This window comes from Streptomyces sp. NPDC002623, from assembly GCF_053592635.1.
Genome location: NZ_JBSFWB010000006.1, coordinates 227,035 through 284,705, shown reverse-complemented (window position 1 = coordinate 284,705; position 57,671 = coordinate 227,035). Strand labels below are relative to the sequence as shown.

Annotated in this window: 38 protein-coding genes (2 of these 38 only partly in view); 23 read left to right on the top strand and 15 right to left on the bottom strand. The window is 72.1% G+C overall.

Annotated elements, in window-relative coordinates:
- From ACWD4O_RS13565 to ACWD4O_RS13520, 10 genes are all read left to right on the top strand, one after another.
- Window positions 1–561: the final stretch of an acyl-CoA synthetase gene (locus ACWD4O_RS13565; RefSeq protein ID WP_451279844.1), read on the top strand. Its footprint begins 888 nt before the window's first position; the window shows 561 of its 1,449 coding nt (coding positions 889–1,449); its start codon lies off the left edge, out of view; its stop codon occupies window positions 559–561.
- Window positions 558–1,892 carry a carboxyl transferase domain-containing protein gene (locus tag ACWD4O_RS13560; RefSeq protein ID WP_451279843.1) on the top strand — a complete coding sequence of 445 codons (1,335 nt, stop codon included), beginning with the start codon at window positions 558–560 and terminating at the stop codon, window positions 1,890–1,892. Before ACWD4O_RS13565 ends, ACWD4O_RS13560 begins: the two co-directional genes overlap by 4 nt.
- A 145-nt stretch (window positions 1,893–2,037) precedes the next feature.
- Window positions 2,038–2,388 (top strand): CU044_2847 family protein, encoded by a 351-nt coding sequence (locus ACWD4O_RS13555; protein ID WP_451279842.1) that lies wholly within the window; start codon window positions 2,038–2,040, stop codon window positions 2,386–2,388.
- On the top strand, window positions 2,385–4,118 hold the full coding sequence (locus ACWD4O_RS13550) for a VMAP-C domain-containing protein (RefSeq protein ID WP_451279841.1): 1,734 nt from the start codon (window positions 2,385–2,387) through the stop codon (window positions 4,116–4,118). Before ACWD4O_RS13555 ends, ACWD4O_RS13550 begins: the two co-directional genes overlap by 4 nt.
- Before the next feature lie 32 nt (window positions 4,119–4,150).
- On the top strand, window positions 4,151–5,188 hold the full coding sequence (locus ACWD4O_RS13545; RefSeq protein ID WP_451279840.1) for an AAA family ATPase: 1,038 nt from the start codon (window positions 4,151–4,153) through the stop codon (window positions 5,186–5,188).
- Window positions 5,178–8,528 carry an SAV_2336 N-terminal domain-related protein gene (locus ACWD4O_RS13540; protein WP_451279839.1) on the top strand — a complete coding sequence of 1,117 codons (3,351 nt, stop codon included), beginning with the start codon at window positions 5,178–5,180 and terminating at the stop codon, window positions 8,526–8,528. Before ACWD4O_RS13545 ends, ACWD4O_RS13540 begins: the two co-directional genes overlap by 11 nt.
- 130 nt (window positions 8,529–8,658) lie before the next feature.
- Complete coding sequence (locus tag ACWD4O_RS13535) at window positions 8,659–9,696, top strand: rod shape-determining protein (protein ID WP_451279838.1); 1,038 nt, start codon at window positions 8,659–8,661, stop codon at window positions 9,694–9,696.
- A gap of 344 nt (window positions 9,697–10,040) precedes the next feature.
- Window positions 10,041–11,117: a glycoside hydrolase family 5 protein gene (locus tag ACWD4O_RS13530; protein WP_451279837.1), complete on the top strand. Its 1,077-nt coding sequence runs from the start codon at window positions 10,041–10,043 to the stop codon at window positions 11,115–11,117.
- Between the two features lie 108 nt (window positions 11,118–11,225).
- A complete protein-coding gene (locus tag ACWD4O_RS13525; protein ID WP_451279836.1) occupies window positions 11,226–12,119 on the top strand; it encodes an LLM class flavin-dependent oxidoreductase in 894 nt (297 codons plus the stop codon).
- 20 nt (window positions 12,120–12,139) lie between these two features.
- Window positions 12,140–13,378 (top strand): FAD-dependent oxidoreductase, encoded by a 1,239-nt coding sequence (locus ACWD4O_RS13520; protein ID WP_451279980.1) that lies wholly within the window; start codon window positions 12,140–12,142, stop codon window positions 13,376–13,378.
- Here ACWD4O_RS13520 and ACWD4O_RS13515 read toward each other — a convergent pair.
- The 3 genes from ACWD4O_RS13515 to ACWD4O_RS13505 are packed head-to-tail and all read right to left on the bottom strand — an operon-like array spanning window position 13,375 to window position 22,656.
- The gene (locus tag ACWD4O_RS13515) at window positions 13,375–13,578 is read right to left on the bottom strand and encodes a hypothetical protein (RefSeq protein ID WP_451279835.1); all 204 of its coding nucleotides are present in this window, start codon (window positions 13,576–13,578) and stop codon (window positions 13,375–13,377) included. The two genes, ACWD4O_RS13520 and ACWD4O_RS13515, sit on opposite strands and share 4 nt — an antisense overlap.
- A gap of 52 nt (window positions 13,579–13,630) precedes the next feature.
- The gene (locus tag ACWD4O_RS13510; protein ID WP_451279834.1) at window positions 13,631–14,050 is read right to left on the bottom strand and encodes a hypothetical protein; all 420 of its coding nucleotides are present in this window, start codon (window positions 14,048–14,050) and stop codon (window positions 13,631–13,633) included.
- Between the two features lie 11 nt (window positions 14,051–14,061).
- Entirely contained in the window at window positions 14,062–22,656 is an 8,595-nt protein-coding gene (locus ACWD4O_RS13505; RefSeq protein ID WP_451279833.1) for a ricin-type beta-trefoil lectin domain protein, read from the bottom strand.
- A gap of 301 nt (window positions 22,657–22,957) precedes the next feature.
- Here ACWD4O_RS13505 and ACWD4O_RS13500 point away from each other — a divergent pair, with 301 nt between their 5' ends.
- The 3 genes from ACWD4O_RS13500 (at window position 22,958) to ACWD4O_RS13490 (ending at window position 30,342) form a co-directional block, all read left to right on the top strand.
- A complete protein-coding gene (locus ACWD4O_RS13500; protein WP_451279832.1) occupies window positions 22,958–26,965 on the top strand; it encodes a LamG domain-containing protein in 4,008 nt (1,335 codons plus the stop codon).
- Window positions 26,966–27,139: 174 nt separating this feature from the next.
- Window positions 27,140–29,011 (top strand): hypothetical protein, encoded by a 1,872-nt coding sequence (locus ACWD4O_RS13495; protein ID WP_451279831.1) that lies wholly within the window; start codon window positions 27,140–27,142, stop codon window positions 29,009–29,011.
- Window positions 29,012–29,166: 155 nt separating this feature from the next.
- Window positions 29,167–30,342 (top strand): FG-GAP repeat domain-containing protein, encoded by a 1,176-nt coding sequence (locus ACWD4O_RS13490; protein WP_451279830.1) that lies wholly within the window; start codon window positions 29,167–29,169, stop codon window positions 30,340–30,342.
- An 82-nt stretch (window positions 30,343–30,424) separates the two neighbouring features.
- On the opposite strand, the gene ACWD4O_RS13485 is transcribed toward ACWD4O_RS13490, so the two are convergent.
- Complete coding sequence (locus ACWD4O_RS13485; protein WP_451279829.1) at window positions 30,425–32,053, bottom strand: carboxylesterase/lipase family protein; 1,629 nt, start codon at window positions 32,051–32,053, stop codon at window positions 30,425–30,427.
- Between the two features lie 43 nt (window positions 32,054–32,096).
- Entirely contained in the window at window positions 32,097–34,520 is a 2,424-nt protein-coding gene (locus tag ACWD4O_RS13480) for a glycoside hydrolase family 3 C-terminal domain-containing protein (RefSeq protein ID WP_451279828.1), read from the bottom strand.
- A 280-nt stretch (window positions 34,521–34,800) separates the two neighbouring features.
- On the opposite strand from ACWD4O_RS13480, the gene ACWD4O_RS13475 reads away from it, so the two are divergent.
- The 6 genes from ACWD4O_RS13475 (at window position 34,801) to fxsT (ending at window position 45,703) form a co-directional block, all read left to right on the top strand.
- Complete coding sequence (locus ACWD4O_RS13475; RefSeq protein WP_451279827.1) at window positions 34,801–35,352, top strand: hypothetical protein; 552 nt, start codon at window positions 34,801–34,803, stop codon at window positions 35,350–35,352.
- The gene (locus tag ACWD4O_RS13470; RefSeq protein ID WP_451279826.1) at window positions 35,349–37,523 is read left to right on the top strand and encodes a M48 family metalloprotease; all 2,175 of its coding nucleotides are present in this window, start codon (window positions 35,349–35,351) and stop codon (window positions 37,521–37,523) included. Before ACWD4O_RS13475 ends, ACWD4O_RS13470 begins: the two co-directional genes overlap by 4 nt.
- 158 nt (window positions 37,524–37,681) lie before the next feature.
- Window positions 37,682–38,632 (top strand): effector-associated domain 2-containing protein, encoded by a 951-nt coding sequence (locus tag ACWD4O_RS13465; protein ID WP_451279825.1) that lies wholly within the window; start codon window positions 37,682–37,684, stop codon window positions 38,630–38,632.
- 80 nt (window positions 38,633–38,712) lie between these two features.
- A complete protein-coding gene (locus tag ACWD4O_RS13460; protein ID WP_451279824.1) occupies window positions 38,713–40,179 on the top strand; it encodes a VMAP-C domain-containing protein in 1,467 nt (488 codons plus the stop codon).
- Window positions 40,176–41,288: an AAA family ATPase gene (locus tag ACWD4O_RS13455; RefSeq protein ID WP_451279823.1), complete on the top strand. Its 1,113-nt coding sequence runs from the start codon at window positions 40,176–40,178 to the stop codon at window positions 41,286–41,288. The genes ACWD4O_RS13460 and ACWD4O_RS13455 overlap by 4 nt, the downstream gene beginning before the upstream one ends.
- Window positions 41,288–45,703 carry an FxSxx-COOH system tetratricopeptide repeat protein gene (gene fxsT / locus ACWD4O_RS13450; RefSeq protein ID WP_451279822.1) on the top strand — a complete coding sequence of 1,472 codons (4,416 nt, stop codon included), beginning with the start codon at window positions 41,288–41,290 and terminating at the stop codon, window positions 45,701–45,703. Before ACWD4O_RS13455 ends, fxsT begins: the two co-directional genes overlap by 1 nt.
- A gap of 7 nt (window positions 45,704–45,710) precedes the next feature.
- On the opposite strand, the gene ACWD4O_RS13445 is transcribed toward fxsT, so the two are convergent.
- The 3 genes from ACWD4O_RS13445 to ACWD4O_RS13435 all read right to left on the bottom strand — a co-directional run bounded on the left by ACWD4O_RS13445 (window position 45,711) and on the right by ACWD4O_RS13435 (window position 49,260).
- Window positions 45,711–47,558 (bottom strand): aKG-HExxH-type peptide beta-hydroxylase, encoded by a 1,848-nt coding sequence (locus tag ACWD4O_RS13445; protein ID WP_451279821.1) that lies wholly within the window; start codon window positions 47,556–47,558, stop codon window positions 45,711–45,713.
- Between the two features lie 418 nt (window positions 47,559–47,976).
- Window positions 47,977–48,297, bottom strand: coding sequence for a CU044_2847 family protein (locus tag ACWD4O_RS13440; protein ID WP_451279820.1), 321 nt, complete (start codon window positions 48,295–48,297; stop codon window positions 47,977–47,979).
- 90 nt (window positions 48,298–48,387) lie between these two features.
- Complete coding sequence (locus tag ACWD4O_RS13435) at window positions 48,388–49,260, bottom strand: helix-turn-helix transcriptional regulator (protein WP_451279819.1); 873 nt, start codon at window positions 49,258–49,260, stop codon at window positions 48,388–48,390.
- A gap of 171 nt (window positions 49,261–49,431) precedes the next feature.
- On the opposite strand from ACWD4O_RS13435, the gene ACWD4O_RS13430 reads away from it, so the two are divergent.
- The 3 genes from ACWD4O_RS13430 (at window position 49,432) to ACWD4O_RS13420 (ending at window position 52,173) form a co-directional block, all read left to right on the top strand.
- The gene (locus tag ACWD4O_RS13430) at window positions 49,432–50,289 is read left to right on the top strand and encodes a helix-turn-helix transcriptional regulator (RefSeq protein WP_451279818.1); all 858 of its coding nucleotides are present in this window, start codon (window positions 49,432–49,434) and stop codon (window positions 50,287–50,289) included.
- Window positions 50,290–50,406: 117 nt separating this feature from the next.
- Window positions 50,407–51,246: an SDR family NAD(P)-dependent oxidoreductase gene (locus tag ACWD4O_RS13425; protein WP_451279817.1), complete on the top strand. Its 840-nt coding sequence runs from the start codon at window positions 50,407–50,409 to the stop codon at window positions 51,244–51,246.
- A gap of 147 nt (window positions 51,247–51,393) precedes the next feature.
- On the top strand, window positions 51,394–52,173 hold the full coding sequence (locus ACWD4O_RS13420; protein ID WP_451279816.1) for an SDR family oxidoreductase: 780 nt from the start codon (window positions 51,394–51,396) through the stop codon (window positions 52,171–52,173).
- A gap of 162 nt (window positions 52,174–52,335) precedes the next feature.
- Here ACWD4O_RS13420 and ACWD4O_RS13415 read toward each other — a convergent pair whose 3' ends face one another.
- The 3 genes from ACWD4O_RS13415 to ACWD4O_RS13405 all read right to left on the bottom strand — a co-directional run bounded on the left by ACWD4O_RS13415 (window position 52,336) and on the right by ACWD4O_RS13405 (window position 54,773).
- The gene (locus ACWD4O_RS13415; RefSeq protein ID WP_451279815.1) at window positions 52,336–52,464 is read right to left on the bottom strand and encodes a hypothetical protein; all 129 of its coding nucleotides are present in this window, start codon (window positions 52,462–52,464) and stop codon (window positions 52,336–52,338) included.
- A 73-nt stretch (window positions 52,465–52,537) separates the two neighbouring features.
- Entirely contained in the window at window positions 52,538–53,929 is a 1,392-nt protein-coding gene (locus ACWD4O_RS13410) for an amidohydrolase family protein (RefSeq protein WP_451279814.1), read from the bottom strand.
- Window positions 53,930–53,999: 70 nt separating this feature from the next.
- Window positions 54,000–54,773, bottom strand: coding sequence for an Atu4866 domain-containing protein (locus tag ACWD4O_RS13405; protein ID WP_451279813.1), 774 nt, complete (start codon window positions 54,771–54,773; stop codon window positions 54,000–54,002).
- A gap of 233 nt (window positions 54,774–55,006) precedes the next feature.
- On the opposite strand from ACWD4O_RS13405, the gene ACWD4O_RS13400 reads away from it, so the two are divergent.
- The gene (locus tag ACWD4O_RS13400; RefSeq protein ID WP_451279812.1) at window positions 55,007–55,285 is read left to right on the top strand and encodes an Atu4866 domain-containing protein; all 279 of its coding nucleotides are present in this window, start codon (window positions 55,007–55,009) and stop codon (window positions 55,283–55,285) included.
- Window positions 55,286–55,290: 5 nt separating this feature from the next.
- On the opposite strand, the gene ACWD4O_RS13395 is transcribed toward ACWD4O_RS13400, so the two are convergent.
- The 4 genes from ACWD4O_RS13395 to ACWD4O_RS13380 all read right to left on the bottom strand — a co-directional run.
- A complete protein-coding gene (locus tag ACWD4O_RS13395) occupies window positions 55,291–55,746 on the bottom strand; it encodes a hypothetical protein (protein WP_451279811.1) in 456 nt (151 codons plus the stop codon).
- Entirely contained in the window at window positions 55,659–55,874 is a 216-nt protein-coding gene (locus tag ACWD4O_RS13390; RefSeq protein ID WP_451279979.1) for a PLP-dependent transferase, read from the bottom strand. The genes ACWD4O_RS13395 and ACWD4O_RS13390 overlap by 88 nt, the downstream gene beginning before the upstream one ends.
- Before the next feature lie 113 nt (window positions 55,875–55,987).
- The gene (locus ACWD4O_RS13385) at window positions 55,988–56,848 is read right to left on the bottom strand and encodes a PhzF family phenazine biosynthesis protein (RefSeq protein WP_451279810.1); all 861 of its coding nucleotides are present in this window, start codon (window positions 56,846–56,848) and stop codon (window positions 55,988–55,990) included.
- 82 nt (window positions 56,849–56,930) lie between these two features.
- Window positions 56,931–57,671 carry the 3' portion of a hypothetical protein gene (locus tag ACWD4O_RS13380; protein ID WP_451279809.1) on the bottom strand. 114 nt of this gene lie beyond the right edge of the window, so 741 of the gene's 855 nt are visible here — the last part of the coding sequence; the start codon falls outside the window, past its right edge; its stop codon occupies window positions 56,931–56,933.

Below are 57,671 nucleotides of genomic sequence, written 5' to 3'. Positions count from 1 at the left end.
GGGGAGGCGCGGGCGGGAACCGTCGGGGTGCCGCTGCCGGGCGTCGAGCTGCGGCTCGTGGAGGAGGACGGGACCGTCGTCGCGGCGTACGACGGGGAGACCGTCGGGGAGATCCAGGTGCGCGGGCCGAACCTGTTCACCGAGTACCTCAACCGTCCCGACGCGACCGCCGCCGCCTTCACCGCCGACGGCTGGTTCCGGACCGGGGACGTGGCCGTGCGCGATCCCGACGGGTATGTCCGGATCGTGGGACGCAAGGCCACCGACCTGATCAAGAGCGGCGGGTACAAGATCGGCGCCGGTGAGATCGAGAACGCGCTGCTGGAGCATCCGGGGGTGCGCGAGGCCGCCGTCACCGGGGAGCCGGACGCGGACCTCGGGGAGCGGATCGTCGCCTGGATCGTGCCGTCGGATCCGCAGTCGCCGCCGGACGAACGGGAGTTGGCCGACCATGTGGCCCGTCGGCTCGCGCCGCACAAGCGGCCCCGCGTGGTCCGGTATCTCGACGCGCTGCCCCGCAACGACATGGGGAAGATCATGAAGCGGGCGCTGCCCTCATGACGACGGACCGGGCGAGCGCGCGGGAGGTCATCGCCCTCGTCGCCGACGAGTTCCATGAACTCCCCCACGACGAGAAGGACTTCACCCGCGACGGCCCCCTCGCCTGGCCCGGCTACGACGACTCGCGGGCCCGCGCCGCCCGGCGCACCGGCGAGTCCGAGTCCGTCGTCTGCGGCGTCGGACGCGTCGAGGGCGCCCGGGCCGTGCTGATCGCCTTCGAGTTCGGCTTCCTGGGCGGTTCGCTGGGCGAGCGCACCGGCGACCGCCTGGAGGCCGCGTACGTGTACGCCCGTGAACACCGGCTGCCGGTCGTGCCGTTGGTCGCCACCGGCGGCAGCCGGATGCAGGAGGGCATGCTCGCCCTCACCCAACTCCAGCGGGTGGCCCGGCAGTCGGCGCTGACGAGGGAAGCCGGGCTGGCGCAGATCGCGGTCCTGCGGGATCCGACGACCGGCGGCGGCTGGGCCACCCTGGGCGCGGGCGCCGACGTGGTGCTGGCGCTGCCGGGCGCGCAGGTCGGCTTCGCGGGGTCGCGGGTCCGCCCGCCGGACGCCGACCCGGCCGCCTACACGGCCGAGGCGCAGGTCGCGGCGGGGTCGGCAGACGCGGTCGTCCGGCCGCAGGAGCTGCGGGAGACGCTGGGGCGGTGGCTGCGGCTGCTGACGGGCGTCTCGACCGACCCGGCTCCGGTGCCCGAGGCCCTCGGGGCGACGGATCTCCCGGCCTCCGGCTGGGATGCCGTGCGCCGGGCCCGTTCGCCGCGACGCCCGCGTGCCGCACGCTACTTGGACGCCTACTTCACCGACCGGCTCGCGATCTCCGGCGACCGGTGCGGCGGCGCGGACCCGGTCGGCATGCTGTGCGGCTTCGGCGCCCACCAGGGCCGTACGGTCGCGTACGCCGCGCAGACCGGGGAGGCGACCCGGCCCGCCGGTTACCGCACGGCCGCCCGGCTGATCCGGCTCGCGGACCGCCTAGGCATCCCGGTGCTCACCCTGGTGGACACCCCGGGCGCGGCCAACGACGCCGAGGCGGAACGGCAGGGGGCGGGCGCGGCGATCGCGGAGCTGTTCGGCGTGGTCGCCACCGCCCGCACCCCGCTCACCACGCTGGTGATCGGCGAGGGCGGCTCCGGCGGCGCGCTGGCGCTGGCCGCGCCCGGCCGCACCTGGGCCACGCCGGACAGCTACTTCTCCGTCATCGCCCCGGAGCTCGCCGCCGCCATCCTCAAGCGCCCCGAGGCAGAGGTGGAACTGACGGCGGACCAACTCCGCATCCGGCCACAGGACTTGGCGGAGCTGGGGGTGATCCGTCCCACGCGGCCCCACTGAACGCGGGACAATCCCGAGTACCGTCCGTGACAATGGATGCGCGCAGAGCCGCGGAGCCGCAGAGCCGCAGAGCGGCAGCGCGTCGGAAGCGGCACGGGAACGGCACGGGAACGGCACGGGAACGGAAAGGGGCTACGGGGGCGTAGTGGAAGAGCTGGTGGAGTTCAGGACCGAGAGCGGCGCCGTGGTCGCCGTCGAGGCGGTCACCCAGGCGCGGCCCGGTTCGCGGCTGGTGGCCCGGGGCGACGGCACCGTCCAGGCGGCCCGTACCTTCGAGGGCGCCCTGGAGGGCGTGCGCGCGGCCGCCGAGTCCGCGCTGCGGGTGTTCCGGGACGGGGCGCTGAAGCCGGACGGGGTGGAGATCGAGTTCGGGGTGAAGCTGTCGGCGGAGACGGGCGCGATCATCGCCAAGGGCACCGCGGAGGGGCATCTCGTGGTGAAGCTGACCTGGTCGCCGTCCTCCGCGCAGGAGCCGGGGCCCGCCGCCGTCTCATGAACAGCGCCGAGTGGCACGCCCGGATCGAGAGCGCCGGCGAGGTGGCGGGGGCGGGCTTCCTGATCACCCCGCGCAAGGTGCTGACCTGCGCCCATGTCGTGCACCGGGCCGCCGCCGGCACGCTGACGGTGACGTTCACCGAGCGCCCCGGCGCGCCGGCCGTGCCGGCCCGGGTGGTCGCCGACGGCGGCTGGGGCGGCTCGGCGACCGACCTGGGCGACCTGGCCGTCCTGGAGCTGGCCCACGAGGTCCCCTTGGCCCCGGCCGCGCTGGCCCCCGTCGGCGACGCCCACGCCCACCGGTCCGACCGGCCGCGCAAGCTCGTCGTCTACGGCTTCCCGGTCGGCTTCGACGAGGGCACGCTCGCCGAGTACCGCATCACCGCGACCCAGTTGCTCAACCGCGAGTGGATGCAGCTGGAGGCCTGGCAGCCCGGCGGGCAGCCGCTCGCGCCCGGGTTCAGCGGCGCGGCCGTCACGCTCGCCGACACCGGCGAGGTCGTCGGCATGGTCACCGCGGCGGCCGGCGACCGGGGCGTGCACAACGGGCGGATGATGCCGGTCGAGGTCATGGCCCGCTACTGGCCCGACCTGGCGGGCCTGGTGCCCACCTCCGACCACCGCACCGCCGACCGCGCCCGGCTGCGCGAACTCGTCGAACGCGCGGTCCGCGAGGGCCTGGACGGCGACCCCGGCGATCCCGGCGCCGTCGGGCGGCGCGTGCGGCTCTACGAGGCCGCCCGGGGCCCGCTGGACCCGGACGCGCCCGACGAGGGGTTCGACTCGCTGTGGTCGGCCGCCCTGTTCGTGCTGTGCGAGGTCGACGGCCCCGACGCGGCGGCCACCGTCGCCCGCTTCGCCGCCCATGTGGAGTCGATGTTCCAGGCCCCCGCCGAGACGGCCGCGGCACCCGACTGGTCGCCGATCCTCGTCGACCTCCAGCACAGCGGCGCGGGCGACGGACACGTCCGCGTCGAGGTGTCCGCGTACAGCGGCGGCCGTCGGCATCCGGTCGGCTCCGACACCGTCCCGCAGGCCGGGCTGCGCGCCTATGTGCAGGACCGGATCGAGGCCGCCTTCCGCTATCTGACGCCCGGCTGCGACGAGTTGATCGCGTTCGCACTGCCCCGCGACTGGATCGACCTGCCCGTCGACCGCTGGGCCAGCGCCCCCGACGACGACACCCCGCTCGGCTGTGTGTACCCGCTCGTCGTCACCGACCAGGCGCGCCGCAGGGCGAGCGTGCGGCACCAGCTCACCCGGGCGTGGAACCGGCTCGACTCCGCGCCGGGCGCGCGCGTGCACCGGGTCGAGTGCGGCGGCCCCGAGGAACCCCGCCGGCTCCGGATACGGCTGCGCCAGGACGACGCCTGTCTCGCCGGTTTCGCCACCGCCCCGGGCGTGCCCCGCACCCGCCCCCACTTCGACACCTCGCTCAACGCGCCCGCCCCGATAGTGGTCTGGTCCCGCGAGGGCTGCGCCGGCGGGCCGGACGAGCCCTGCGCCGGCGGGGACGGGTGCGCGGGCAAGACGTTCCTGGACGAGCTCGACGTCTGTCTGTCCCAGGTGCCGCCCGCCGAACTCCCGCGCCGGATCCTGGCGCTGCGCGAGGAGGCCGACGCGGAGGACGGCCACTGGGCGCACGACATCCAGCTGCTGTGGGACGACCCACGCGTCTTCACCGACCCGCACGACGGCGCGCCCGCCCACGCCCACTCCCCCGTGGCCTGAGCCGCCGCCCCACCCCCACGTTTCGGAGAACCATGCCCCACTGGTCCGTCTACACCGGAAGCAGCGAGCCGCACGACGGCATCGACCGGCTGCCCGCGCCGCCGCCCTGGCGCGCGTTCGACGGCGCGCCCCTCGTGCCGCCGCCCCGGGACGCCGACGACGAGGCGGCCGTGTCGCCCGACCGCGTCCACCGCGCCCGCTCGTACGTCGCCACCCCGCAGAGCGTCGAACTCGTCAACGCGGCCCTCGTGCTGCGCCGCCCGCTGCTGGTCACCGGCCCGCCCGGCACCGGCAAGTCCTCCCTGGCCTACGCGGTCGCCCGCGAGCTGGGCCTCGGTCCGGTGCTGCGCTGGAACATCACCAGCCGCTCCGCCCTGGCCGACGGCCTCTACAGTTACGACCCGCTGTCCCGGCTGTACGCGGCCCGGCAGGCGGCGCGGGCGGGGGCCGAGGGGGACGTCGAGAGCCTGGGCGGCGGGGTCGAGGACCATCTGCGGCTCGGCCCCCTCGGCACCGCCCTGCTCCCCTACGAACGGCCGCGCGCCCTCCTCGTCGACGAGATCGACAAGAGCGACCTCGACCTCCCCAACGACCTGCTGAACGTCCTGGAGGAGGGTCAGTACGAGATCCCCGAACTCATGCGCGCCGCCCGCCACTCCGCCGCGGACGCCACCGCCGAGGTGCTGGCCGACGGCTCGGACACCCCGGTCGCCGTCACCCGCGGCCGGGTCCGCTGCCGCGCGTTCCCGTTCGTCGTCCTGACCAGCAACGGCGAGCGCGAGTTCCCGCCCGCCTTCCTGCGCCGCTGCGTCCGGCTGAAGCTGCGCCGCCCCGACCACGCCCAGCTCACCGACATCGTCCGGGCCCACCTCGACACCCCGCCCGGCGAGGCGGAACGCCTCATCGGCCGCTTCCTGACCCGCGCGGCCGACGGCGAACTCGCCACCGACCAGCTGCTGAACGCCCTCTACCTCACCGGCGTCACCGGCCTCGACGCGGACTCCCGGGACGCCCTGGCCGAACAGCTGATGCCCTACCTGAGCACGACGGCGGACGGCGATGGCTTCTGAGGGGGCTCCGGCGCGCGCGGCCGGGGACTCCTCCGCCCTCGCCCGGCTGACCGCACTCCTGACGGCCACCGCGCAGACGCCGCCGACCCCGCGCGAGCTGGCGGAACTGCTGTGGCTGGCAGGGCGGCCGGAGGCGGGCGACGAGCGCGCCGCGGAGATCGCGGACGGGACGGCGGACGGCGGTACGGCGGGCAGCGCCGCAGACGACACGGCCGGGAGCAGGACGCCGCCGGCCACGCCCGTGCCGCCGCCGGCCGCCCGGCCGGACCCGCCGATCACCCCCGCCGTCCCCGCCGCGCCCGCCGAGCGCGTCCCCCTGCGCCTCCCCGCCGCCCAGGGCGGCGCCGCCGGCACCGGCGGCCGGCCGCTCCTCGCGCCCGCGCCGCCGATGCTCCCCCACCCCCTCGCCCTCCAGCGCGCCCTGCGCCCGCTGAAGCGGACGGTGCCGTCGGCGCGCGCCCGGCTGCTCGACGAGCGGGCGACGACCGACCGCATCGCCCGGCTGGGCGCCCACCCGGACGTGTGGCTGCCCGTCCTGCGCCCGGCGCGCGACCGCTGGCTGCGGCTCCGCCTCGTCCACGACACGGGCCCGACGATGCCGGTCTGGCGGCCGCTCGTCCGCGAACTGCACACCGTGCTGGTCCAGTCGGGCATCTTCCGCACGGTCACCCTGCACCCGGCCACGCCCGACGGCCGGGCCCGGCACCTCCCCGCCCCGGCCGACGGGCGGACGGTCACCCTGGTCGTCAGCGACTGCATGGGCCCGCAGTGGCGTCCCGGCCCGGCGGGGACGCGCTGGTACGGCACCCTGCGGCACTGGGCGACCCGGATGCCGCTGGCCGTCGTCCAGCCGCTCCCCGAGCACCTGTGGCCCACGACGGCGCTGCCTGCCGAGCCGGGCCTGCTCGCGTCCCCCACGATGGCGGCCCCGCTCACCGCGCTCGCGTTCACCCCGTACGACACCGATGCCGACCCCGAGGCCGGGCGGCGGCCCGTGCCCGAGGCGGCGCTGCCCCTGCCGGTCCTGGAACCGGGCGCGCCCTGGCTGGCCAACTGGGCGGCGCTGGTGGCCGGTCCCGGCGGCGCCCGCACCCCCGGGGCGGCGGCCTGGCTCCCGCCGGCCCCCGTCGCTCCCCCGCCCGCCGTTCGGGAGGCCCCCGACCCGGCCGCCCTGCCCGCCCAGGACCTGGTCCTGCGGTTCCGCGCCACCGCGTCCCCGGAGGCCTTCCGGCTGGCCGGTCATCTGGCGCTCGCCGTGCCGTCCGTCCCGGTGATGCGCCTGGTCCAGCGGGCCGTGAACCGCGACCCGCGGCCCCAGCACCTGGCCGAGGTGATCCTCAGCGGCATGCTCACCACGGTCCCCGGCCCACCGGGCTCCTACGACTTCCGGCCCGGCGTCCGCGACCTCCTGCTGCGTACCCTGCCGCGCACGACCCGCGGCCGCGCACGCGAACTCCTGGAACGCATCGGCGGCCTGATCGACGAGCGAGCGGGCCGCACGGCAGGCGAGTTCCGCGCGCTGACAGGCCCCGACGGGGGCGGCGACGGCGGTCCGGCGTTCGCGACGGTCAGCGCGGAGACGGTGGCCCGGCTGGGCGGGGACCTGACGGAACCCCCCGTCCCGGCACCCGGGTCGAGGCCCGGTCCCACGCCCTCCCCCACGCTCCTCTTCACCACCGACGCCGACCTCACGGCTCGCCCCGAGACCCGCATCACCCTCGAAGTCGCCGTGCACGAAGTGCTCGCCCGGGGCGCCCTCACCCCGCAGCAGTACGAGATCCGGGTCCGGGGGGACGGCTACCTCGTCCGGTTCCACCCCGACGCCTATCTCCTCCCCGTCCTCGCCGCCGCCCTGCGCTGGCTCCCCGGCCCCCTGGCCGACCTGACCGAACCGCCGCGCCTGCGCGTGACGTTCCAGGAGGGGGCACCGTCCCCGACGCCGCCGCGGGGCGACGCGCCCGTCCTCATCACCGTCCCGCCCGCCCTCTACGACGACTTCGCCCACAGTTCCGCCGCCTCCGGCCCGCACCGCTTCCGCCCCCTGTACGGGGACGCCGAGGACGCCCCGCCGCTCGCCTGGCACTGCCCGCTGCCCGCGCCGCGCACCGCGGACGACGAGCGCGACCTGGTGCGCGGGCCGCTGCTCACCCGGGACCTGCGGCAGCTCGGCATACCCGCCCCCGGCCGCACCGCGATCGTCCACACGCGTCCCGACGGCCCGCTCACCCTCCTCAACCCCGCCGACCCGTACGGCGGACGCCCGCCCGCCCCGACGACCTACTACGAGGTGGACCTCACGCCCCAGCAGGCCGTCCACCGGATCTCCCTGCCCAGCTCCGGAAAGGGCGCGTTCGCGGCGGCCGTGGAGCTGTCCTGGCGGGTGGCGGACCCGGTGGCGTTCGTGCGGGCGGAGGCCGTCGGCGTGGCCGAGCGGCTGCTGGCGCACTTCCGGGAGGCGGGGTCCCGGATCACCCGCCATCACTCCGTCCGGCGGGCGCCCGGCGCGCAGCGCGCGGTGAACGCGCAGCTCGGCAGGTGGCCGGTGCCGGGGCTGGCGGTGACCTGCGCGGTCACCCTCGCGCCGGCCTACGCCCCGCCCCCCGAGGTGCGCCGGCCGACCGGCCGCTCCGGCCGACCGCTGACGGACCTGCTGGCCGACTCCGAGACCGTGCTGTGCGGCTTCGACGGCCCCCTCGCCCGCCTGTTCACGGCGACGTCGGCCCGCGCGGCCGCCCTCGACCTGCTCTTCGTCGTCGCCGAACACCGCGACCCCGAGGACGCCCTGGCGGGCCGTCCGCCGGTCGATCCGGGCGGGTCGACGGGCCGGGAGCTGTTCGTGCACCCGCTCGACGTCCTGCGCACCTTCGCCCACGACCGGCTGGCCCCCGTCCTGCGGGACCGCCTCGACCGACTCGAGCTGGCCGCCGTACCGGACGCGCCGACCACACATCACTCCGCGGCCCTCGTCCGCGCGCTCCGCGACACCGGCCGCCGGGTCACCGTCGCAACGGACGTGTGCGAACCCGCCGTCCGCCGCCATCTGGATTCCTACCGGCTGCTGCCGCTCCTGGAGGGCGTGCACGGCCGCGACGACGACCTCGGCCGTCTGATGCCGGATCCGCACTGTCTGCTGCGCGCGCTGAGCTCCCTCGGCACGCCCGCCGCCACGGGGTTGGTGATCGGCTCCACCCTCGCCGAGCTCGCCGCCGCCCAGGCCGTGGGCCTGCGCTTCATCGGCCTCGCCCGCAATCCGACCGTCGAGCAGGCCCTGCTGAGGGCGGGCTGCGATGTGGCGGTCCCCTCCCTCACGCCGGTGCTGGAAGCGGCCCGGAACCTGTAAGTCCCACCCGTTCGGCCGCGCCCCGCCCGGCCCCCCTGAAAAGGCGGCCGACGCCCCGCCCCCGCACGATGCGAGGGAGGCCGACCGCCCGGCGGCCCCGCCACGGTCTGTGCTCTCGGGAGGAACTGCCATGACCGCCAGTCTGGAGCAGCTGCGCCGCTGCCACTTCGCCGTCGATCTGGGAGCGGCGCGGACGCGGGTGTATGTGAAGGGCGCCGGGCTCGTCGTCGACCAGCCGTCCGCCGCCGCCGTGAACACCCGCACCGGTGCGCTGATCGCGGTCGGCGAATTCGCCGAGAAGATGACGGGCCGCACTCCGCACTACATCCGTGTGGTGCGCCCGGTCTCCGGCGGCACGGTCGTCGACATCGAGATGGCACAGCGCATGCTGCGCCATCTGCTCGGCGACAAGATCCGCCGTCAGCTGCGCCGCAAGCCGTTCCTGCGCGCCGCCGCCTGCACCCCGCACGACGCCGACCCGCTCGCCCAGCGCGCCGCGATCGAGACCCTGGTGGGCCTCGGCGCGCGGCGCGTGGAGCTGGTCGACACGCTCATCGCCGCCGCCGTCGGCTGCGGGCTGCCCGTCGAACGCCCCGAGGCGACCATGATCATGGTGTGCGGGGCGGCCGCGACCCAGGTCGCCGTCCTCTCCCTGGGCTCGATCGTGACCGCCGAACGCATTCCCGTCGGCGGCGAGGCGGTGGACCATGCGATCGTCCAACACCTGCGTCACGAGCACGAGTTGATGCTGCCCAGCCAGTCCGTCCGGCCTCTGCAGCTCGCCCTCTCCGGCAACGGCCTCACCCCGCAGGGGCCGGCGTCCACCGAGATCCACGGACGGGACGTCGCCACCGGCCTCGCCCGCTCCGTGCAGGTCGACACCGCGGCCGTCCGGGACGCCATCGAGACCCCGCTGACCGCCGTGCTCGACGGCATCGGCAGGGTGCTGCGCGAGTGCCCGCCGGATCTGGTCGCCGACCTCGCGGACCGCGGGATCATGATGGTCGGCGGCTCCGCGCTGCTGCCGGGCTTCGACCAGATGCTCCGCCAGGCCACGGGCATGCCGGTGCACATCGCCGAGCGCCCCGACATCTGCGCGGCCCAGGGCCTGGGCGCGATGCTGGAGGGCAAGATCGAGCCGCTGACGCTGGACCCGCTGGGCGCGTGACGCTCCCGCCGACGCCCTGACCGAAGTGCCGAAGCAGCGCCGGGCCGCCGCCCCGACGACGAGCGCGCCCCGGGCGGGATCCTCGCCGTCCCGCACGGGGACGACGGAGGCGAGGTCGGAGGCCAGGTCAAAGGCGCGATCGGAGGCGAGGTCGGAGGCGGCCTCGACTCACCGGCCACGCGCGCCACGCGAGTCGTCCGGCACGAGTCGTCCGACGTTACGTGCGCGAAACCTTGACGATCACCAGCCCGGGTGCCACGATTCCGGCGCCGCTATGTTTACGTAAACATCAGCCACTGCGGGGCTCCATGTTTACGCAAACATGAACTTGAAAGGGCAAGTTGATGCGCAAGTCCCCCGCCAGAGCGTCCTCCCTCTCCCCCCGTCTGCGCGCCGCCTTCGTCGCGGTCGCCGTCGCCGCCGTCACCGGCGCGACCCTGGCCGGCAGCCCGGCCTCGGCCACCTCCACACAGGCCGCCGCGCCCGCCCTCGACCCGACCTCGTTCAAGGGCGTGAACTGGGCCGACCCCCGGGACAACTTCGCCGACGACTACCTCCAGTTGTCCGGCCTGTCGACCTCGGACACCTACCGGCAGACCTACGCCAAGGCGAGCCGGATCATCGCGGCGTTCCGGGCGAACCTCGGCGCCGACACCGTGCGGCTGCCGATCAACCCGTACACGGTCAACGGCGCCTACTGGAAGTCCTACCGCGGGGTCATCGACGCGGCCTCGGACCAGGGGTTCAAGGTGATCGTCTCCTACTGGGAGGGCACCGGCGCCCAGAAGGACGGCTTCATCGACGACACGGCCGCCTACTGGCCGATGTGGGACACCGTCGTCAAGGCCTACAAGAACGACAAGCGGGTCTACTTCGAGCCGATGAACGAGCCGCACGGCTACACCGACACCGAGTGGGCCGACATCGCGGCCGAGTGGCTGTCGACGTACTCGAAGGTGCCGCGCAACCGGGTGTTCGTCAGCGGCGCCGGCTACAACGACCATGTGACGACGGTCTGCGCCGACCCGCGCCTGAAGGGCACCTATCTCTCGCTGCACCACTACGGGTTCTGGAAGGAGTACGCGACCTACGACCAGTGGGTGGCCGACCTGAAGGTCCGTATCGGCGACTGCGCGAACCGGACCGTCGCGGACGAGTTCGGGGCCTTCATGACCACAGGCCTGGACTACAACAAGAAGACCCCCGACAACAACTTCATCAACTACATGCAGGCCGTCACCGACACCTTCCGCGAGTTGAAGATGGGCTCCGTCTACTGGCCCGGCCTGCGCACCGACGACATGTACTCGATCCAGACCCTGACGGGCACCACCGACCGCCCCTGGCTGGCCACCACCAACCAGTCCGGCGCCGACCGCCTCGCCTGGGCCTGGGGCCGCGGCAAGCCCGTCAAGGGCTGACCCCGCCGCCGGCACGGTTCGCGCCCCACCCCTCAGAGGCTCCGCCCCGACTCCGGTCCGGGCGGGGCCTCTGCCGCCCGGCACCAGACAGGAAGTAGGTTCCGACGTATGACGGACGCGACGAACGCACGCATCGGTGTCATGTACGACCGCGACTGGGCGCCCGAGGATCTGCCCGGTTTCGCGCGGCAGGCCGAGGCGCTCGGGGTGGACGACCTCTGGGTGGTCGAGGACCTCGGCTGGAACGGCGGGGTGTCGGCGGCGGCCGTGGCGCTGGGCGCGACCGAGCGGCTGCGGGTGGGCATCGGGATCGCGCCGGCCCCGTTGCGCAGTCCGGCGCTGCTGGCGATGGAACTGGCCACCCTGGCCCGGGTGTTCCCCGGCCGGCTGGTGGCCGGCATCGGACACGGGGTGCGGGAGTGGATGGAGTCGGTCGGCGTCGCGCCCCGCTCCCCGCTGTCGCTCCTCGAGGAGACGATCACCTCCGTGCGCGCGCTGCTGCGCGGTGAGCGGGTCGAGCTCGACGGACGGGAAGTACGGCTGGACGGCGTCCAGTTGGTGCATCCGCCGGTCCAGGTCCCGCCGGTGGTGGCCGGTGTGGTCCGGCCCCGCTCCCTGGAACTGTCCGGCCGGGTCGCGGACGGCACCCTGATCGCCGAGGGCCACGGCCCGCAGGACCTGGTGAACACCCGGGCGCTGACGGCCAAGGGCGGCGCCGGGTCCGACCACACGCTGACCGTCCTCGCCTTCGCCTGCGTCGGCGACGACCCCGCCGACGTCGCCCGCACCCTCCACCCGCACACCGAGGGCCACGGCGCCTGGCTCGGCCGTCCACAGGAGGACGTGTTCACCGTCTCCGGCACCGCGGCCGAAGCCGTCGCACGCATCGGCGAGTTGGCCGCGGCCGGCGCCGACACGGTCGTCCTGCGTATCGTCGGCGAGGAGCCGCTGCGCCAACTGGCCGGTGTTCTGGACGCCTTGGGACGCCGAACCGGCAGCTGACGCGCGCACGGGCACATACGATCGCTGGGTCCGTACGCGGGAGAACGCGGAAGAACGGGGTGGTCGGCATGGCGCGGGTGCTCATCGTCGGCGGCGGGATCGCGGGCACGGCGGCGGCTCTGGCGCTGAGCAAGGCGGGGCAGGAGGTCGCCGTCTTCGAGGCGCATCCGGACACCGCCGAGGACATCGGCGCGTTCCTCACCCTGGCGAGCAACGGTCTGCGGGCGCTGGCGCAGATCGACGCCACCGACGCGGTGACCTCGATCGGCTTCCCGCTCACCTCGATGCGCGTCGTCGACGCGACGGGCGCGGAGGTCGTGCGCGCTCCGCTGGGCGAGTTCGGCGACCCCCGGCTGCAGTACCGGTGTCTGCGGCGCGGCGAGCTCAACGCGGCACTCCAGGCGGAGGCCGTCCGGCGGGGGGTCCGCATCGTCCACGGGGCGCGGCTCGTCTCCGTCGAGGACGGGCCGGACGGCGTCACCGCGCGCTTCGCCGACGGCGGCACGGCCACGGGCGATCTGCTGCTCGGCGCCGACGGCCTGAACTCCACGGTCCGCCGGGTCACCGCGCCGACAGAGCCCACGGAGCCTGCCGAGGCCGCCGGCCGGCCGTGCTACGCGGGCCAGCGCGTCTTCTACGGCTACACCACCGCCGCGCCGAAGACCGACGGGGACGAGAGCGCGTGCATCACGATGACCCGCGGCAGCGGGGCCGCCTTCGGCCATATGACGTCGCCCGGCGGGGAGACGTACTGGTTCGTCCGGGTCGACGCCGACACGCCGCTGGCTGCCGAGGAGCTGACCGACGCCACCCCCGCCCAATGGCGTGACCTGCTTGTCCCGTTGCTGCGCAAGGACCCGACCGGGGCCGCGGACATCGTCGCGGCGACCACGGAACCCGTGCTGGTCACCAACGCCACGGAGATACCGAACGGCCGCCCGTGGCGTCGCGGCCGGACCCTGCTCGTCGGGGACGCGGCCCACGCGGCCTCCCCCGCGACCGGGCAGGGCGCGTCCATGGCGCTGGAGGACGCGGTGATCCTCGCCAAGTGCCTGCGCGACGCCCCGGACCTCGACTCCGCGCTCGCCCGCTACGAGGAGTTGCGCCGGCCGCGCGTGGAGCACAACACGACCGTCAGCGGCAACATCTCCCGGGGCGTCCAGGTACCCCGGCCCCGCACGCCCGGTGCCACGAGGCCCGGGGCCCAGCCCGACGACGCCGAACTCGCCCGCCAGCTGGCCTGGACGTCGAGTCTCTAGCCCTCGACCAGCGCCGCGACCCCGCCGGCCAGCAGGAAGGCCCCGCCGACGATGGCGATCCCGGCGAGGACGGCCAGGAACGCGGGCCGCAGGATCAGCTGAGCGGACGGCCCGCCGGCCGCGCTCAGCTGCTTGCGCCGGAGCGCCAGCGCCCGGATTCCGGCGAGCACTCCGACGAGGCCCATGATCAGATACTGCATGGCGTCAGCCTCCTGGCTGTCGGGGTGTTCGGGACGTTCCGGCCATCGGGGGTCACACCCCCGGGGGAAAGCCGGTCAGACGTGGGTGGTACTCCGGTCGACCGCAGGTGAAGATCGTCTTCAGCACCCGGGAAAGGCTGTCGAGGTCCACGTCCGCCGCGTCGATCCGGAACACCATCTCGCGGTCGGGCAGTTCCATGACCCGGGCCGTCCTCTCGGTGAAGAGGACGCGCAGGGACCGCTCGTGGAACTCCGCCTCGGAGACTCCGCCGAAGCTGGTGAGTCCCTCGGTGTTGGTGACGCAGTAGGACTCGCCCTCGGGCCAGTTGCTGTTCTCCGGGTAGTCGTTGTGCCGGAGGTTCGCCGTGAAGACGACGTCCAGCCCCTCCTCGTCGGAGTACTCGCCCAGCCCGACGAGAAGCAGCGGAGGATCGTCGTCGATCTCGATGTCACGGATCGTGAGATCGGCCATCTTTTCCCGTCCTAACCTTCCGGTCCACGCCACCAGAACTGTCGAACACCGTCGTCGTCCAGCCATGTGTACACCCAGTTCGTCTTGGTGGACAGCGCGGCCTCTTCCATCTGGGCCTGGCACCAGTCGCACGGCGGCAACAGCCCCCTGACCAGGTATGTGTCTCCCGCGATGGCCGGCGAGCGGCCGAGCAGGGGGTCGTCTCCGCCCTTCCAGTAGACGTGCGGCACCCCGGCGACCCGGGTGGCGCGGGACTCCGTGTGAGAGATCAGGCCACCCTTGTACTTGCCCTGCGCCTTCTCCGCGTCGGACTGCCGCCCCGACCAGTAGCTGGCCGACCCCTCTTCGCTCGACGCGGCCCCGCGTTCCTTTCCTGCGCTGTCCATGACGGTGACCTCGGCGATGTGCTTGGGGCACGCGTTGTGGACGAGGATCGTGACGCCCCCGGCCACCACGTAGTACGTGTGCAGCTCGCGGACCGTCAGGTTGTAGCGCTCGGCCGCGCCGGGCGTCGCCCGCACCCCGGCGATCAGGACGCGGTGGCCGTCCTCCGTGGTGAGGGCGTGGCCCGTCACGAGCTTGCCCGCCGGGACCCAGGCGTGGGCGGTCGCGTCCCAGAAGGGGTGCTTGGACGTCGTGTGGAGGGTCGCCGTATGGCCGTGGCCGGTGTCGACCGTGACGTCGATCAGGTCCTTGTCCCGGTGGACCAGCGTCGCGAGGACCTCGCGGGCGCCGGCGTGCTCGCCGGTCCCCGCGTCGGCGGACTCGACCTTGTCACCGGTCCTGATCTTGCCGATCTTCTCGGTCCTGCCGCCGGCCATGAGGACGGGCGTGTCCGGGGAGAAGCTGCACTGGCCGCCCTCCTCGGTGCCGGAGTTGCCGGTGCCGGGATCGTCCGAGGCGGCCGCGGCCTTGCGGGAGGCCGCCGCGTCGTGCTGGGCGTCGGACTTCTTCGGCTCGGCGGCGTTCTCGCCGGCCGCGTCCTTCGCGGACTGCTTGCCCGCGCTCGCGTCGGCGGCGGCGTCGCCCGAGCCGCCGGAGCTGCCGGTGGCGTCGTGCGGGGCGGGTTCCGCGGCGGCCTTGGGGGCCGCGTCGGTTCCGCCGCCCGCAGGGGGTGAGTCCCCTTCCTCCGCGGCGAATCCGCCGCCGCCCGCGCAGCCCATCGCCGCGCAGTCGCCGCCGAACATGCCGCCGACCATTCCGGCGCCCTCGGCCGCGCCCAGGACGCAGGCGGGGGCGGCGATCACGGTTCCGGCGCAGGCGGAGACGACCACCGCGACGGCGACCACCACGACCACGACCGTGACGACGGTCGCGACGACGGGCAGCGCCTTCTTGAAGTAGTGCCCGGCGCAGCCGAAGAAGCCGTGGCAGCCTCCGCTGCTGTGGTGCTTCTTCTTGCCGCTGGAGGTGCTGGTGTCCGGCTTGGCGGCCGCGGCCTGGCAGGCGGAGCCGCAGCCACCGCCGCCGTCGGCGACCAGCATCAGCCCGCTCGGGTCCGCCGAGCTGGCCGGGTTGTCGCCCGCGTAGGTGTAGCCGCCCATCTGGTTGGGGTCGCCGGGCTCGAAGACCGGGTCGGGGGTGAGGAAGCGTCCCGTCACGGGGTCGTAGTTGCGGGCGCCCAGGAGGTTGAGGCCCGTGGTGGCGTCGATGGGCTGTCCCAGGAAGCCCGCGTTCTCGTCCGTGGCCACCCAGGAACTGGGCTTGGCGCCGCGCGGGTTGCCCCACGGGTCGTAGGCGCGGCGGGTGACGGCCAGCGACGAGGCGTCGACGGCGGTGACGGCGGTGCCCTGGCCGTTGACGATCTCGTAGCTGACCGTGCCGCTGCTGGAGCGGGCGACGGTGGTGCCGTCCGGGCCGGTGATGTCGCGCAGTCCGGTCCAGGTCTTCGCGGAGACGTTGAGGGTGATCTGCTCGGTGCCGCCGAAGAGGTAGAGGATGCGGGTCTTGTCGGCGCCGTCGACGGCGGCGGTCTGCTCGAGCAGGTCGCCCTGGGCGTCGTAGAGGTACTTGCTGGTGTTGGTGTGGGTGCCGGAGGTGGTGGCGACGGTGGCGGTGCGGCCTTCGGCGTCGTAGGTGAAGGTCTGGCTCTGGCCGGCCGGGATCGCGCCGGTGGGGGCGCCGGTCCAGGTCTGGCCGCTGCCGCCGCACGTGGCGATGGTCAGCTGGGTGGCGTTGGTGGCGGAGGCGCCGGGGTCGGTGAGGCAGACCGCGCTGTTGGCGTTGCTGACCAGCGTGCCGGTGGTGGTGACCTTCCACTTCTGGGTGGCGTCGGTCTTGCAGGTGTCGATGACGACGAGGGTGCCCGCGCTGGTGGCGTTGCCGGTGGTGTCCAGGCACAGGCCGAGGACCTTGACCGTGCCGTCGGTGCCGATGGTCCACTTCTGGCCGGTGCCCCCGCTGCACGCGTTGATCTGCACCTTGGCGCCGGCGGTCGTGGAGCTGCCCGCGTCCTCGATGCACTTCTTGGCGCCGCCGGTGAGCGTGAAGGCGTTGGTCAGCGGGCCGGTGGTGGTGACCTTCCGGCTGATGGTGTCGCCCGCGTTCACGTTGGCGTAGGACGGGTCGGTGTAAGCGGCGGCGATGCTCGCCGTGCCGGTGCCGGGGTTGGCGATGGTGGCCGTGCCCGCCTGGTCGGGGAGCGTGGCGGTCGTCGTGCCGTCGGTGCCGGTGTAGGCGATGGCCTGGGTGGTGTCGTTGAGAGCGTTGCCGGTGGTGTCGTGGCCGACCGTGCCGGTGCGGTCGCCGAGCTGGTCGTAGGTGTAGGTCTGCCAGTAGGGGGCCGGGCCGCCGACGGTCGTCGTCTTGATCGGGGAGGCGGTGGTCGTCTGGACCCTGGCCGTCGTGCAGCCGCCCACGGCGCCCACCGTCGCGGCGGCCGGGTCGGTGATGCCGGCGGTGTCGGTCCAGGCGGCGGTCAGCCGCTGGAAGGAGTCGTAGGTGAAGCACTGGGTGTCGTGCGTGGTGTTGTTCTGCAGGTCGTCGACGGCGGTGAGTTCGCCGGCCGGGTCATAGCGGAGGTTGACGACGTCCAGGGCGGTGGTCGACGTCTGGAGCATGCTGCTGGCCTGGGTGACGCGGCCGGTGGTGGCGTCGTACTGGGCGAAGGTCGCCAGTTCCTTGCCGGTGGGCCCGTAGTTGGTCTGCAGCACGCGCCCGAACGCGTCGTGGACGGTGGCGTCGACGTAGGCGGGGGTGTTGGCGGAGTTGATGAAGCCGCCGATGCCGTCGAGGTTGCCCTGCTGGGTGTAGCCGTAGTCGATGTCCTCGGCGGGCAGGTTGCCGTCCGCCTGGTAGTGCTGGGTGGAGAGCAGGCCGACGTTCGGGGTGTAGCGGGAGGTGGAGGTGTAGGTGACCGTGCCGGAGGCGGGCGCGGCGGACTGGCCGGCGGCGGCGAAGCCTTCGGCGGCCGGGATCGTCAGGGTGGTGCCCAGCGGCTGGTAGGCGGTGTTGTAGCCGGTGACGGCCTGCTTGTAGGCCTTGCCCGTCGCGCCGCCGACATAGCGGGTCGCGGAGGTCTGGTAGCCCTTCTCCAGCGTGTCGTACTCATGGGACGCGAGCAGCTTGGTCTGGTCCGGGGCCGCGGACCAGGCGCCGGAGTACTCGGCGGTGGGGCGGTTGTCCCAGTCGTAGGCGTAGGAGAGGACCTGGCCGCGCGCGTCGGTGCTCTGGAGCAGGTTGCCGGCCGGGTCGTACTTGTCGAACGTGGTCTTTCCGGCGTCCGGGTCGGTCTGGGACAGCTTCTGGCCGAGCGCGTTGTAGGTGTACGACCAGGTGTTGCCCGCGTTGTCCTTGATCGAGTCGAGCTGGCCGGTCGCGGTGTAGGCGTAGCGGGTGGTGGCGTCGGCGGCCGGGACGGCGTTCGCGGTGCCCTGCTTCCACAGCACGGTGGAGCCGCCGGAGGCGACGACGGCCGCGGTGGAGTCGTTGCGTACCTGGAAGGTTGCGCCGGTGACGGCGGTCAGGCCGGTGGTCCACAGCTGGGCGACGGCCGTGCTGTAGACGACGAGGTTGCCGTCGGTGCCGAACTTGGCCCAGGCGCCCGGGTGGCCGCTGGTGGCGGAGGACCAGATCGTCTTGCCGGTGGCCAGCGCGGAGAGCACCAGGTTGCCGTCGGCCTGCATGGTCAGGCGGACGCTGTCCGAGGTCAGCGAGGTGCCGGAGGGGATCACCGAGCCGCCCGGGAGGGTGACCGTGGAGCCGGTGTTCTTCACGACCGTGCTGGTGGTGCGGCCGACGGCGTCGGTGAAGGTCGCGGTGGAGCGGCCGCCGGCCGGGGCCGTGGTGTCGACCTCGTCCGCGCCCGGGTAGGCGGTGGAGCTGTGCCACTGCTCGACGGCCTGGTGCCAGAGGGTCTCGCGCAGCGGGCGGCCCTGGCCGTCGTAGGTCGTGGTGGTCTCGGAGGGGATCTGGTTCTCGTTCGCCGCGTACAGCGTGGTCGAGGGGAAGTCGTTCGGCTCGGAGTAGGCCGCGTAGGACGCGGTCTGCCAGCCGTGCGAGTCGTAGAAGGTGTCGGAGACGATCCGGCCGGAGTTGGAGTCGCCCATCGCGGTGGACTGGGTCTGCCGCGGCTGGAGCATGCCGTCGTAGATCGAGATCGAGGTGGCGTACGTGCCGTCCTCGCGCAGTGTCCGGGTGGTGACCGAGGTCGGCGCGCCGGGCTGGGTGATCGTGTCGCCGGGGGCGGGGACCGCGCCGGGGTTGATCGCGTACGCGAAGGTTTCGTCGGCGCTCTGTCCGGCGGCCTTGTCGCGGCCGGGCAGCCACACCGCGGTGCGCCGGCCGAGTGCGTCGTACGTCATGTCGGTCTTGCGGCCGTTGGCGTCGACGCTCTCCAGCGGCAGCCCGCGCAGCGCGTCCAGGGTGGAACCGACCGTCCAGCCCTGGCTGTTGACGGAGGACTCGCCGGTGGCGTTGGTGTTGTTCCCCGCGCCGGTCCAGTCCGGGTCGAAGTCGGTGTGCGTCTTCTGTCCGGTGGCGTCGTAGGCGTCGGTGACACGGCCGGCGCCGTCGTAGGCCATGGCGGACGTCGTCTGCCAGTTCTCCGTGCTGCCGGTGAAGCCGGTGGCGGTCTGGGTGCCGGTGACCTGGCCGTCGGCGGTGACCGAGCCGAAGGCGCCCAGGCCGGACAGGGTGCCGTCGCCCGCGTAGTAGATCTTCTGGTCCGTCAGCAGGCTGCTCGCGCCGAGGGCGGTGCCGCAGGCGCCGACGATCGAGGTGACCCGGTCCGGGTAGGTCAGCATCATCGTGTTCGACGCGGGCGGGGTCGCGTAGCCGGTGGTGGCGCACTTCTCCTGGTCGGGATCGACGCCGTCGCCGTGGCCGTTGACGGTGGAGACGCGGCCCTGGCCGTCGTACGCGGTGTCGGTCGTGGTGTGCCGCCAGCCGCCGCTCGCCAGGCGCTCGTACTCGCGGGAGCTGCTGGTCTTGATGCGGTGCGCGGCGAGGTCGGGGAGGGTGGACAGGGCGGGCTCGGTGTCGCCGGGGTTGTCCTCCTGCGTCCAGTCCGTCCAGGGGGTCTGGCCGGCGGAGGCGGTGGTCGTGAAGGTGAAGGGGCCGTTGACGCTGCTGGCGTCGACCGTGCCGCCGGCCTCGGTGTAGGTGTCGTCCTGGAGGGTGGTGCCGGCCAGTTGATCGGCGTCGGTGACGCTCAGGACGGTGCTGCCGCCCACCTTGGCGTCGACGATGACGGAGCGGCGGGTGCCGTCGGCCTTGTAGTCGCCGTCCATGCCCTGGAGGTAGGTGGTGCTCTGCTGGGTGACGGGCTCGGGGGCCTGTCCGGTCTGCACGGTGACGGTGCGGAAGCCGCGGAACTGGTCCCAGGTCCGGTACTGGTCGTCGGTCAGCGCGGAGTCGTCGCGGTGCCAGGCGGGGCCGGCGTAGCTGTAGCGGGAGATCTGGGTCTCGGAGCCCGCCGGGTTGTTCTGGGCGTCCGGCTTGTACTGGCCGGCGATCGTCAGGTCGGACACGGCCACGCTGTTCACGGTGACCTTGTTGAACCAGTCCGCGATGGGCTTGGAGGCGCCGGGGACGGTCCAGTAGACGGGATAGCAGGAATTGGTGTTGCTGTCGGCCTGCGATATGGAGAGCGTTCGGCCCGCGCAGGGGGCCGAGTTGTATTCGACGGCGATCGACTCGCCGGTCTCGGTCTGCACGCTCGATATCCGCGGCCGGTACAACGGCGGGGCGGACGGTGAATCGTCGTTCACCCGGTTGTCGATCTCGGTTCCGGTGAACGAGACCTGGTTCAGCGCGATATCGCTGTTGCCGTTGTCGTAGGTGTCCTTGCCGGTGTGTCCGACGGACTGCAGCCACATCACGGCCTGGAGCATTCCGGCGTCCTTCGGGTCGACCGAGGTGCCGGTGACCGGGTCGACGGTGCCGCCCGCGTCCGAGTAGACCTGGCCCAGCTTGTAGGAGTCGACCGCGGTGAGCTGGTCGGTCGCCTTCACATGGACCTTGGTGGTGATGGAGTCCAGCCGGGTCGTGGTCCAGAAGCTGGGGCCGGAGGTGATGCAGACGTCGTCGGGGACCGTGGTCGCCCCGTCCGGCAGCTTGGTCTTGTCCGTCGAGTCGCAGTGCAGGTCCCATGGGACGTCCGGCCAGTGGGTGGCGGTGGAGTCCTTGAGGTTGCCGGCCGAGCAGTCGGTGAAGGAGGAGGTGGTCTGGCAGCGCTGGGCCAGGCCGAAGTCCACCTGGGCCGCCGGAGTCCGCCCGGCCTTCTCGTCCGCGAGGGTGTAGCCGTACGAGATCAGGGAGAGCGCGCCGCCGCGGGTGTACGAGGTGAGGGTGCCGGTGTCGTCGGTGTCGTCGCTCTCGGCCGCCTGGCCGCCGCCGAGGTCGTAGTAGTTCGACTCGGTCGTGTAGTCGTAGCGCTGCACGAACCCGGTCGGCGACACGACGAAGTCGAGGTTCCAGCGCCAGCCCTCGGGCTTGTCGCACTGGGAGGCCTTGCCCTTGGCGCCGGTGTAGCAGGGGTCGGTGGAGCGCGGGTGCAGCACCGGGACGCCCCAGGCGGAGTGCGTGGAGTCGTCGGCGGGGCTCGCGGGCATGGTCGCCTCGGTGCCGGCGCCGGTCGGCGCGTGGTCGGCGCCGAAGTAGGCGGCGGTGCCGTCGGTGGTCAGGACCCGGTAGTAGACGCCGTCGTGGAGGCCGTTGTCGGCGCCGGACAGCTCCTGGACGAGGGTGCCGTCGTCGCCCTGGAGCCGCCACTGGCGGATCTCGCCGGCGACGCCGGAGTCGACGCCGTCGGACACCAGCACACCGGAGTGCGAGCCGAAGGAGAGCGTGGCGTTGTCGCCGCCCCAGCACTCGTCGCCCGAGCCCTTGAGGATCTTCTTGCCGTCGGAGTCGAGGAGCGAGCCGCAGCCGCGGTAGCTCCGCTCGACCGAGCCGACCTGGTAGCTCCAGCCGTCGCCGACCCAGGAGGACTGGGAGTTGCGGGCGGTGGTCTCGCCGTCCACCGACTGGGAGTCGTAACTCAGGCCGACGTCAGGGGCGTTGCCGCCGATCGCGGCGGGCACGGAGACCGGGTAGGCGTAGGTGAAGGAGCCGGTGGCGGAGGCCTGCCAGGTGCCGGCGGCGGAGAGGCTGGTCGCGCCGAAGTCGCCCTGGGAGCCGGAGGTTCCGGAGGTGACGGCCAGCGCGGTGGTGCCGGCGGCGGCAGCCGCCGTGAGGGGCTCGGTGCGCACGGACATGGTCGTCGGGCCGCCGCCCGTGTCGTCGCCCTCGGCCTTCTGCTGCGGCTCGGCGGAGGAGGCGGCGGGGGCGGGTTCGGATTCGGCGGCGGGGGCCGAGTCCAGGGTGACGGTCGCCGTCAGCTGGTCGGCGGTGGCGCGGTTGGTGAACTTGACCGGGGTGCGCTTCTGGCACTCCGTGCGTTCCGGCGTGGTCAGCGCGCAGCCCGGCAGCTGGACCACCTGGAGCCGTGAACCGTAGCCGCCGCCGTACGCCTTGGCGATCGCGGCGTAGTCGATGACGACCTGCACGCGACTGCCTGCGGCGGCCGTGCCGGTCGGGGTGCCGGTCGCGGTGCCGGTCGCCGTGCCGCTCGGGGTGCCGGTCGCGGTGCCGGTCGGGGTGAGGCCGAGCAGCATGCCGTTGGCGCCGGCCTCGAGCGTCCGGTCGTGGGACGCGGTCTGGACGCGGACCCCGGGGAGGGTGTGCGCGGCGTCCGCGGAGGCCACCCAGACCGGCAGCGCACCCGCCTTGACCGGCTCGGTCGCGCCTGCGGCCGACAGGTCGACGGTGGCCGTGCCCGCCGTCGGCCACTGCGGGGCGTCCGCCCGGTAGACGCCCAGCGGACGGTAGCCCTTGGGGTGCGCGGGGGTCTTCGGCGTCAGGGCGTGCGCGCCCACGGCCCGGGTGGTGTCGAGGCTCTTGGGGTTCTTCGGGTTCCAGACCGTGCCGTCGAACGCGAAGCCGCCGTGGTGGCCGAAGTCGGGGTCGTCCGAGTGGCCGGCGAGGAAGCCCGGGGTGCCGACGCCGGTGGCTATCGCGACCGGCAGGAGCAGGGCGAAGAGGGCGACCGGAATGGCCCAAAGGCCAAGTCCGCCAAGGAATCTTCGATGCCATACACCCGCGAACCAGCGCCGTCTGCCACTCACGCGAACCCCCCGGAATCCGGCCCTGAGAGGCCGTCATTTCATCACCGCACACGTGTGAGTGATCGACCGGAAGCTAAATGCGGCCATGATCGCGACTCAATACCCTTTGCCAATTCCGTGAAAAGACCGTGCTTCAACTTGGCAGAGCGTGTGTAGTTTCTGTACCGAAATTGATCACTGCCCTGTGGCTACCGGGCTTCCCCCACCCCGATGCCAGCGATCGAAGGAAGCCCGCCAGGTGTTGAGAGCTCCCAGCCCCTCCGGATCACCGATACGAACCGGCCAAAGACGCGCTGCTCCGGTGCGCCGACTCGCCCTGTTCGCGGCCGCCCTCGGCCTGCTGACGGTCCTCCCGGTCCTGCCCGTCCTGCCCGCCGCCGCCGACGACTTCTCGTCCACCCCGGCCGATCCGCTGCTGGCCGCGCAGGCGCAGGCGAAGTCCACCGGGAAGGCCGTCCCGGTGGACGCGCTGACCACCGAGGTCTCCACCACCGAGGCACTGCCGGACGGCACCTTCTCCAACACCACCAGCGTGCTGCCGGCCCGCGTCCGCAAGGACGGCGAGTGGACCCCGGTCGACTCCGCCCTGGTCGCCGACGGCCACGGCGGCTTCACGCCCACGGCCACCCCGAACGGGGTCACGCTCTCCGGCGGCGGCGACGGCCCGCTGGTCACCCTGACCCACGCCGACGGGCCGAGCATGGCCCTGACCCTGCCGTTCACGCTGCCGAAGCCGAGCGTCGACGGCGACACCGCGCTGTACTCCTCGGTGCTGCCCGGCGTCGACCTGTCGGTGTCCGTCACCGACCAGGGCGGTTTCAGCGACGTCCTGATCGTCCACGACGCCGAGGCCGCCGCGAATCCGGAGCTGAAGAAGCTCACCCTGGCCACCGCCACCCACGGTCTCACCCTGGCCACCACCGACTCCGACAGCATGAGCGCCACCGCGACCGACGGCGACCTGGCCTACACCAGCCCCCAGCCGCTCATGTGGGACTCCGGCACCACGACGGCCGCCACCGCCCCGACGACCGGGCCGACGCCCGCCACGACGCCCGGCCCGACGCCCGGCCCGACCGACGGTCTGGTCTCGTCCGTGGACGGCCCCGGCCCCGGCGCCGATACCGAGCCGGTCGCCATGACCGCCACCGGCAAGGCCCTGACGCTGACCCCGGACGCCGGCATGCTCACCGACCCGGACACCGCGTACCCGGTGTACATCGACCCGTACACCAACCCGGTCTCCTCCACCGCCGGCCACTTCACCGAGGTCTACTCCAGCTCGGCCTGCGACGACGCGCCGCAGTACGACAAGGCGCAGACCAACGGCCAGGGCGTGGGCTACCAGCAGTGGGGCGGCGCCTGCGGGGTCGGCGTGGAGCGCTCGTACTGGACGATCAACACCGGTGGACTGCACCCGGCGTTCGTCGTCTACGACGCCTTCGTGAAGATCTCCACCACCTACGCGGCCAGCTACGACTGCAGCCACGACCAGCCGCTGACGCTGCACACCACCAACGCGATCTCCTCCGCTACCGACTGGCTGTCCCGGCCCGGGGTGCACGACTCCGCCTTCCCGCCGGTCACCGACACCGTGCCCAGCGGCGCCAACTCCGGCAGCTCGTGCAGCAACAGCACCGCCACCTTCCACGTCACCGACCAGGCGCAGAAGATCGCCGACGCGGACGGCGACGGCTACGACGCCGACGGCACCTTCGGCGCGGGCACCAACACCTGGACCATCGGCCTGTACGGCAACGAGTCGCAGACCTCCGGCAACGACGACTACCTGCGCATGTCGACGACCCTGACCCTCACCACCCGCTTCGACATCCCGCCCGCCGTGCCGACGAGCCTGCACACCACCCCGGCCGCCGCCGGCGCCTCGGCCGCCTGCACCACGAACGGCACGGGCTGGATCGGCGCCACCACCTACTCGGACGCCGGCAGCGAGGTCACCCTGCACTCCACCGTCACGACCCAGATGTCGGGCGAGAACGTCAAGGCGCACTACCACGTCTGGGACCGCACGGTCGATCCCGACGGCGACGGCAGCGGGGCCAACGTCTCGACCCCGGCCAGCGCCTTCCTCGACTCGGGCACCGACGCGGCCGTCAAGATCGGCGCCACCCTCAAGGACGGCCACCAGTACGGCTGGGACGTCTACGCGGAGGACGACTCGACCTCCGACCTGAAGTCCCCGATCTCCGACCACTGCTGGTTCTCCACCGACTTCACCGCCCCGCCGACGCCGGAGGTGACCGGCAACTCCTCCTTCCCGTCGGTGGGTTCGGGCACCGCCGACCCGGTGGTCCACGCCGGCGTGGGCAAGACCACGAACTTCACCGTGGCCGGCGCCGACAGCCCGGCCACCGACACCAGCTGCGACCCGGGCCCCTGCAAGTCCAGCGGCATGGACTCCTTCCTGTGGCAGCTCGACTCGCCGCCCACCGCCGCCGACGGCGAGAGCGCCGCGCTCACCGGCACCGACAGCCAGGGCAGGGCCACCGCGACCATCCCCGTGCCGATCCGCGACTGGGGCGTGCACACCCTGTACGTGGCCGGAGTCGACAAGGCCGGCAACATCTCCACCGCCCCCTCCGGCTACACCTTCACCGTCCCCTGGGACCCGGCCACCCCGGTCAAGCCCGGTGATATCTCCGGCGACGGCGTGCCCGACCTGCTCGCCACCACCAAGACCGGCGACCTCGACCTGATCCCCGGCAACAGCGACCCGGCGCAGCCGGCCGACCCGGTGCAGAGCGGCCCGGTCACCGGCACCCCGCCCGCGGTCACCGGCCCGGTCACCGTGGCCACCGCCGCCGACTCCCCCGACGGCACCGGCTGGAACACCTACCTCATCGCCCACCGCGGCAACCTGCACGGCGCGGACGTCGACGACCTGTTCGCGTACAAGAGCGGCAAGCTGTACATCGTCAAGAACGACCAGGACCCGGTCGACGACGCGTCCTTCCCGAGGTCCCCGTACTCCACGTACGGCGGCTTCATCGGCCGGCGGTTCGACGTCGTCGCCAAGGACGCCTGCGCGCCGGCCGACATCGTGGCCGACGACAGCCGCTGCCGGACCACCGACTACAACAGCCAGACCTGGAACGTCAGTCAGCTCATCGCGCCCGGCAACGTCTTCGGCAACACCAACGGCTACCCGGCCGTGATCACCGTCGAGAACAAGGAGCTGTGGATCTACCAGTCCGACGGCGGCCAGCACCTGAAGAACCCGGTCCTGCTCGGCGACGGCGACTGGAGCGGTCAGACCCTGATCGCCGCGGGCACCTTCAAGGGCAGCCCGGTCCTGTGGTCCCGGGACAACGCGACGGGCAGCCTGTACAGCTACCCGATCACGGTGGACGCGACGACCCTCGTCCCGGCCCTGCTGCACCCCACCGTGCACACCGGTCTGGGGCTCACGCTGTCGCCGACCGCCTACCCGCGCATCGCCTCGCCCGGTGACATCAACAGCCCGGTCCAGCTGGGCGCGACGAGCGGCGGCGGCCCGGACGGCATGCCCGACCTGTACGCGGTGGACGCCTTCGGCCAGCTCACCGAGTACAACTACCGCCAGAGCCCGGTGCTCACCTCCCCGCCCACCTACGACTTCGCCGCCCCGGTCTCCCTGGGCTCGGTGTCCGACACCGCCACCCACTGGTGGAAGCTCGCCGAGGGCTCGGGCACGACCACGGCCGACAGCACCGGCACCCTCACCGCCGGCCTGTCCGGCGCCTACTCCTGGACGACGGACGCCACCCGCGGCAACTCCCTCAACCTGACCGGCACCACCGGGTACGGCGCGACCGCCGCGTCCGCCGTGGACACCTCCAAGAGCTTCACCGTCTCGGCCTGGGTGAAGCTCACCTCCCTCACCGGCGTCAACAGCACGTTCGTCTCGCAGAACGGCGCCGTCAACAACGGGTTCCAGCTGTACTACTCCTCCGGCGCCCAGGTCTGGGCCTTCGGCCGGCACAGCACCGACGCCACCGGCGCCGTCTGGCGGGCCGTCTACGGCAGCAAGGCCGTCACCGGCCGGTGGACCCATCTGGTCGGCGTCTACGACGCCACCGCCAAGGAGCTGCGCCTGTACGTCGACGGCAAGCTCACCGGCACCCGGGACTGGACCTACACCCCTTGGAACGCCACCGGCCCGCTCCAGATCGGCCGCAAGCAGGCCTCCGGCGCCTATGGCGAGTACACCAACGGGGCCGTCAGCGGCATCCGCCTCTACCCCGCCGCCCTGCCCCCGGCCGACGCATCGGCCTCGGGCGACGTCCCGAAGGTGACCCAGCTCGACTGACAGTCAGGGGAGTTCAGCCGACACTGTCGACAGTTGAGGCTGAATTCCCCGAACTGACCATTGACCACTCCCTAGTGTCGACACTAGGAAGGTAGTGCTGCCCCGGCAGTCACACCGACCACGCCGATCACGCCTGCCGATCACGCCTGCCGCGACACAGGGAGTTGGTTGTCCATGAGGTCCATCACCATGCGAGCCCGCGTGCGGGCCCTCGCCCTCGGGGCGGCGGCCCTCGCCTTACCCGCCGCGCCCGCCCGGGCCGCCGTGCCGAGCGAGGACACGCTCTCCGTCGGCGCCGGCGAGACCTGCCTGCTGAGCACGACGACCCGGCTGGCCGCCCTCTCGATCGCCGAGGGCGGCACGCTCGCCGTACCGGACGGGTACAGCCTGACGATGACCGTCGACGGCGTGGAGACCGGCTCGGTGCTCACGGCGACGCTGGCCACCGGCACGACAATCGCCCCCGGCTCCTACGAGGGCGACATCGTGCTCACCGTGGCCGAGCAGAACACGGCGACGTTCGCGAACGTGACCTTCCCGATCCGGCAGGCCCTGTACGTCGGCGCCGCGGGGGTCAGCACGACCAAATCGGTGCTGTCGGCGGTGACCGGGGGCCGGGTGACGCACTCCGAGGCGAGCGCGGTCGGCATCGTCTCGAACGGCGAGGCGTTCAACGGGGTGTACGTGGCGGGCGGCGGCGCCTACGCGCTGCGCGGCTCGGAGATCGCCTTCACCGGCAACGGGCGCTGCGACTTCATCGGGGACGGCACCGCCGTGGTCGCGACCGGCGTGGGCACGACCCTGGTCCTGGACGGCGTGACCATCACCAACAAGGGCGTGGTCCGCAGCGGCATCGTGGCCGCGGACGGCAGCGCCCTGCTGGTCAAGAACTCGACCGTCCGCTGCCTGAACGGGGTCCTGCCCGCCGACTACGTCCCCGCGGGCGGCGCGAACATGCTGGTCGTGCCCTGGCGGCTCGGCATCTCCGGCAACGTCCGGGCCACCAACCTGCTGGGCGCGAACACGACGGCCACCTATCTCTCCTCCACCGTCGAGTCCGAGACCTGGGGCGCCTTCTCCGTGGACTCGACGTCCAACTCGAAGGCCACGGCCGTCAACTGCCGGATCGCCAACCTGGGCGACGAGGGATACGGCACCTTCGCGGACGGAAACGTCGTGGAGCGCCTCCTGGGCTGTGAGATCGACGCGGGCACCTACGCGACGATCATCGGCGCCTCCAACGCCACCGTGCACTACGGCGACAGCACCGCGGAGGCCGTCGCGGCCCTCGACGCCGAACTCGCCCTCGGCCTCTCGGACGCCGAACTGGCCGCCCTCCCGGCACAGGGCACACGGATCGCGTCCCGGGGATTCGGCGTGCTGTGGCACGGGGCCGGGACCCTGCACATCGACGGCTCCACGGCGCTGGCCACCCGCCACACCGTCTTCCTCGTCAAGGCCGTCCGCGCCACCATCACGGTCGACGGCTCCCAGGGCGCCCGGATCACCCCCGGCGACGGCGTCGTCCTCCAGCTGATGGAGACCGACAACCCCGGTTCCCTCAACGGCGTGTACACCGAGCCCACCGACGACCCGGTGCGCGACGCCGGCTTCGACGTGACGGCGGTGCACGACGCCGACACCACGGCCTCCTTCACCGCCATCGCCGTCCGGGGCGACTTCTACAACGCGCGCCGCAGCGGGCAGAACCTGGCGCTGACCTTCGACGGGTCGACCGTCGAGGGCGTCCTGTCCGCCTCCATGTCCCGGCACGCGGTCGACTCCATCAGCTCCGCCGAGTACACCGAGCTGGGCCATGTCACCAACACCGTCCGGCCGGTCGTCAACAACGGCGTCCTCGTCACCCTGACCGGCGGTTCGACGTGGACGGTGACCGGCACGTCGTATCTCAGCGCCCTGACTCTCGACGCGGACTCGGCGGTGACCGCCCCGGAGGGCTCCGCCGTGACGATGACGGTGGACGGGACGCCGACCCCCGTCGCGCCGGGCGGGACCTACAGCGGCGCGATCACGCTGACGGTCTGACCCCTTGTCGCTTTGATCCCTTGTCGCTTTGAGTGCGAAAACACGGCCGTTTTACACGTGAATCACAGCAGACGCCCCTAATTTCCAGTCAGGTACATGTTCAGTCAGGTGCATGACAAACAGGTGCATGACTTCCATCGAAGGGGCTCGCTCTCATGAGCAACCACAGGAAACGCAAGGCCCGTCGCGTTCTGGTCCTCGGCACGGCCGGCGCCTTGGCGATCGGCGCGAGCGTCGCGGCCCTGGCGTCGGCGACCGGATCGCTCGCGGCACAGACCACCGCCTGCTCGTCCGCCATCGCCTTCACCCGGTCGGCCACCTCCCTCGACGTCGGCGACAACCCGCGCCACGTGGTGACCGGCGACCTCGACGGCGACGGGAACGCGGACGTCGTGGCGGCCGACAACGACGGCGACTCGCTCTCCGTCCTGCTGGGCAACGGCGACGGCACGTTCGGCGCGGCCACCGAGTACCCGGTGGGCGACCAGCCCTACCAGTCCGTCATCGCCGACTTCGACGACGACGGCAACCCGGACCTCGCCACCGCCGACTTCACCGGCGGCACGGTCAGCGTCCTGCTCGGCACCGGCGCGGGCGCCTTCGGCACCGCCGTCCAGTACACCGTCGGCGCGGGGGCCCGCTCCCTGGTCCCGGGCGACCTCGACGGGGACGGCGACCTCGATCTGGCGGTGGCCGAGGAACAGGGCGGCGGCGTCAGCCTGCTGACGGGGGACGGCGAGGGCGCGTTCACCGTCGACGTCGAGGCGGTGACCGTGACCAGGCCGCACGGCCTGGTCCTCACCGACTTCGACGACGACGGCGACCTGGACATCGCCACCGCGAGCGTCGCCACGGCGGGCGGCGTCAGCGTGGCGCTCGGCAACGGCGACGGAACCTTCGGCGCCGTCACCGAGTACGCGAGCGTGGCGCGCCTCTACTCCATCGCCCAGGGCGACTTCGACGGCGACGGGGAGACCGACCTGGCCACCGTCAGCAACGGCTCCAACACCCTGGAGGTGTTCGCGGGCAACGGCGACGGCACGTTCGACGACTCCGTCGCCTACACCACGTCCGCCCTGCCGGTGGCCGTGGGAGCCGCCGACGTGGACGGCGACGAGGTGACGGACGTCCTCGTCTCCTCCCTCAAGGGGAGCTCCGTCAGCGTCTTCCAGGGCACGTCGGGCGGCGGACTGACCGCGCTGACCGAACTGACGTCCGACGGCGCCTACGAGGCCGCGGCCGCCGACCTGACGTCCGACGGCACCCAGGACCTGGTCGTGGCGAGCAGCAACAGCGACCAGGTGGACGTCTTCACCGGCTCCTGCGGCTGAGCAGCCACCGGTGTCTCCACCGAGCGGCGGCTCGGTGGAGGCACCACGCCGTGGGTCGCCGTGGTCGCCGTGGTCGCCGTGTCTAAGGAGCCTGTCGGACGGTGACCGGCGTCGAGTCCCAGAAGGAGCACTGGTGTTCCGCGGCGTACAGGTCGTCGTCGACGAGGGCACTCCGGCCCCCCGCCTGCAGCGAGAGCATCAGGCCGCCCGCGGCCGGGCGGTAACGGGGCCAGGCCGGCTGCCGGACGACGTCCGGCCGGGCGGTCTTCGTGAACGCGCCCCAGTACTGCACCATCTCGCGGGCGAGCCGGCGCTCGCCGGCGTCGAACAGCGGGGCGATGGGCGTGCCGTTGTGAAAGCTCGGCCAGATGTAGGCGAGTTCGGCGGCGTGGCCGGCTCCCCACTCGTATCCGGGGATCTGCGCCAGGCCGGGGCCCGTGCGGTGGTTGAACTCGTACGCGTAGGTCGGGGTGTAGCGCTCGAGGCTCCGCGCCAGCGAGCGGAGCCCGCACCCGCCTATCCCGCTGATCATTCCCGAGTCGGTCATGATCGCGCCGATGAGGTACGCGGCGGTGAACCGGTCGGACGTCTCGGGCCAGGGGTAGCGGGCGAAGGCCTCCTCGGCGCGGTCGCCGGCGACGCTCCGGACGAAGGCGCGGTAGACGTCCTCCCCCGCGCCGATGTAGCCCGCGGCGAAGGTGCGGCCCTCGTCGCGGGTCGCGCCGACGACCACGGGGACGCGGGTGAACCGCCCGCTGTCCACCGCCTCGCGGGTTCCGACGGGGAAGGTCGGGGTTCCGGCCACGAACTGGGCCGGGAAGGCACTGCTCGCGTCGAGGAGCGTGCCCGCCGGAGCCGAGCGCAGACAGCCGAGAACGGCCCGCTGGTCGGGGCCGTCGCAGCCCGCCCGCTGGGCGAACGCCGTTCCCGCGGTCTCCGCCTGCGTCTGCGTCCGGCTGACGCAGGACCCGCTCTGGATCATGGCGCGGGCGAACAGACCGCGTGAGCCGGGCGACACCAGATGTCCGCAGACGGACCAGCCGCCCGCGGACTCGCCGTCGACGGTGACCGCGGCGGGGTTCCCGCCGAACGCGGCGATGTTGCGCTGCACCCAGCGCAGGGCGGCCTGCTGGTCCAGGAAGCCGTAGTTGCCGGACTCGCCGCTCTCCTCGGTGAGTCCGGTCAGGCCGAGGAAGCCGAAGACGCCGAGCCGGTAGTTGAGCGAGACGCCGATGACGCCTGTCTCGCCGACCAGCTTCGACTCGTCCATCTGGGAGCCGCTGCCGTTGGTCAGGCCGCCGCCGTGAATGAACACGTGCACCGGAAGGCGGGCGCCCGCCCTGACGCCCGACGGACGCCACACGTTGACGGCGAGACAGTCCTCGGTCTCGCTGCGCGGTCCGTTGCCGCTCGGCAGCACGGGGCAGGGGTCGCCGAAGTCGGCGGCCTCGCGCACACCGGTCCACCGCGCCGCGCGCTGCGGCGGCTTCCAGCGCAGCGCGCCGGTGGGCGCCGCGGCGTAGGGGATGCCGAGGAACCTCTCGACCCCCTTCGAGGTCGCGCCGCGCACGGCGCCCTTGTCGGTGGACACGACGGTCGACGACGCAGCGGTCGACGCGCTCGCGGAGGCGGTCGCGGGCAGCAGCCCGCCGACGGAGAGCGCCAGGGCGAGCGCGGTGCCTAAGGCGTTGCGGAGCCTGCGGGCAGTCATGGGCACCTCTGGTGTGTGGGGGGGGAGGAGGGAAACGGCCGGTCTAGCGGGTGACGTCGACGCCGGTGTGCAGGGGGAGCGTCCGCGACGAGCCGCCGACCCACACGCCCCGATTCCCGGTGCCGAGCGCCCACGCGTGGGCGGACGTGTCCCAGTACTTCAACTGCTGGGCGTCGACCCGGATCCGGACGGTCTTCGACTGACCGGCGCGCAGATGCACCTTCTGGTAGCCGGCGAGCGAGCGCACCGCCTGCTGCGCGGTGGTCCTCGGGCTCGCGCCGACGTAGACCTGCGCGACCTCCTCGCCGTCGCGGGCGCCGGTGTTCTTCAGGGTGAAGGACACGGTGAGCTCGCCGTGCTGCTGCCGTACCCGGAGGCCGCGGTAGGAGAAGGAGGTGTACGACAGCCCGTACCCGAAGGGGAACAGCGGGTCGGCCCGCTCCTTGTCGTACCAGCGGTAGCCCACGTGGACGCCCTCGGAGTAGTACTCCTGGTCGTCCACTCCGGGGTACCTGAGCGGGTCGCCGGCGACCGGGGTGACCGACTCGTCGGCGGGGAACGTCTGGCTGAGCCTGCCCGACGGGTTCACATCGCCGTAGAGCAGCCGGGCGGTGGCCTCGGCCCCGTTCTGACCGGGGTAGTACATGTCGAGGACGGCCTTGACCTCGGACAGCCACGGCATGGTGATCGACGATCCGGTGTTGAGGACCACGATGGTGTTCGGGTTGGCCTCGGCCACGGCGGAGATGAGCCCGTCCTGGTCCGCCGGGAGGGCGAGGTCCTTGCGGTCGACGCCCTCGGCGCCGTCGTCGTAGGCGAAGACGATCGGGGTCCGCACCTGGCGGGCGAGGGCGACGGCCTCCTCCCGGGCGGCCTGCGCGGCCTGCGGGGTGACCCAGTTCAGCCGCACCTTCGTCGGCGCGCCCTGGATGGCGAGGGCGCCGGCCGCGAAGCTGTGGGCGCCGGCCGTCAGGTGCACCCTGGCGGTGCTGGTCCCGAGGAAACCGGTCAGGACGCTGCTGCCGTCGATCAGCACCGCGCCATAGGCCGCGGGAAGGTCGAAGACGAAGGAGTAGTCGCCCTCGGTCGGCACGGTGAGCGTGCCGGTGTGGAAGAAGGACTCCTCCGGGGTGACGGTCACGGTGCCGTCCGGGCCGACCGGCAGGGCGGGGGTGAGGGCCGTCGCCGGGATCGGGAGGCCCGTGATGTCGCCGCCGGCCGCATAGCGCACCGTGGCGCCCGCGCCGGCCCGCTCGGTGATGGTGTCCAGCGGCGAGGCCGCGAAGTCCGGCACGACGTTGGAACTGCCGCCGCCGGTGACCTTCGGCGTCCTCGCGGTCGGGCCGATCAGGCCGATGCTGGTGTCCTCGCCGGTCAGCGGAAGCGACCCGCCGGCGTTCTTCAGCAGGACCGCCCCGGACTCCGCCACCTGCTGCGCGACCCTGGCGCCGCCCTCCGGGTCGCGTGCGGGCCGCTGGTCGGACCTGCCGTCGAGGAGGCCGAACTTCTCCATCCGGCCCAGGATCCGGGCGACCGAGTCGTTCAGCTCCGACATCGGGACGGTGCCGTTCTGGATCGCGGTCCTCAGTTCGGCACCCAGGTAGGCGGCGCTCGGCATCTCCTGGTCGAGGCCGTCGACGATATCGGTGGTCGCGTGGGTCGCGCCCCAGTCCGACATGACCCAGCCGCGAAAGCCCCACTGCTCTTTCAGGATCGAATTGAGCAGTTCGTCGCTGCCGCAGCCGTGGCTGCCGTTCACCGAATTGTAGGAACACATCACCGCCCCGGCGCCGGCCTTTACGGCCGCCTCGAAAGCGGGCAGTTCGATCTGGCGCAGAGTCTGCTCGTCCACATTGACGTTCACGCCCATGCGGTTGTCTTCCTGGTTGTTCTCCGCATAGTGCTTGACGGTGGCGATCAGGCCCTGGCTCTGGACGCCCTCGATCTCCCCGGCCACCATGCGGGAACTGAGCAGGGGGTCTTCGCTGAACGTCTCGAAGTTCCGTCCCGCGTACGGCACCCGGATGATGTTCGTCATCGGCGAGAGCAGGACGTCCTGGCCGAGCGCACGGCCGTCGCGCCCGATGACCTGGCCGAACGTACGGGCCAGCCGGTCGTCGAAGGACGAGGCGAGGGCGACCGGCGCCGGCATCGCGGTGGCGTGCGCGTTGACCCGGACGCCGGCCGGGCCGTCGGTGAGGCGCAGTTCGGGGATGCCGAGGCGGGGCACACCGGGGATGTATCCGGCCTGGCCGAGCGCCTCGGGGTCGGTGTCGCCATGGACGAAGGACAGCTTCTCGTCCAGCGTCATCCGCGCGATGAGGGCGGCGACGCGGTGGGACGGGCTGCCGGTGGCGCCGGGAGCCCCGGGGGCCGGGGCCGGGCCCGCGGCGAGGAGCAGCACGCTCAGTCCGCCGATCAGGGCGGTGCGCCGTAACCGTCGTCGTGCCGGTCGATACAGCTCCATGTGGGCTCCAAGAAAGATCCCTTGCGTATCGGAGTCACCTATCGGAGCAGGAGATCGACGAAATTGCCACACTCGAGACCCGTAATCCGACCGATCGGTTGCAGATTTCGCAGCGCAAGTCTCATGTTCCGCCACGATTTCGATCACTTCGGAAGCGCCCCCTGTGGACGGAGAAGCGGACACTACGGTGTGGATTCCTGCCCCGTCCCGGGGCGGACGGGGTGGCATGCGCCTGGGGGGATCCATGTTTCTGTCGCGCAGGGCGAGGAGTTCACGGCCCGTGGTGCCGGTTCCGGAATCCGGCATCGCGCAAGAGATCGGCGGGATCGACGGCGGGATCGACGGATGGGCCGTCCTGGAATCGCTCGGACGGGACGTCTTCACGGTGATGTGCGGTGATGCGCGTGCCGACTACGCGGAGTTGTTCGAGGAGTTCCGCGAGGATCCGCAGAGTGTGGTGCGGCCCCCGCTCACACCGGCCGTGGCCTCCGGCATCACGGTGTCCTCGGCCCTCCCCTACATCCTTCCGGTGACCGCCTGGCTGTTGAAGGTGGCCACCGAACGCATCGCGGTCCGGGCCGTGGACACCCTCAGCGACGCCACGCGCGAGAAGATCGCCCGCCTTCTCCGACGCCGGTCCCGGACCTCCGCCGAAGGGACGAACGACGCAGCGACGCCCGACCCGATGGACGCCGATGAGGAGCAGGCGGCCCGCACGGCGCTCGCGGCGTGGGCCGAGAGCATCGGCGCGGACGCCGCCCAGGCCTGTGCGGTGGCCGAGGCGATCATCAGGGTCCTGCGTACGGGCGAGGGCGAAGGACCGGGCCGGTGACGGTCAGCGAGGGCCGTGCGACCGCCGACCTCAGGGCGGCCACCGAGACGGCGGCAGAGACGGCGACCGGGGCGGAGCCCGGGGGTCGGCCCGGTCGGGCCCTGTCGCCCACCGGCGCACGCTATGTGCTGCTGATCGTCACCCTGGTGCTCGCCGGCGCCTTCGCGGGCCAGGTCGTCCACGGCCTGGTGCTCGGCCCGTCGTGGGCCGAGGCGGCGCTGCGGTGCTGGGAGGAAGGCCGACGCCTCTTCCCCGACTCCGACCAGAGTCAGGCTGAGCACTGGAGCCGTTGCACCGGACCGCTGCAACGGCGCCAGGCCCTGGTCACCCTGGCCGGGGCGGCGGCCGTGCTGCTGCTCGGTCTGGCGGTCATGTGGACCCTGCCGCGTCGGCTGATGCGCGGCGCCGGGCCGTTGAGGACCGCACCGGCGGACTGGCAGGAGCGCGCCGGCCGGATCGCCGCGGAGATGGGCGTCAGGCGCCCGCCGTGCGTGATGTGGGGCGGAGGCCAGGTACGGGAGGCGTTCGTGCTCGGCCGCGGCCGCCGCTCCCGGATCATCCTGCCGCGGGGCATGCGTCTGCTCCGCGAGGAGGAGGCGGAGGCGATTCTCCGGCATGAGATCGGGCACGTCGCCGCGGGCGACGTCACCCTGGTCTGGCTCACCCGCGGCGTGTGGTGGGCGCTGCCGCCCGTCCTCCTCACCGCGCCCCTGGTGGCCGCGGTGCAGGGTTGGCGGTCGCAGGACACGAGCCCCGGGCGCATGCTCGCCCAGCCCTTCTGGGCCGAGTACGGCGTACGGGCTGCGGTGCTGGCGGTGATCGCCACGCTCGTCGCTCGGATGATCATGCGATCGCGTGAGCACGAGGCAGACCTGGCCGCCGTGCGCGGGCAGTCGGTCGCCCCTTGGGAGACCCTGCTCGGCGGCCCCCGACCGGCCGCGCGCACCTGGCTCGACGCGGCGCGCGCCGACCATCCCACCCACCGCCGCCGCATCGCCGTGCTCCGCGCCCCGCACCTGCAACTGGCCCCGACCGTCCTGGACACCCTCGTCGTCGGACTGCTCGCGGCCGTCCTTCTCGACTCCGTGCACGGCCTGGCCACCCTTCTTCTCACCGGAACCTCGTGGAGCGCGGCGGGTGTCAGCGCCCTGGCCGCCGGTCTGTTGCTGTCCGTCGGCTGGGGCCTGCCGGTGTGGCGCGGCGCCCTCGCCCGGCGCGACGGGGCCGCTCCCCCGTCGCGTTGGCTGCACCTGGCCCTGGGGGCGAGTGCGGCGGCCGGGCTGCTGGTGCGTCTGCAGGGCGCGGGCACCACGGTGCAGGGGCCCATGCTCGGCTGGCCGCTGCTGGTCGTCCTCCCCGCGGCCGTCGTCGGGGCCGCCGCGCTGAGCACGGCGTTCGCCGGGCTGTGGAGCCGCCGGCGCGGGGCCGGACGCGGCACGATCCGGGACCGGCTGACGGTGATCGCCGTCAGCACGCTGCTGTTCAGCGGTGCGTTGTGGCTCGCCATGGACTTCTGCGTCTTCCTGACGCTGTTCTCCGCGCACCCGGTGCTCGGCGCGGCCCTGCTCACCGGTCCCTACTCGCCGTCGAGCGACTACAAGGCCGTCGCGTCGGCGGCGATCGCCGTACCGGCCGTCTGGTGCGCCGTGCGCGCCTCCCACCGGCCCGCACACCGCAGGCGCCTGCACCGCTGGCTCCCGGCCCTGACGGCCGTCGGCGCCGCGGGCGCCGCGGCGGCGACCCGCCTGACATACCGGTCATCGGCGACGGCGGGCGACTGGACGGGCACCTGGCGACTCGATGTGCTGACCGCGCTGTGCGCCGGGGCCGTCTGTGCCGTCATGCTCGTCGCTCTCCGGGGATCCGGCGGGCTCGGCCATGTCCTCTACGCCGCTCCCCTGACGACCGTGCTCACCACGACCGTCCTGTGGGCGGCCCGCTTCGGTTCCTGGCAGCATCCGTTCGAGGCGTGGGCCGGCGTGCTCGTCACGGGTTCCCTGGCCGGACTCGCCGTCGTCCTGCTCGTGTTGGCGGTTCCCGCGGGCTTCCTTCCCGCGTGGGACAGCGGCCGCGGAGCGGTGCAGATCGCCGTGCCGTCCCTCGCGATGATCGCAGCGGCCGTCGCGGTCCTGGCGCTCCAGCACTCCGGGGACGCGTTGCTGCTCCGCTGAGCCCGGCCGTCCTCGGTGGCGGACGGTCACAACCATTCCACGCTGCGCTCTCGCCGGGAGCCCGGCGGATGCGTAGGGTTTTTCTCAGGCTCGGCGCGACTGATCCGGCCTTCACCGGGGGAGGGTACGCCCGCGAGCCTGGAGGGGGGTGCTGGGTCGTGGGCAACTGGCGCGTTCGGGTCAGAGGTCCCGGCGGGGAGGGCCTGAGCGGCGCGGGCGTCGTCATCGGCGACGGCCTGATCCTGACCTGCGCGCATGTCGTGACCGAGGCGCTGGGCCGCCCCGCGGAGCAGCCGGTTCCCGCGGGCAGCACGGTGCTGGTGGACTTCGCGCCGTCCGGCGACGCGCGACCGCGGCCCGCGCGGACGGTCGACGGCGGCTGGTTCCCGGTCCGGCCCACGTCCGGCGACATCGCGGTCCTGGAGCTGACGCCGGACGGGCCGCCTGCCGAGGCCCGTCCGGCGGTCCTCTTCGCGGGCGACGGCGCGCAGCCGACCGAGGTGAGCGTCTATGGCCATCCACGCCGTGGGCTCGACGACGGGGTGTGGGTCGATGTGACCGCGACCGGTCCCGGCGGGCCCAACCCGGCCTGGCGGCAACTGGACGGCAGGGCGCACGGCGTGGCCGTCCAGCAGGGGTTCAGCGGGGCCGGCGTGTGGGACCGGAGCCTCGGCGGTGTCATCGGCCTGGTCGTCGCCGCCTACAGCTCGTCCGTCGAACGGGTCGCGTGGATGTTCCCGCTGGCCGCCGTGGCCCACGAGTGGACGCCGCTCGCCGCCCTGATCGAGCCGACGAGGTCGACGGCGCCCCTGGAGCTGACGGCACCTCAATGTGCCGAGCTCGCACGGCTGATCGCCTCGATACGGCACTTCGGGACGCTCGGCGGGCGACAGGATCTCGTCTCGCTGCTGCCGCCGGAGATCGGCTCGGTGATAGCCGAACGCCCCGAGCCGCACGCGCACTTGTACAACGTGGTGCGCACGAGCTCCGACTACGAGGGAGGCCTGGACGAACTCATCGGCGCTGTAAGGACGTTGGTAGGCGACTCCCGCGCCGTCCGATCGATCGCCGCCGAGCTGCGGCGCTTTGAGGAGGAGGGGCGCCGGTGACCGGACATTCGACACTCTGCGTGGCCGGACTCTGTGTGGCCGAGCCCGTCCGCGCCTGGATGCCTTACGGGAAAACGGGGATGACGGACACAATCGACGACCCATCGGGCTGGGTGCGTACCAGTAGGCTCGTGGAGGTCCTGGAACGCACCAGACCCATGGGGGACCCGGAGCTGCGACGCCAGTGCCTGGAGGTGACCGGGAGCCGGCTGAACGTCGACCTCGCGGGGCTCGTACTCCAGGGCGTAAACACGCGAAGCCAGCTCTACGACGTCGTACGGCTTCTGGGCGACATCCCCGGCGGCCTCATGGTGCTGGCCGAGACCGTCCGCTTCTTCGCCCCCGGCGCCCGCCCCACGGAGACGTTCCATCACCTGGTGCGCTCGACGTTCGTGCAGCCGCCGCTGACGGAGGCCGGACTGCGGGACGTCCAGGACCTGTTGCGGCAGGCCCCCAAGGTGCCGGTCGGCCGGATCCATCGGGCGGCCCGGGGCGCCTACGACCGTCTTCCGCCCGGGCACGAGGACATCGTGCTGGCCTTCGACCACCTGGTGGAGGCGAACGCGCGGGCGGACGGCCTGTTCCCGTTCATGCTGTACGTCGAGCACGTCGCCGCGCTCGCCCCCGGGCGTCTGGCCCGGCAGTTGCGCGAGTGGAACGCCACGGTGGCCGACGGCCTCGGCGTGCGCGACGCGCTGGACGCGGCATGCGCCGCGCTCGTCCCCGTACCGCCCGAGCACACCGAGAGCGTGGCCTACCTCGCGATCCAGATCGAGCGGGAGGACGACGGCGACGGATACCTCGTGTCCTCGTGGACGAAGGAGGACGTCTCCTCCCCGGCCTGTCCGGACTTCCTCGACTTCGCCTGTTCGGACGGCGATCTGGAGATGACGGTGGAGCGCGCCATCTCCAGCGGCGAGGCGTCCCTGGCCGGCCTCGACACGCCCGTGCAACTGGAGTTCGTGCTCGGCCGAGACCTCGTCGACCTGCCCGTGGAGGAGCTCTCCACCCACCGCTCCTCCGGTCTGCCACGCTCCCTGGTGCGCCACTACCAGACGGTGATCCGCAGCCTGGAGCGGCAGCGCGATCCGTCGATCCAGCGGGTGCTGAAGCGACGCTGGCGCAGCATGCGCGACACCCCGCAGGAGTGCTCCTGGCACGCGTGCGGCGGGACGGGCGGCCTGAGCCCCTCCGACCTGCAGGACCTGCTGGGCCGGGACCGGCACGGACGGGTGGTCGCGGTCGCCCTGCTCGACGCTCCCCGGAAACCCGAGCCCGGGATCGTCCACTCCTACGACATCGCCCTGCGCGAGGGCGTCCCCGCGATGCTGTGGACCCGCTCCGCCCGTGCCGTCCCCGGGCTGGGCGATCTCGCGGACCAGTTGTTCACGGCGAACCAGCTCAACGCTCTGGCCGCCAAGGTCCACGAGTCCCGGGGATCGCTGATCTCCGACGGGCTGCTCGTACTCATCGACGACCCGGAGAACGTCTACGTGCCGTTACGCCGTTACCAGTCGCCGCAGCACAAGGGAAGGACGCAGTCATGAGCGACGGCCGGCCCGCCGACGGCGGGTCCGTTCCGGACACCGGGCAGGACCCCCGTCCCCAGAACCCCGCGCCGTGGTGGGTCTATCACGGCGACGGACGCACCCTGGCCGCCCGTGATCTCGACGACCTGCTCATGGGCCCGCCGCCCTGGCGCACCTTCGACGGCGGCCCGCTGCAGCCGCGCCCGGCGAAGGACGAGGCGGAGACGACCCGTCGCATCGGGCCGCCGCTGCGCGACGGCGACCCCCGCCGCCCGGTCGACGTCGACGAGGCGGACATGGTCAACGCGGCCCTGTACCTGCGCCGGCCGCTGCTGATAACGGGCCGTCCCGGCACCGGCAAGTCGAGCCTCGCCTACCGCGTGGCACGCGAGTTGCGACTGGGCCGCGTCCTTCGCTGGCCGATCACGACCCGTACGACGCTCAAGTCCGGGCTCTACGAGTACGACGCCATAGGGCGGGCGCAGGACGCCGCCGCCTACCGCGCGGCGACGGAGGCGGAACCGGGACTCGCCGACGGCCGGACCCGCATCGGCGACTACATCAGGCTCGGCCCCCTGGGCACGGCACTGCTGCCGTACCGGCTGCCGCGGATCCTGCTCATCGACGAGCTGGACAAGAGCGACATAGACCTGCCGAACGACCTCCTCAACATCATCGAGGAGGGCGAGTTCGACATCCCCGAACTGGTCCGCATCGCCTCCCGCGAACCGGAGGCCGAGGTGCTGACCGCCGACCCGGGCGCGACGGCCCGGATCTCCGGCGGCCGCGTGCGCTGCCGGGCGTTTCCGCTCATCCTCATCACGTCGAACGGGGAGAAAGAGTTCCCGCCCGCGCTGCTGCGCAGGTGCCTGCGCCTCGAACTGCCGCCGCCGGACATGGACCAGCTCGCCGCGATGGTGGCGGCCCGCTTCGGTCAACGGGCCGGTGCCCGCGGGCAGGAGCTCGTCCGGCTCTTCGTCGCCCGCAGCGCGCGCGAGGGCGGGATGAGCGCCGACCAGTTGTTGAACAGCGTCCACCTCGCGACGTCCGACCGGTTCGAAGGGGACGAGCACTGGGAGCGGCTGGTCGACTCGCTGTGGCGCAGCCTCGACACGACGAGGCCGTGATGGCTGCCGTCCCCCGGGCTCCGCTGCCTGCGCCCCGTCCCCTGGGAAGCGCGGATCTGACACCGTACGAACTCTCCGACGGTCTGTGGCTCGCCATGTGCCTGGCCGAGCGCACCCGCCCCCGCGACGGCGGGCCCTCCGCCGTGCGGCGGCGCCGGCGGGGTGCGCGCGCCGGCGAGTCGCCGCGCCCCGCTCCGGCGCCCGCGGCGGACCGCGGGGGTGAGACGCCGGCCGAGCCGCGGCGGCCGTCACCGGCGGCGCCGGAGCCGGTGCCCCGGGCTCCGGCCGCACCGACCTCCTTCAACGACCCCGCCCCGCCCTCCCGGCCCCCGGCCGTCGACGCCTCGGCCGCCGTGTGGACGTCCGTCCCCGGGCTGGAGAACCGGCGGATGCTGGAACGGGCGCTGCGCCCCTTCCGCCGTACCGTCGCCTCCGCGCACGGCCGGGAGCTCGACGAGGAGCGGACCGCCGAGGCCCTCGTGGAGGCCGAGCCCCGGCTGCCCCGGTACCGCCCGGCCCGGGACCGCTGGCTGGACCTGGTGCTCATCGTGGACGCCGGGGTGTCGATGGCCGCCTGGCGGCACAGTGTGAGCGAGTTCGCCCGGCTGCTGAACGGCCTGGGCGCCTTCCGTACCCTCAGCATCCGGCTGCTCGACACGAACCAGGAGACGGACGGCGAGCTTCGGCTGTTCGGACCCGGCCCGGCCGGCCCCGAGTTCGGCCTCTCGGCCCCCGTGCTGCCGCCCCGGCGGCGGGCCGTCGTGGTGCTCACCGACGGTGCGGGCGCCGCATGGCGTACCGGAGCCGCCCAACGGCTCATCACCCACTGGGGTGAACATGTGCCCGTCGTCGTCGCCCATCTGCTGCCTCAGCGCTCCTGGCACCGCACCTGGATCGCCACCGACCCCGCCCGTATCCGGGCCACCGGGCCACTGCCCTGCGGCCCGCACTGCACGGCGAGCATCACCGGTGCGGGCGGCGCTCCCCTCGGGTCGGCCGTGCCCGTCGTCGACCTCGCTCCGGAGCGGCTGGCGCGCTGGGCGCAGCTGCTCATGGGCGACAGCGGCGACTGGCCGGGCGCGCGGGTGCTGACCGCGGAATCCGGTGCGCAGGACGGCGATCCCGAGCCGGACCGGGAACTCGGCCCGGCCCGCCTGCCGACGCCGGCCGAACGCGTCCTCGAGTTCCGCGCCGGCGCCTCCCCGACCGCCTTCCGGCTGGCGCAGCACCTTGCGGTGGCGCCGCTCGAGCTCTCTGTGATGGAGACGGTCCAGCACCTCACCCAACCGGGTTCGCGTCCCGCCCACATGGCCGAGGTCCTCACCTCGGGGCTGCTCGTCACGGAGGACGGCCGGGCCGCTGACCCGTTCGGGGCGACCGCGCACCGGTACGCCTTCGTGCCGGGTGTGGCCGAGGAGCTCCTGGCCACCAGCGGGCGGACGGCCACCGCGGAGGTGATGCTGCACGTCGTCGTCCGGCTGGCGGTGTCGGTCCCCGAGCTGCGGGACCTCGCCCAGGTGCTCACGGCTCCCTGGACGGAGCGGACGGTGGAGATACCGAGGGAGTCGAGCGGCGATCTCGCACCGTTCATCCGCACACTGCGTGCGTTGTCCGGGCCGTACCGGCCCTGGGCGGACCGATTGAGCGCGAGGGTCGAGCGTTTTTCGGCACAGGACAGCGGTATTGATCCCCTAGAATTTGGCGGGTCATCCATGCCGGACGGACCTGTGCCCGACTCTTGTTCAAAAACGGTCACACAACAGAAATTATCGGCCGTTTCCGAACAAGTGACACCGACGCCCGAAGGACAGGCAGCGGCGGACAGAGGAGAGCCAGGTTCGATGAGCGATGCAAACGTACGACCTCTGGGGCCGGTGGAGCGGGCGATCGCCGAACGGCGCAAAGTGGGCAGCCCCCCACCCGTTTGGGGGAATGTGCCGCCCAGGAATGTGAACTTCACCGGACGGGTGAACGCTCTCCAGGATCTGCATGCGCGTCTGACTCAGGGCACCACGGCGATTTTACCCGAAGCACTGCACGGCATGGGAGGCGTCGGCAAATCCCAGATTGCCATTGAATACTCCTATCGCCATAGTTCGGACTATGACATCGTTTGGTGGATACCCGCTGAACAACCTGCCCAAATCCGTGCCGCCTTCGTGGACCTGGCGCAACGCCTACGACTGCCTACCAGCGCCGAAGCCAACACTGCCGTTCCAGCCGTTCTGGAAGCCCTTCGACTGGGTGAGCCCTATCGCAATTGGCTCCTGGTGTTCGACAATGCTGAAAGCCCGGAAACAGTCACATCCTTCTTCCCACAGGGCGGCACCGGCCGGATTCTCGTCACCTCCCGAAACGGACAATGGGTCAACATGGCACGGACCATCGAGGTGGATGTTTTCGCACGCGCGGAGAGTGTCGAGCTCTTGCGGCGCCGGGGCCCGGAGCTCACCGACGACAACGCGAATCGACTGTCCGAAGCACTCGGCGACCTTCCGCTCGCCATCGAACAGGCCGCCGTCTGGCTCACCGAGACCGGAATGCCGGCCGAGGAATACCTCGAACTCTTCGAAGGGAAAAGGGAAGAGTTCGTGAACCGTCGCGCGGAGCTGTTGGAACTCGCACCACCGATGGACTACCAATTGCCCGTGGCAGCGGCCTGGAATGTCTCCCTCGACCGTCTGCGGGACACCAACCCCAGCGCCCTCCAGCTCCTCCAGGTCTGCTCCTATTTCGCGCCCGAGCCGGTCTCCCGCAGCCTCTTCATGGCCGGCCGCAACGCCAACCTGCCCGGGCTGCTCGGCCAGGTGCTGAGCGACCCGATCCGCCTCGGCCAGGCGCTGCGCGAGGTCAACCGGTACGCGTTGGCCCGCATCGACCACCGCACCAACAGCATCCAGTTGCACCGGCTCGTCCAAGCGGTGCTCATCGACCAGATGACTCCCGCGGAGCAGGCGTCGATGCGCGAGGCGGCCCACCTCCTGCTCGCGGGCGGCGACCCGGGCGAGCCGGGAGTGACCTCCAACTGGCCCCGCTACGCCGAGTTGTTGCCCCATATCCGGGCGTCGCGCGCCGTCGAGTGCGAGAACCACTGGGTACGCAATCTCATCGTCAACACCGTCACCTACCTCTTCGCCTGGGGCGACCACGACGCCTGTCTGGAACTCGCCCAGGAGGCGCTGCAGATCTGGCGGGCCAACATCGGCCCCGACGACCCCCAGACACTGAGCGTGGCACGCTACTGCGCCCACGCCCTGCGCGCGCTCAGCCTGTACTCCGAGGCCGCGCAGCTCAACGAGGACAGCCTGGAGCGCCGGCGCAGGACGGTCGGCGACGCCCACGAGGACACGCTGCTCGCAGCGCGCGCCGTCGCAGTCGACCTGCGCGCCGCCGGGGACTTCGCCTCTTCCGCGAAGCTCAACAAGGAGACCTACGAACAGGCCGTGCGCTCGTTCGGCGAGCGTGATCCGCAGGCGATCGCAGCGGCGGTGGACTACGGGACGGCACTGCGCCTCACCGGCGAGTTCACGGCCGCCCGCGACCTCGACGCGGTGAGTCTCCAGCTTGCGGTCGACGTCCTCGGTGAGGACGGTCTGCTCACCATGATGCTGGTCAGCCTGCTCGCCGTCGATCTCAGGGAGCGCGGCGACTACGTGGGCGCCTGCGAGATGCAGGAGAACAACTCGATCCGCTTCGAACGCCTGGCGGGCAGCGAGACCCCGGCCACCCTGATGGCGCTGCGCCATCTGGGCGAGGCGCGCCGCAAGGCGGGAGATCACGAGGGTGGGCACGCCGCCTGTCTGGAGGCGTGGGAGCGCAATCGGCGCCGCAACGGCGAGCGCCACATCAACACCCAGTGCGCGGCGTCGAGTCTCGTGATCGCACTGCGCCAGGCGGACAGACTGGACGAGTCCGTCGAACTGGGCGAGAAGACCCTGGACCAGTTCAAGCGGAGCCTCGGAGAGGGGCACCCCTTCACCTTCGGAGTCATGACGAACCTGGCGGTCTCGCTCCGCCGCAAGGAACAGACCGAGCAAGCGGTGATCCTGAACCGGCAGGCCCATGACGGACTCATCGCCACCGTGGGACCCAACCACCCCTACACGCTGTCCGTGGCCATCAACCTGGCCAGCGATCTCTTCGCCCTGGGAGACGCCCAGGCCGCAGCCGAGATGGACGAGGAGACACTGCGGCGCACCACTCAGGAGTTCGGCGAGCTTCACCCGACCACCTTGGCCTGTGCGCTCAATCTCTCGGCCGATCTTCGTGTCCTGGGCCGGGCGAAGAGGGCCGAAACACTGTACGCCGGCACGCTCAGCGCCTTGCGTCAGGCACTCGGGCAGGAGCACCCGGCCACCACAGCCGCTTCGCGAGGCGATCGCGCCAACTGCGATGCCGAGGTGTACGTCATCTGACGAGGCCCTAGGCGAGCTGAGACGGCGGTGGGGCCGCGACCGCCGCCTCCATCTCACGCTGACGGCCGACGTACTCGGCCACCGCGAGGGGATCGGGTGTCGCCGCGTCGTGAGCCAGCCGCAGGTGGACGGCTCGCACCAGCTCCGGCCGTTCCAACAAGGCGGCCGCGGCGCAGGTGTGTCCGATGGCCCTGGCCGCCAGTCCAAGGCCCACCCAGGGACTCGAGGCCTTGGGCCGACTCGTCACCTGCTGTACGTAGCCACGCAGCGCCCCGCCGAAGTCGCCGTCCGCAAGGGCGATGTCGGCAGCGGTCGCACCGACCGAGTCCGGATTCCGGCGCAGCCAGTCGAACCTTCGCGGATCCTCCCACCTGAGTTTCACCATCTGGGACCGAACTGCCGGTTCCCGGGGCAGCGCATCGGCGCGTACGACGGACTCACCCGCGCAGAAACCTTCCGGCTTCAGACCGCTGTTCCAGCGTTCCACCAGCCTCCGGACCCCGGACGGGGACGGTTGACTGTTCCGCAGCCGCCACATTCCGTGGTGATCGGCTGCGACCATGTCCGCGTCGGACTCCGCGAGAGGTGAAAGCGGTTCCTCGCACCACGGCGCCATGACCGACCGCATGTTGGACACGAACTCAGCGCCGAGGTCCGTCAACTCGCCCGACCCCAGCAGGTCGTCAAGGACGGCCAGCGTGCCGCGACGCCACAGTGCGTAGCCGAACTCGGCCCAAAGGGCCTCTTCGTCGGACGTCGTCAGACGGTGGCGGCGCCAGAAGGCGACGATGCCGAGATGCGCGTATGCACCTTGCAGTAACCCGTAAACGGGTCGGGCGTCGCCTCGCCACGGCGCGTAATGGACGCTGCCGTGCTCCTCCCGTGTCAGGGTGACCAGGTCCAGGAGCGCCCCCAGTTTGATGTGCTGGAACTCGTGGACCAGGCCGACGGCGAGAGACGTGGCGGTCATCGGCAGTGCCATCATCGCGGCGCCGAACGACTCGGGCGACGTGGCGCTGTAAGGCTCTGTCCTCGTGGCGGGCGCCAGCGGGATGAGGGAGGACATCGCGTCCGCGAGGCTGTCGGCGGTCTCGGCGTGGTTGTCGACCAGGGTTTCCCATGCCTGCTCGACCAGGGTCTGCCACCGACTCCGACTCTGGGTGTTCAACGCGACGGGTTCCAGCGCCGTTTCAAAGGACGCGTAAGGGTCGACGTCATCCAGCGAGAGCCGCAGAGCGTGCCGGCCCACAGCGGCCCCGACGACGGGGAGCGGACGCCAGTTGGGCGCGGGCGACTCCAAGGAGTCCGGCACCAACACGCACGCACCTCTCGGAGTGATCACCGCCGTGCTGCCGGCTCCTCGACCGGCCCGCCGCACCGTGGCGACCCGGGGCTGCGCTGCCTCCCCACCACTGGCATGGGGAAGCAGGACCGTGCCGAGCGAGGGGAAATGAACCCTGGCGCCGTCCCGCACAGGCACCTGGGCAGAGAACTCGACACCGGCCCGAATGGCGGCGGCGGCCGCCAGTGTATGGAAGTGACCGACCTCCACCCACAAGGGAATGTCGCTGGACTTGACGCCTCGCATGCGCCGTAGAACGTGTGCGGCCCAAACTCCGGTCGAGGGGTGCATGAGTACCGCGTCAAATGCACGCGCGCTCTCGTACTGGACCCTGCCGAACAGCTTCCAGGCGGAACTCACGGACGGCAGAGATCCCATCGCGGCAGGATCCGCCGTAACGGCTTCGAGGACCATGCGGAGCAATACGAGGCGCTTGCTTCTCTGCCCTTCACGGAGCAGGTCGATGGTTGCGAGATCGCCACCCCCTGCCGAGAGCTGGTTGATCGCGCTCATAGGCAGACGGTGCACGGCAAAGGGTTCTTGCCGAGTCTCACGTGAAGAGAAAGCCAGCCGTAACTCCGGCTCCTTCTCCCCCCTCAACTACCGGCCTCCCGCCGGCGCGGTGACTCTTCACCGACCCGCCGGGGCGAGCCGCTCAACACGACGCTCCGGTCGCCGCCGCTGTCAACGGCTCCGGCAGATCCACCTGACGAAGAATGCGCCGCACAGACCGATCAAGGTCTTCCGAAGGGCACAGCATCAGCTCGTCCAGGGAAAGATCCGCTACGTTCACCAGTTCTGTCGCGATGTGGTGCTCCGGGCGCTTCATCCGACCAAACCCCCTGTCCGGTGCGGCCCTTGACGGTCCGTGCCACCCATGATGCGCGCGTACGGACAACGAGGGAAGGGGACCCTCTCCTCGTGGCCGAGGTCATTCGTCCCCGGGGTCACGACTCCACTCCAGCGTCACCACGAAGTTGGCCTCCGTGGCCCCGCGGGCGACGATCACTCCCGCCTCCGCCGACAATTTGATGCCGAACTCGACGCTCACCCGGTCCGGGGTCTGCGGAAGATCCCGCAGTCTCTCCCACACCGCGGCGGCGACGGGACGGATCCTGTCGAGGGACCGCTGGAGGCTCTCCTGGGCGACTGCCGCCACCTGCCCGGGCCGTGCGACCCGGACGATGCCGTCGGTCTCCTCCGACACCTCGACCCGAATGGATTCGCCGCCGTCGATCGGAACCTCGATCACATATGCCACGATGCCCACTTCGTTGCAGCCCGTTGAATCGGTCCGAACCAACAGCAGAATAGGGCGCTTCGCCTCCAGGAGGTACTGCCCCTACTGCTCGTCGCCGGCGAGATCTGCCACGGGTGCGGCTGCCCGGGTCTGCTGGGGCTGGGTGGCCAGGGCCCTCAGCGTTTCGAAGGCGGCTGCCGTCGGGCCGGCCGGTTCGGCTTGGTAGACCACCAGTTGCTGGTGCGGGGCCCCGTTGACCGTGAAAGCCGCGAATTTGATGTGCAGGTCCCCGACCTGAGGGTGCTTGAGGTGCTTGCCCTCCTGGGACTTGCTCTTCACGTCGTGCAGCTGCCAGATCTCGGCGAACTCCTCGCTCTCGCCGGACAGTTCCGCCACCACCTCGGCGATGCGGGCCGAATCGGGGTCGTGGCCGTAAGCGGCCCTGATCTCGGCGACACAGGAGTGCGCGGCGCGCTCCCATTCCTGGTAGAACTCGCGCCCGGCGGGGTCGACGAACACCATGCGGGCGAGGTTGTCGAACTCCTCGAACCCGCTGTGGAGGGCCGTGGCGAGGGAGTTGCCCGCCATGATGTCGAGGGCCGGGCCGAGGACGAAGGCCGGAGTGTGGTCCCATCCGTCCATCAGCTGCAACAACTGCCCGCTGACGTCCGTCGCACCCCGGTCGCGCGGGCGTTGCGAGGCGGTGAGGCAGAGACGGTTGAGATGGTCGGTGGCTTCCGCGTCCAGCTTCAGCGCCTGCGCCACCGCCTCCAGGACCTGTGACGACGGGCTGTTCTCGCGTCCCTGTTCCAGCCTGATGTAGTAGTCGGAGCTGACTCCGGCGAGCAGCGCGACTTCCTCTCTGCGCAGTCCGGGAACCCGGCGTCGCCCGTGTTCGGGCAGACCGACGTCGTGTGGCTTCAGGGCTTCTCGGCGGGCTCGGAGGAAATCACCCAAAGGCGTCCCATTGCTCATGCGGCAAGCGTAGATGCTTTTCAGCCGCTGAGAACTGCCGGTCACGCACTATGGCACCACGTAGCGCGGCATTCACGAAGGGTAGCCATCCGCCGGGGACCCGTATTCCTGGGTGTAACGCACCCACCGTCGGCCTGAATCCTCCCGGCGTTTTCCGCCTACCTTGGCAGCATGGACAACTACACGCACCCTGACCCGGTTGGAGGGCTGGGCCAGTTCCTCCGCTCCCGCAGAGAACGCCTCAGCCCTGCCGCGGCAGGATTGCCCACCGCGGGCCGGCGAAAGGTGCCCGGCCTGCGGCGTGACGAGGTCGCGACACTCTCGGGTGTCAGCCTGAGCTACTACAGCCGACTCGAGCAGGGCCGTGAACTCGGCCCCTCGCCCCGGGTGCTGGAGGCCCTTGCCCGCGCGCTGCAACTCGGGGACGAGGACAAGGGGAAGCTGTTCCGGCTGGCCCGGCCGACGGCCCGCCGCACGAAGTCCCCCTCCCGGGTCGAGCGGGTCCGCCCGCACCTGCGGCAGCTGATCGAGAGCTGGACCAGGACGCCCGCCTTCATCATCGGCCACGCCCAGGACCTGCTGGCCACCAACGCCTTGGCCGACGCCCTCTACCGTGACTTCGCGCAGCACGACAACGTGCTCCGCATGCTTTTCCTGGACCCCGCGGCGAAGTCCTTCTACCGGAGCCCCGAGCGGGCCCGGCATCGCGCGGTCGCCGACCTCCGGCAGACGGCCGCCGACACTCCGCAGGATCCCCGCATCCTGGAGCTCGTCGGCGAACTGTCGGTGCGCAGCGGCGAGTTCCGCTCCCTGTGGGCACGCGAGTACACCCGGGTCCCGCCGTACGACGTCAAGCAGGTGTACCACTCCGTCGTGGGAGACCTGGAGTTGCGGCACGAGGCCCTCAACATCCGCAGCGTCCCCGGACAGCAGCTCATCGTCCTGCAGGCGGAGCCGGGCTCCCCCTCCGCCGACGCACTGGCCCTGCTGGGCTCCCTCGACGCACCCGAAGTACCCCGCCTTTCCTAGGTGTGGGACTCCCAGGAAAAGCGCGGCCTTCATGGCACCGCGGCCGACGGGCAGACTCGAATTCGTCAACAGGAAATCCCCGAAACGGGATCCGAAAAAGACGAAAGAGGTTTTCCCATGGCTACGTGGTTTGTCACCGGCGCCTCCCGTGGAATCGGTGCGGAAATCGCCCGCGCCGCTCTGGCAGGGGGTAACAATGTCGTGGTCGCCGTACGGAACCCGGAACGTGTGCCGGACGATCTGAAGAATTCCGATCAGGTCTTCGCGGTCGCCCTGGACGTCACGGACAACGACAGCATCCCGCAGGCGGTCGAGGCCGCCGTGGAGCGGTTCGGCGGCATCGACGTGCTGGTCAACAACGCCGGGCGCGGTCTGCTCGGCGCGCTGGAGGAGATCACCGACGCGGAGGCCCGGTCGCTGTTCGACCTCAACGTGTTCGGGCTGATCAACGTCACCCGCGCCGTGCTGCCCGTCATGCGCAAGCAGGGCTCGGGCCGGCTGGTGCACATCGGCTCCCGCTCCGGTTTCGAGGGCGAGCCCGGTGTCAGCCTGTACTGCGCGTCGAAGTTCGCCGTCGCCGGCATCAGTGAGGCGCTCTCCGTCGAGATGGCGCCGTTCGGGATCCAGTCGATGGTCGTCGAACCGGGCGTCTTCCGCACCGACTTCCTCGACGCCAGCTCCCTGTCGGTGGCCGCGGACCGCATCGCCGACTACGACGACACCCCCGCGCACGTGACGCTGGACTGGATCGACCGGGCCAACCACGCCCAGCTCGGCGACCCTGTCAAGGGTGCCGCGCTCATCGTCGAGGTCGCCTCCACGGAGAAGCTGCCCACCCACCTCTACCTGGGGCGCGACACCCTGGAGCGGCTGGACGTCAAGTACCGGCAGGTGCAGGACGACCTCGCGCCGTGGCGCGAGAAGTCCGCCGCCACCGGCCACGAGGACGCCGCCTGACATCCCGTCGGGCGCCGGCGCCTCCGTGCGCCCACTGCTCTCTCCCGCAGTCCGGCCGGGCAGGACGGCCTGGCCGGCCGGGCTGCGGCGCCACCCCGGCTCTCCCCACCCCCTGAGCCTTCCGATCGAAGAGATTGAGGTTTTGCGATGTCTGCTGCTCTGCTCACCGGTACCCCGCTCGCCGGCCGGGTCGCCGTCGTCTCCGGCGCCTCCAGCGGTATGGGCGCCGTCACCGCCCAGCGTCTCGCCGAACTCGGCGCCACCGTGGTCGTGCTGGCCCGCCGCAAGGACAAGCTGGACGGCGTCGTCAAAGCCGTGGAGGCCGCCGGCGGCACGGCGCTCGCCCTGGCCGTCGACGTCACCGACCGCGCCGCCGTCCAGAGCGCCGCCGACCAGGTCGCCGCCCGCTTCGGCAAGGCCGACCTCGTGTTCAACAACGCCGGGGTCCAGCTCATCTCCGGCATCGAGGAGCTCAAGGTCGACGACTGGCAGCGCCAGATCGACCTCAACATCGGCGGTCTGATGAACGTGATCGCCGGGTTCCTCCCCCACCTGACGGAGTCCGCCGCCCAGGGCAGGCCCGCCGACCTGATCAACACCTCGTCCATCGCGGCCACCCGCATCCTGGAGAAGTTCTCCGTCTACTCCGGCACCAAGGCGTACATCAGCCACCTCACCCGGCTGCTGCGCGTCGAACTCGGCCCGAAGATGGTCCGCGTGGCCACCATCGAGCCCGGCATGGTCGAGACGGAACTGCCCGACCACGTCACCGACCCGGACGCCTCCAAGCTGATGGCCGACCTCATCCACGACATCGACTGTCTGCAGTCCGCCGACATCGCGGAGACCGTCGCGTTCATGGCCGCCGTCCCGCGCCACGTCAACCTCACCGAGATCACGATCATGCCCACCGCCCAGGCCATCTGAAGTCCGACCCGTCATGGCGGGGGAGGAACAGCGTCCGGCTGTTCCTCCCCCGCCATCACGCGTTGGTAGAGACGGGAACGCGGGACGGCGACACCGGCAAACGCCGGCAGGCCCGGACATCGGATGTGCGGGTCGTGGCGGCCCCTCGGGAGGGCCCCGGAGTCAGTCGGCGTGGCGGTGGCGGAGGGCGGGCAGGGCGATGGTCGGGGCTGCGGGGGCCCAGGAGGGGGTCCGGTCGGGGGTGTCGGACGTGGCCGCCGAGTGCCGCAGGTATGTGACGGGGTGAGGCATGGGAACTCCAAAGAGGTGTCCCCGGCCGTGGAGTGGAAGGCACGGCCGGGGACCATGGATCGAGGGCGAACCCTCATGCAGCCGGGGTGTTCAGCACGTACTCGCGCGAGGCGTGCACCTCGCCGCGCAGGGCCGCCAGATCGACGTCGAGGACGCGGCCGTCCCACTTGCGGGGCTCGCCGTTGATGAGGACGGCGCTGATGTTGCGGGCGTCGGAGCCCAGCACGATCGTGCCGGTCGGGTCGTTGAGCGGCATGTTGTTGAGGTCCTCGGCCCGGACGACCAGCAGGTCGGCCTTCTTGCCCGGGGTGAGTGAACCGGTGACGCCGGCCAGGCCGTTGGTGCGGGCGCCCTGGAGGGTGGCGAAGTCGAGGACGTCGTGGGTGGTGATGCGGGAGGGCTGTCGGTCGGTGCCGTAGGCGGCGTTGACCGCGCGCATCCGCTGGATGGCGTGCAGGGCCCGCATCTGGGTGAACATGTCGCTGGCCAGGGCGACTTCGACGTCGATGCTCAGTCCGGGGCGGATGCCGACGGCGAGGGCCTCGTCGACGGCGGGGATCGCGGTCTCCAGGCCGATCTGCGCGTCGGAGGTCGGGGCGAGGGCGACCGTGGTGCCGGTCTCCCCCATCGCCTTCCATGCCTCGGGGGTCAGTCCGGTGGAGTGGATGAGGGTGACGTCGGGGCCGAGGACGCCGTCCTTGGCCCAGCGCAGGACCGCCTCGGAGCCGGAGGCGCCGAAGACGGCGTCCACGCTCACCCCGATGCCCAAGTCCTTTGCGACGCGGGCGAGTTCGGGGCCGTACGCGAGTGCCGGTCCGGCGATCTCGTCGGTGGCCAGGGTGGCCAGGCGCAGGGTGAGCAGCTGGTCGTCGCTGCTGAAGTACCGGTCCTTGAGGCGGGTCAGGTCGCCGGGCCACTGCCGGTCCCAGGTGCCGAAGTGCGGGCCCATGGAGGCGTGCACGCCGCGTATGCCGGTGTCGACGAGGGCCTCGACGGCGGCGTCGGAGTGCTCGCGGGTGCGGGAGTTGTGGGAGAAGTCGAGCATGGTCGTGATGCCGCTGTCGATCGCGGTCAGGGCGGCCAGTCGGGTGCCGATGTACATGTCCTGGGGCCGGTAGACCGTGGCGTAGCCGGCCAGGGTGGCCATGACGTAGCCGCCGAGGTCGTCGACGTCCGGCATGATCCGGCGCAGCTGGGCCTCCCAGGCGTGCCGGTGGGTGTCGACGAAGCCGGGGGCGAGGATCGCGCCGGTCGCGTCGACGACCACGGCATCGCCCGCGTCGAGGTCGCGGCCGACGGCGGTGATCGTGTCGCCCTCGACGAGGAGGTCGCCGCCGTCGATGACGCCGAGAGCGGGATCCATGGTGACGATGGTCGCGCCGGTGAACAGGACGCGCCGCCGGTCGGCGGGCCGGCGCCGCAGCTCTTCGAGCACGGCGGCGCTGGTGGTGTCGTTGACGTTCATGAGGGGTCTTCTTTCCGTACGCAGAAGGGGCGGGGCGAGGGAGAGGGCGGGCTGTGCGACGGAGCGAAGGTCAGCCGAGCTTCATGACGTAGCCCGCGTGGTGCAGTTCGTCGTCCCGGAACTCTCCGTAGGCCCAGAAGCCGAGGTCGTCCAGGTAGTCGATGCGGTCGCCGTCGATCCAGTAGCGGCCCTGGTAGGCGTGCGGGCGTCCGCCCCGGGTCTCGTCGTAGCGGCCGTCGGCGGTGAGCTCCTGGTGCAGGAAGTCGTTCCGGTCGATCCAGACGCCGACGCGCGGGCTGCCGGTCAGGTCGTCGGCGGCGGGGATGCCCGCCTCGGGAGCGGTGGCCCGGCCGGGGACGTCCGCGCCGGCCCACCGGACCGGCCGGCCGGCCGCGACGAGCGCGCGGACCTGCTTCGGCGCAGTCATGAGCGCGGCGACGGCGCTCGGCGCGTCGGCGGCGAGCTCGTCGGGCACCACCAGGAAGTCGGGGACGTTGCCCGGGGTCAGCGTCGCGACGTACTCCGAGCGACGGCCGCGGCCGCCGGCCAGGGCGACGGTGTCGACGACGGCGGGGGCGATGGTCGTCCCGGTGCAGTCGACGACGATGGCGTTGTCGTCCCCCGCGGCGGTGATGATGCCCGGGCCGACGCCCACGAGCAGGGAGCCGACGAACAGGAGGTCGGCGCCGGTCATGGTCCCGATCAGCGGGTCCATGGTCAGGATGCGGGCGTTGGTGAACAGGACGGGCCGGCCCTCGTCGTTCGCGAGGATCTCGTCGAGGGCCTCGGGGTTCCAGCCTGCGGTGTGGGTGTGGGTCTCGGTGTCGGTGTCGGTGATGCTCATGTGCGCGCTCCTCGGTGGGGTCGCCTCTCGGATTCCCCGCTGCGCGAAATGAGCGCCGGTGCAGGTCCGAGGCGAGTCTTCGGCAGCTACAAGCGGCTGCCCGACCACCAGGTTCGTCGCGCGGCGGAGTCGGAACCAGGCCGCCGTTATCCCAGGTGTCCGGCACCCAGGAAGCCCTCACCTGGGGGGACGGCGGCCTGGTTCGCCCCGGCCGCCGGGGCGATCGTGGAGCCATGACCAGCAACGACACACCCCGCGCCCCGCACCCGTACGTCGGCATGTGGGTGACCGCGGACGGGTTCATCCGCCAGGAACTACTGCCCGACGGCCGCTATGACGAAGCCCGCGGCAACCGTCGCAGCGCCTACACCGGCAGCTACACCGTCACCGGCAACCACCTCGACTACGTGGACGACACCGGCTTCACCGCCACCGGCGACGTCCGCGACGGCGTTCTCTTCCATGAGCACCTGGTGCTCTACCGCGAGGGCGACGAGCCCGCCCGGCGGTGAGGGAATCACGGGACGAGGCGCCACGCGCCGTCGAGCTGAACGCCGGCGGCCGCCGCGATCCGGTCGCGTGATGCGAGCAGTCGGGTTCGCAGCGCCGGCAGGTCCACGCCCACCAGCACCCCGTCGCGTTTGGCCACGCGCCCGGCCACGAGGACGGTGTCCACCAGGCCGGGATGGCCGGCGCTGACGACGGTGGCGAAGGCCAGCAGGTCCCGGGAGCGCAGGCCACCGTCCAGGCCGCGCTGCACGGCGAAGGCGGTACGCATCGTGGAGAACATGTCGCCGCCGACCGACGGGACGTCGTCGACGGACAGCGTCGGGCGCAGACCGGCGGCCGGTGCCCGGCCGGTCATCGGCGATCCGAACCCCATCTTCAGCTCGACGTCCGGGCTGATCGACACCGAGCTGCCCGCGTCGGCGAGCATCCGCAGCTCTTCGTCGCTGATCCCGTTGGCGTGCACGAACGTTGCTGCGGGTGGGTCGGCAGGCCGGGACAGTGCACCTTCGCCACCGGCGGATGCGCGCTCAACGCCTCCGCGAGCGCCTGGCCGTTGGCGTTGTGCCGGGGCACCCGCAGCGGCAGCGGCAGGGTGCGTATGCCGCGCAGCAGCAGCCAGGCGTCGATCGGGCCGAGCGTGGCGCCGGTGACCAGCTACGTCATCATGAAGACGCTCACTCCCGAGGGCGTGGGCGGCGGCGCGGTCAGAGAGTGATGGCGCCGCGGATGCAGACGGCGGCGGCGCCGCTGACCCAGACGGTGCCGTCCGTGTCGGCGGTGACCCCGATGCTCGCGGCCCGGCCCACTCTCGCGCCCTGGGAGACCCGGTAGGCGGAGGGTGCGGCGCCGGTGGCGGTGAGCCACTGCCCGACGCCGGCGTTCATGCTGCCGCACGCGGGGTCCTCGGGCACGCCGACGCCGGGGGCGAAGGTGCGCATCTCGAAGTGGTGCGGGGACCCGTCGGGGTAGGCCCCGATCGCGCCGACCATCGCGTCCGGGATGAGGGAGAGATCGGGTTCGAGGGCGAGGACCTCCTCGGCCGCGGACAACCGGACCACGGCCCAGCCGGGTCCGTTGTCGACCCACTGGTGGGCGAGGACACGGTCGCGCGTGATGCCGAACGCGGCCACGATCCGGTTCAGATACGCGTCGTCGAGCGCGCCGTCGCGCACCCGAGGAGGGGCGGCGAAGGACAGAACGTCCTCGCCGCGGCGCACGGTGACCAGGCCGGCGGCGCACTCCTGCACGATGTGGTCGTCGTGCTGCGGCATTCCGCCACCGTCCAGCCAGGCGCGCGCGGAACCGAGGGTGGGATGCCCGGCGAACGGCAGCTCACCCTGCGGAGTGAAGATCCGCAGCCGGTAGTCCGCCTCCGGGACGGTGGCGGGCAGCACGAACGTGGTCTCGGACAGATTCGTCCACCGCGCCAGGCGCTGCATCTCCTCGTCGCTCAGATCCGTCCCGTCCAGGACGACCGCGACCGGATTGCCGGAATAGGGGCTCGTGAAAAACACGTCGACCTGCACGAACGAGCGTGCGCGCGGCATCCTCATCGTCATCGTCATCGCTATCGAGGACCTTTCAGCAGCGGCTGCGGCGGAACCGCGTCCATCCCAACGGGCGCCCGCACGGCCAGGACAGAGCCAGTCACGACAAAGTGGACTGGTCGGACTGGTCGGCGGGTTGGACTGGTCGGGCTGGTCGGACTGGTTGCCCTCCTCGGACGGTTCGAGTCCGAGCGTGGTGCTCTGCCCGGCGGACGGCCAGCGGTGCCGCCAGGCCGGTCAGGGCGAACATGGCTCCGACGACGTACCAGCCGGGGCGGCCCCAGGTGATGCACAGCGCGATGAGCAGACCTGGTCCAAGGGCCTCGGCCAGTCCGGCGCCCAGGCCGAACACACCCAGGTACTGGCCGGTGACGTGCTTCGGGGCGAGCGCGAAGGACACCTCGAAGCCGGCGGCGGCATGCCAGAGTTCGCCGACCGTGTGGATCACCACGGCGGCGATGAGCAGGGTTGCGGCAGCCCATGCGGGTATCCCCGCGGACAGGGAGATCAGCGAGCAGGCGATGAGAAAGGCGACTCCCGCCCGGCGGTAGGCGCGGCCGCCCGCCGTGGGGGAATCGATGCTGCGGCTGGCTCGCATCTGGAAGGCGACGACGATGACGGTCCCGGTGAGCATGGTGCCCGAGATGAGCCAGTGCGGGGCTGTGGTGGCACCGACCAGCCAGAGCGGGATGGCGACGGTGAGCACCTTGAACTGGATGGCCATGACGCCGTCGAGGACGGTGAGCAGCAGGTAAGGGCGGTCTCGGAGGGCGATCCAGCGCGGGCCGCCGACGGCCGCGACCGGCGCGACCGGAGGGAGCAGGATCAGGAGCGCCGCGGA

Excerpts from the sequence above, each read along its gene's own strand:
- ACWD4O_RS13540 (WP_451279839.1), top strand. The coding sequence starts at position 5,178 with ATGGCTTCTGAGGGGGCTCCGGCGCGCGCGGCCGGGGACTCCTCCGCC.
- ACWD4O_RS13530 (WP_451279837.1), top strand. The coding sequence starts at position 10,041 with ATGCGCAAGTCCCCCGCCAGAGCGTCCTCCCTCTCCCCCCGTCTGCGC.
- ACWD4O_RS13510 (WP_451279834.1), bottom strand. The coding sequence starts at position 14,050 with ATGGCCGATCTCACGATCCGTGACATCGAGATCGACGACGATCCTCCG.
- ACWD4O_RS13430 (WP_451279818.1), top strand. The coding sequence starts at position 49,432 with ATGGACAACTACACGCACCCTGACCCGGTTGGAGGGCTGGGCCAGTTC.
- ACWD4O_RS13560 (WP_451279843.1), top strand. The coding sequence starts at position 558 with ATGACGACGGACCGGGCGAGCGCGCGGGAGGTCATCGCCCTCGTCGCC.
- ACWD4O_RS13455 (WP_451279823.1), top strand. The coding sequence starts at position 40,176 with ATGAGCGACGGCCGGCCCGCCGACGGCGGGTCCGTTCCGGACACCGGG.
- ACWD4O_RS13400 (WP_451279812.1), top strand. The coding sequence starts at position 55,007 with ATGACCAGCAACGACACACCCCGCGCCCCGCACCCGTACGTCGGCATG.
- ACWD4O_RS13550 (WP_451279841.1), top strand. The coding sequence starts at position 2,385 with ATGAACAGCGCCGAGTGGCACGCCCGGATCGAGAGCGCCGGCGAGGTG.
- ACWD4O_RS13535 (WP_451279838.1), top strand. The coding sequence starts at position 8,659 with ATGACCGCCAGTCTGGAGCAGCTGCGCCGCTGCCACTTCGCCGTCGAT.
- ACWD4O_RS13495 (WP_451279831.1), top strand. The coding sequence starts at position 27,140 with ATGAGGTCCATCACCATGCGAGCCCGCGTGCGGGCCCTCGCCCTCGGG.
- ACWD4O_RS13485 (WP_451279829.1), bottom strand. The coding sequence starts at position 32,053 with ATGACTGCCCGCAGGCTCCGCAACGCCTTAGGCACCGCGCTCGCCCTG.
- ACWD4O_RS13405 (WP_451279813.1), bottom strand. The coding sequence starts at position 54,773 with ATGAGCATCACCGACACCGACACCGAGACCCACACCCACACCGCAGGC.
- ACWD4O_RS13420 (WP_451279816.1), top strand. The coding sequence starts at position 51,394 with ATGTCTGCTGCTCTGCTCACCGGTACCCCGCTCGCCGGCCGGGTCGCC.
- ACWD4O_RS13425 (WP_451279817.1), top strand. The coding sequence starts at position 50,407 with ATGGCTACGTGGTTTGTCACCGGCGCCTCCCGTGGAATCGGTGCGGAA.
- ACWD4O_RS13410 (WP_451279814.1), bottom strand. The coding sequence starts at position 53,929 with ATGAACGTCAACGACACCACCAGCGCCGCCGTGCTCGAAGAGCTGCGG.
- ACWD4O_RS13545 (WP_451279840.1), top strand. The coding sequence starts at position 4,151 with ATGCCCCACTGGTCCGTCTACACCGGAAGCAGCGAGCCGCACGACGGC.
- ACWD4O_RS13480 (WP_451279828.1), bottom strand. The coding sequence starts at position 34,520 with ATGGAGCTGTATCGACCGGCACGACGACGGTTACGGCGCACCGCCCTG.
- ACWD4O_RS13460 (WP_451279824.1), top strand. The coding sequence starts at position 38,713 with ATGACGGACACAATCGACGACCCATCGGGCTGGGTGCGTACCAGTAGG.
- ACWD4O_RS13490 (WP_451279830.1), top strand. The coding sequence starts at position 29,167 with ATGAGCAACCACAGGAAACGCAAGGCCCGTCGCGTTCTGGTCCTCGGC.
- ACWD4O_RS13415 (WP_451279815.1), bottom strand. The coding sequence starts at position 52,464 with ATGCCTCACCCCGTCACATACCTGCGGCACTCGGCGGCCACGTCCGAC.
- ACWD4O_RS13385 (WP_451279810.1), bottom strand. The coding sequence starts at position 56,848 with ATGACGATGACGATGAGGATGCCGCGCGCACGCTCGTTCGTGCAGGTC.
- ACWD4O_RS13445 (WP_451279821.1), bottom strand. The coding sequence starts at position 47,558 with ATGAGCGCGATCAACCAGCTCTCGGCAGGGGGTGGCGATCTCGCAACC.
- fxsT (WP_451279822.1), top strand. The coding sequence starts at position 41,288 with ATGGCTGCCGTCCCCCGGGCTCCGCTGCCTGCGCCCCGTCCCCTGGGA.
- ACWD4O_RS13435 (WP_451279819.1), bottom strand. The coding sequence starts at position 49,260 with ATGAGCAATGGGACGCCTTTGGGTGATTTCCTCCGAGCCCGCCGAGAA.
- ACWD4O_RS13515 (WP_451279835.1), bottom strand. The coding sequence starts at position 13,578 with ATGCAGTATCTGATCATGGGCCTCGTCGGAGTGCTCGCCGGAATCCGG.
- ACWD4O_RS13525 (WP_451279836.1), top strand. The coding sequence starts at position 11,226 with ATGACGGACGCGACGAACGCACGCATCGGTGTCATGTACGACCGCGAC.